This window comes from Arthrobacter sp. efr-133-R2A-63 (assembly GCF_030209795.1).
Taxonomy (GTDB): Bacteria; Actinomycetota; Actinomycetes; order Actinomycetales; family Micrococcaceae; genus Arthrobacter; species Arthrobacter bambusae_A.
In genome coordinates, this window is record NZ_JARVRG010000006.1 from 1 (window position 1) to 56,165 (window position 56,165).

55 protein-coding genes are annotated in these 56,165 nt (G+C 64.4%); 33 read left to right on the top strand and 22 right to left on the bottom strand.

From position 1 onward, the window contains the following. Nucleotides 1–77: 77 nt before the first annotated feature. The 6 genes from QRN45_RS03175 to acs all read right to left on the bottom strand — a co-directional run bounded on the left by QRN45_RS03175 (nt 78) and on the right by acs (nt 8,432). On the bottom strand, nt 78–857 hold the full coding sequence (locus QRN45_RS03175) for a DeoR/GlpR family DNA-binding transcription regulator (protein WP_241709277.1): 780 nt from the start codon (nt 855–857) through the stop codon (nt 78–80). 29 nt (nt 858–886) lie between these two features. Next, a complete protein-coding gene (locus tag QRN45_RS03180) occupies nt 887–2,941 on the bottom strand; it encodes a beta-galactosidase (protein WP_284762417.1) in 2,055 nt (684 codons plus the stop codon). A 6-nt stretch (nt 2,942–2,947) separates the two neighbouring features. Next, nucleotides 2,948–3,859, bottom strand: coding sequence for a carbohydrate ABC transporter permease (locus QRN45_RS03185; RefSeq protein WP_241709279.1), 912 nt, complete (start codon nt 3,857–3,859; stop codon nt 2,948–2,950). Then, complete coding sequence (locus tag QRN45_RS03190) at nt 3,856–4,860, bottom strand: carbohydrate ABC transporter permease (RefSeq protein WP_241709280.1); 1,005 nt, start codon at nt 4,858–4,860, stop codon at nt 3,856–3,858. The genes QRN45_RS03185 and QRN45_RS03190 overlap by 4 nt, the downstream gene beginning before the upstream one ends. A 14-nt stretch (nt 4,861–4,874) precedes the next feature. Further along, on the bottom strand, nt 4,875–6,191 hold the full coding sequence (locus QRN45_RS03195; RefSeq protein ID WP_241709281.1) for an ABC transporter substrate-binding protein: 1,317 nt from the start codon (nt 6,189–6,191) through the stop codon (nt 4,875–4,877). Nucleotides 6,192–6,386: 195 nt separating this feature from the next. Then, complete coding sequence (gene acs / locus QRN45_RS03200; RefSeq protein ID WP_284762418.1) at nt 6,387–8,432, bottom strand: acetate--CoA ligase; 2,046 nt, start codon at nt 8,430–8,432, stop codon at nt 6,387–6,389. Nucleotides 8,433–8,857: 425 nt separating this feature from the next. On the opposite strand from acs, the gene QRN45_RS03205 reads away from it, so the two are divergent. From QRN45_RS03205 to QRN45_RS03215, 3 genes are read left to right on the top strand one after another with little or no spacing between them, the layout of a single operon-like run. Continuing rightward, complete coding sequence (locus QRN45_RS03205; protein WP_284762419.1) at nt 8,858–10,030, top strand: MFS transporter; 1,173 nt, start codon at nt 8,858–8,860, stop codon at nt 10,028–10,030. 11 nt (nt 10,031–10,041) lie between these two features. Beyond that, the gene (gene nth, locus QRN45_RS03210) at nt 10,042–10,833 is read left to right on the top strand and encodes an endonuclease III (protein WP_241709284.1); all 792 of its coding nucleotides are present in this window, start codon (nt 10,042–10,044) and stop codon (nt 10,831–10,833) included. After that, the gene (locus QRN45_RS03215; protein ID WP_241709285.1) at nt 10,830–11,510 is read left to right on the top strand and encodes an NUDIX hydrolase; all 681 of its coding nucleotides are present in this window, start codon (nt 10,830–10,832) and stop codon (nt 11,508–11,510) included. Before nth ends, QRN45_RS03215 begins: the two co-directional genes overlap by 4 nt. Before the next feature lie 57 nt (nt 11,511–11,567). Here the strand turns inward: QRN45_RS03215 and QRN45_RS03220 are convergent, their stop codons facing one another. The 3 genes from QRN45_RS03220 to QRN45_RS03230 all read right to left on the bottom strand — a co-directional run bounded on the left by QRN45_RS03220 (nt 11,568) and on the right by QRN45_RS03230 (nt 14,610). Beyond that, on the bottom strand, nt 11,568–11,768 hold the full coding sequence (locus QRN45_RS03220; RefSeq protein WP_078107639.1) for a YegP family protein: 201 nt from the start codon (nt 11,766–11,768) through the stop codon (nt 11,568–11,570). A gap of 239 nt (nt 11,769–12,007) precedes the next feature. Further along, nucleotides 12,008–12,871 (bottom strand): CHAD domain-containing protein, encoded by an 864-nt coding sequence (locus tag QRN45_RS03225; RefSeq protein WP_284762420.1) that lies wholly within the window; start codon nt 12,869–12,871, stop codon nt 12,008–12,010. A 44-nt stretch (nt 12,872–12,915) separates the two neighbouring features. Next, nucleotides 12,916–14,610, bottom strand: a complete 1,695-nt coding sequence (locus QRN45_RS03230) for a bifunctional 3'-5' exonuclease/DNA polymerase (RefSeq protein WP_284762421.1) — start codon at nt 14,608–14,610, stop codon at nt 12,916–12,918. Between the two features lie 248 nt (nt 14,611–14,858). On the opposite strand from QRN45_RS03230, the gene ssd reads away from it, so the two are divergent. The 7 genes from ssd to QRN45_RS03265 all read left to right on the top strand — a co-directional run bounded on the left by ssd (nt 14,859) and on the right by QRN45_RS03265 (nt 20,849). Further along, a complete protein-coding gene (gene ssd, locus QRN45_RS03235) occupies nt 14,859–16,082 on the top strand; it encodes a septum site-determining protein Ssd (protein WP_284762422.1) in 1,224 nt (407 codons plus the stop codon). Continuing rightward, entirely contained in the window at nt 16,079–17,362 is a 1,284-nt protein-coding gene (locus tag QRN45_RS03240; protein ID WP_284762423.1) for a TadA family conjugal transfer-associated ATPase, read from the top strand. The genes ssd and QRN45_RS03240 overlap by 4 nt, the downstream gene beginning before the upstream one ends. A gap of 395 nt (nt 17,363–17,757) precedes the next feature. Then, complete coding sequence (locus QRN45_RS20880; protein ID WP_350309750.1) at nt 17,758–18,174, top strand: type II secretion system F family protein; 417 nt, start codon at nt 17,758–17,760, stop codon at nt 18,172–18,174. After that, nucleotides 18,174–18,806, top strand: coding sequence for a type II secretion system F family protein (locus tag QRN45_RS03250; RefSeq protein WP_502870692.1), 633 nt, complete (start codon nt 18,174–18,176; stop codon nt 18,804–18,806). Before QRN45_RS20880 ends, QRN45_RS03250 begins: the two co-directional genes overlap by 1 nt. 761 nt (nt 18,807–19,567) lie before the next feature. Further along, on the top strand, nt 19,568–19,918 hold the full coding sequence (locus tag QRN45_RS03255; RefSeq protein ID WP_264636924.1) for a DUF4244 domain-containing protein: 351 nt from the start codon (nt 19,568–19,570) through the stop codon (nt 19,916–19,918). Nucleotides 19,919–19,956: 38 nt separating this feature from the next. Next, a complete protein-coding gene (locus QRN45_RS03260; RefSeq protein WP_372489671.1) occupies nt 19,957–20,475 on the top strand; it encodes a TadE family type IV pilus minor pilin in 519 nt (172 codons plus the stop codon). Beyond that, entirely contained in the window at nt 20,472–20,849 is a 378-nt protein-coding gene (locus tag QRN45_RS03265; protein ID WP_284762426.1) for an Rv3654c family TadE-like protein, read from the top strand. The genes QRN45_RS03260 and QRN45_RS03265 overlap by 4 nt, the downstream gene beginning before the upstream one ends. On the opposite strand, the gene QRN45_RS03270 is transcribed toward QRN45_RS03265, so the two are convergent. After that, entirely contained in the window at nt 20,846–23,170 is a 2,325-nt protein-coding gene (locus tag QRN45_RS03270) for a DEAD/DEAH box helicase (protein WP_502870695.1), read from the bottom strand. The genes QRN45_RS03265 and QRN45_RS03270 overlap by 4 nt on opposite strands. Before the next feature lie 105 nt (nt 23,171–23,275). Continuing rightward, the gene (locus QRN45_RS03275; protein WP_078107650.1) at nt 23,276–23,971 is read right to left on the bottom strand and encodes a GNAT family N-acetyltransferase; all 696 of its coding nucleotides are present in this window, start codon (nt 23,969–23,971) and stop codon (nt 23,276–23,278) included. A 125-nt stretch (nt 23,972–24,096) separates the two neighbouring features. Here QRN45_RS03275 and trhO point away from each other — a divergent pair, with 125 nt between their 5' ends. After that, nucleotides 24,097–24,990 carry an oxygen-dependent tRNA uridine(34) hydroxylase TrhO gene (gene trhO / locus QRN45_RS03280; RefSeq protein ID WP_078107651.1) on the top strand — a complete coding sequence of 298 codons (894 nt, stop codon included), beginning with the start codon at nt 24,097–24,099 and terminating at the stop codon, nt 24,988–24,990. A 6-nt stretch (nt 24,991–24,996) separates the two neighbouring features. Here the strand turns inward: trhO and QRN45_RS03285 are convergent, their stop codons facing one another. Together QRN45_RS03285 and QRN45_RS03290 are read right to left on the bottom strand one after the other, a co-directional pair. Then, the gene (locus QRN45_RS03285; RefSeq protein WP_284762428.1) at nt 24,997–25,260 is read right to left on the bottom strand and encodes a DUF6023 family protein; all 264 of its coding nucleotides are present in this window, start codon (nt 25,258–25,260) and stop codon (nt 24,997–24,999) included. 49 nt (nt 25,261–25,309) lie between these two features. Beyond that, the gene (locus QRN45_RS03290) at nt 25,310–25,747 is read right to left on the bottom strand and encodes a DUF6023 family protein (RefSeq protein ID WP_284762429.1); all 438 of its coding nucleotides are present in this window, start codon (nt 25,745–25,747) and stop codon (nt 25,310–25,312) included. Between the two features lie 115 nt (nt 25,748–25,862). Between QRN45_RS03290 and QRN45_RS03295 the strand changes: the two genes are divergently transcribed. From QRN45_RS03295 to proC, 7 genes are all read left to right on the top strand, one after another. After that, nucleotides 25,863–27,536: a DUF7059 domain-containing protein gene (locus QRN45_RS03295; RefSeq protein ID WP_284762430.1), complete on the top strand. Its 1,674-nt coding sequence runs from the start codon at nt 25,863–25,865 to the stop codon at nt 27,534–27,536. A gap of 36 nt (nt 27,537–27,572) precedes the next feature. Next, complete coding sequence (locus tag QRN45_RS03300; RefSeq protein ID WP_284762431.1) at nt 27,573–28,214, top strand: ArsR/SmtB family transcription factor; 642 nt, start codon at nt 27,573–27,575, stop codon at nt 28,212–28,214. 120 nt (nt 28,215–28,334) lie between these two features. After that, on the top strand, nt 28,335–31,061 hold the full coding sequence (gene topA, locus QRN45_RS03305; protein ID WP_284762432.1) for a type I DNA topoisomerase: 2,727 nt from the start codon (nt 28,335–28,337) through the stop codon (nt 31,059–31,061). Between the two features lie 145 nt (nt 31,062–31,206). Then, nucleotides 31,207–31,689, top strand: coding sequence for an SseB family protein (locus QRN45_RS03310; RefSeq protein ID WP_241709301.1), 483 nt, complete (start codon nt 31,207–31,209; stop codon nt 31,687–31,689). 71 nt (nt 31,690–31,760) lie between these two features. After that, nucleotides 31,761–32,825 carry a Ppx/GppA phosphatase family protein gene (locus QRN45_RS03315; RefSeq protein ID WP_171983495.1) on the top strand — a complete coding sequence of 355 codons (1,065 nt, stop codon included), beginning with the start codon at nt 31,761–31,763 and terminating at the stop codon, nt 32,823–32,825. 1 nt (nt 32,826) lies between these two features. Next, nucleotides 32,827–33,663, top strand: coding sequence for a sugar phosphate isomerase/epimerase family protein (locus QRN45_RS03320; protein ID WP_241709302.1), 837 nt, complete (start codon nt 32,827–32,829; stop codon nt 33,661–33,663). A 253-nt stretch (nt 33,664–33,916) separates the two neighbouring features. After that, on the top strand, nt 33,917–34,747 hold the full coding sequence (gene proC / locus QRN45_RS03325; RefSeq protein WP_078107660.1) for a pyrroline-5-carboxylate reductase: 831 nt from the start codon (nt 33,917–33,919) through the stop codon (nt 34,745–34,747). Between the two features lie 30 nt (nt 34,748–34,777). Here proC and QRN45_RS03330 read toward each other — a convergent pair whose 3' ends face one another. Together QRN45_RS03330 and QRN45_RS03335 are read right to left on the bottom strand one after the other, a co-directional pair. Next, on the bottom strand, nt 34,778–35,416 hold the full coding sequence (locus tag QRN45_RS03330; RefSeq protein ID WP_171983496.1) for a potassium channel family protein: 639 nt from the start codon (nt 35,414–35,416) through the stop codon (nt 34,778–34,780). Between the two features lie 40 nt (nt 35,417–35,456). Continuing rightward, entirely contained in the window at nt 35,457–36,890 is a 1,434-nt protein-coding gene (locus QRN45_RS03335) for a TrkH family potassium uptake protein (RefSeq protein WP_264636922.1), read from the bottom strand. Between the two features lie 110 nt (nt 36,891–37,000). On the opposite strand from QRN45_RS03335, the gene QRN45_RS03340 reads away from it, so the two are divergent. From QRN45_RS03340 to gdhA, 3 genes are all read left to right on the top strand, one after another. Beyond that, nucleotides 37,001–38,212 carry an acetoin utilization protein AcuC gene (locus QRN45_RS03340; protein WP_264636921.1) on the top strand — a complete coding sequence of 404 codons (1,212 nt, stop codon included), beginning with the start codon at nt 37,001–37,003 and terminating at the stop codon, nt 38,210–38,212. Nucleotides 38,213–38,310: 98 nt separating this feature from the next. Beyond that, a complete protein-coding gene (locus tag QRN45_RS03345) occupies nt 38,311–38,886 on the top strand; it encodes an ArsR/SmtB family transcription factor (protein WP_284762433.1) in 576 nt (191 codons plus the stop codon). A gap of 187 nt (nt 38,887–39,073) precedes the next feature. Further along, entirely contained in the window at nt 39,074–40,411 is a 1,338-nt protein-coding gene (gdhA, locus tag QRN45_RS03350) for an NADP-specific glutamate dehydrogenase (protein WP_264636919.1), read from the top strand. Nucleotides 40,412–40,500: 89 nt separating this feature from the next. Here the strand turns inward: gdhA and QRN45_RS03355 are convergent, their stop codons facing one another. Further along, on the bottom strand, nt 40,501–41,805 hold the full coding sequence (locus tag QRN45_RS03355; protein WP_284762434.1) for an alpha-hydroxy acid oxidase: 1,305 nt from the start codon (nt 41,803–41,805) through the stop codon (nt 40,501–40,503). Nucleotides 41,806–41,884: 79 nt separating this feature from the next. On the opposite strand from QRN45_RS03355, the gene QRN45_RS03360 reads away from it, so the two are divergent. Beyond that, nucleotides 41,885–42,589, top strand: a complete 705-nt coding sequence (locus tag QRN45_RS03360; protein ID WP_241709308.1) for a FadR/GntR family transcriptional regulator — start codon at nt 41,885–41,887, stop codon at nt 42,587–42,589. Here the strand turns inward: QRN45_RS03360 and QRN45_RS03365 are convergent. Next, nucleotides 42,579–43,592, bottom strand: a complete 1,014-nt coding sequence (locus QRN45_RS03365) for a LacI family DNA-binding transcriptional regulator (RefSeq protein WP_078107670.1) — start codon at nt 43,590–43,592, stop codon at nt 42,579–42,581. The two genes, QRN45_RS03360 and QRN45_RS03365, sit on opposite strands and share 11 nt — an antisense overlap. Before the next feature lie 326 nt (nt 43,593–43,918). Here QRN45_RS03365 and QRN45_RS03370 point away from each other — a divergent pair, with 326 nt between their 5' ends. The 3 genes from QRN45_RS03370 to QRN45_RS03380 all read left to right on the top strand — a co-directional run bounded on the left by QRN45_RS03370 (nt 43,919) and on the right by QRN45_RS03380 (nt 45,704). Next, on the top strand, nt 43,919–45,061 hold the full coding sequence (locus QRN45_RS03370; protein ID WP_264636918.1) for a 3-deoxy-7-phosphoheptulonate synthase: 1,143 nt from the start codon (nt 43,919–43,921) through the stop codon (nt 45,059–45,061). Nucleotides 45,062–45,219: 158 nt separating this feature from the next. Beyond that, on the top strand, nt 45,220–45,432 hold the full coding sequence (locus QRN45_RS03375; RefSeq protein WP_078107672.1) for a helix-turn-helix domain-containing protein: 213 nt from the start codon (nt 45,220–45,222) through the stop codon (nt 45,430–45,432). Between the two features lie 173 nt (nt 45,433–45,605). Further along, nucleotides 45,606–45,704, top strand: coding sequence for a 30S ribosomal protein bS22 (locus QRN45_RS03380; RefSeq protein ID WP_003792170.1), 99 nt, complete (start codon nt 45,606–45,608; stop codon nt 45,702–45,704). A 130-nt stretch (nt 45,705–45,834) separates the two neighbouring features. Here the strand turns inward: QRN45_RS03380 and QRN45_RS03385 are convergent, their stop codons facing one another. After that, nucleotides 45,835–46,653 (bottom strand): HAD family hydrolase, encoded by an 819-nt coding sequence (locus QRN45_RS03385; protein WP_241709310.1) that lies wholly within the window; start codon nt 46,651–46,653, stop codon nt 45,835–45,837. A 77-nt stretch (nt 46,654–46,730) separates the two neighbouring features. Between QRN45_RS03385 and QRN45_RS03390 the strand changes: the two genes are divergently transcribed. Both QRN45_RS03390 and QRN45_RS03395 read left to right on the top strand, forming a co-directional pair. Then, entirely contained in the window at nt 46,731–46,985 is a 255-nt protein-coding gene (locus tag QRN45_RS03390) for a glutaredoxin family protein (protein ID WP_241709311.1), read from the top strand. A 51-nt stretch (nt 46,986–47,036) separates the two neighbouring features. Then, complete coding sequence (locus QRN45_RS03395; RefSeq protein ID WP_502870693.1) at nt 47,037–47,744, top strand: redox-sensing transcriptional repressor Rex; 708 nt, start codon at nt 47,037–47,039, stop codon at nt 47,742–47,744. Between the two features lie 67 nt (nt 47,745–47,811). Here QRN45_RS03395 and QRN45_RS03400 read toward each other — a convergent pair whose 3' ends face one another. The 3 genes from QRN45_RS03400 to QRN45_RS03410 form a co-directional block, all read right to left on the bottom strand. Beyond that, the gene (locus tag QRN45_RS03400; protein WP_284762436.1) at nt 47,812–48,633 is read right to left on the bottom strand and encodes a hypothetical protein; all 822 of its coding nucleotides are present in this window, start codon (nt 48,631–48,633) and stop codon (nt 47,812–47,814) included. 233 nt (nt 48,634–48,866) lie between these two features. Next, complete coding sequence (locus tag QRN45_RS03405; RefSeq protein ID WP_284762437.1) at nt 48,867–49,529, bottom strand: hypothetical protein; 663 nt, start codon at nt 49,527–49,529, stop codon at nt 48,867–48,869. 184 nt (nt 49,530–49,713) lie between these two features. Beyond that, complete coding sequence (locus QRN45_RS03410; protein ID WP_078107679.1) at nt 49,714–50,262, bottom strand: YceI family protein; 549 nt, start codon at nt 50,260–50,262, stop codon at nt 49,714–49,716. Between the two features lie 203 nt (nt 50,263–50,465). Here QRN45_RS03410 and QRN45_RS03415 point away from each other — a divergent pair, with 203 nt between their 5' ends. Genes QRN45_RS03415 through ccsB form a run of 5 tightly spaced genes read left to right on the top strand, consistent with a single transcriptional unit; the run spans nt 50,466 to nt 55,318 of the window. Then, nucleotides 50,466–51,128 (top strand): histidine phosphatase family protein, encoded by a 663-nt coding sequence (locus tag QRN45_RS03415; protein WP_241709315.1) that lies wholly within the window; start codon nt 50,466–50,468, stop codon nt 51,126–51,128. 2 nt (nt 51,129–51,130) lie between these two features. Continuing rightward, nucleotides 51,131–51,781 (top strand): TlpA family protein disulfide reductase, encoded by a 651-nt coding sequence (locus QRN45_RS03420; protein ID WP_284762454.1) that lies wholly within the window; start codon nt 51,131–51,133, stop codon nt 51,779–51,781. A 14-nt stretch (nt 51,782–51,795) separates the two neighbouring features. Further along, nucleotides 51,796–52,551, top strand: a complete 756-nt coding sequence (locus tag QRN45_RS03425; RefSeq protein ID WP_078107682.1) for a cytochrome c biogenesis CcdA family protein — start codon at nt 51,796–51,798, stop codon at nt 52,549–52,551. Beyond that, nucleotides 52,551–54,254 (top strand): cytochrome c biogenesis protein ResB, encoded by a 1,704-nt coding sequence (gene resB / locus QRN45_RS03430; protein ID WP_284762438.1) that lies wholly within the window; start codon nt 52,551–52,553, stop codon nt 54,252–54,254. Before QRN45_RS03425 ends, resB begins: the two co-directional genes overlap by 1 nt. Next, a complete protein-coding gene (gene ccsB / locus QRN45_RS03435; RefSeq protein WP_241709317.1) occupies nt 54,254–55,318 on the top strand; it encodes a c-type cytochrome biogenesis protein CcsB in 1,065 nt (354 codons plus the stop codon). Before resB ends, ccsB begins: the two co-directional genes overlap by 1 nt. Before the next feature lie 76 nt (nt 55,319–55,394). Here the strand turns inward: ccsB and QRN45_RS03440 are convergent, their stop codons facing one another. After that, nucleotides 55,395–55,772 (bottom strand): PLD nuclease N-terminal domain-containing protein, encoded by a 378-nt coding sequence (locus QRN45_RS03440; protein WP_241709318.1) that lies wholly within the window; start codon nt 55,770–55,772, stop codon nt 55,395–55,397. Between the two features lie 81 nt (nt 55,773–55,853). Here QRN45_RS03440 and QRN45_RS03445 point away from each other — a divergent pair, with 81 nt between their 5' ends. After that, on the top strand, nt 55,854–56,162 hold the full coding sequence (locus QRN45_RS03445; RefSeq protein WP_241709319.1) for a DUF4229 domain-containing protein: 309 nt from the start codon (nt 55,854–55,856) through the stop codon (nt 56,160–56,162). The last annotated feature ends 3 nt before the right edge of the window (nt 56,163–56,165 follow it).

Consider the following 56,165-nt stretch of genomic DNA (forward strand, 5'->3'; position numbering starts at 1 on the left):
CCGCCCCGGCGAAAATGGCCGAACCGGACGGGAAGGACCTGCAACCCCTCATATCGTCTAGTTGGGTCTCCCACTGGCTAAGGTGCGGCGATCCGGAGCTTCCCCACGCCGTCGGCGAGGATGCGCCGGGCATCCTCGCCGAGCTGTGAGTCCGTCACAAGCACGTCGGCATCCTCCAGCTGTGCGATCGAGGCGATGCCAACGGTTCCCCACTTGCTGTGATCCGCCAGGACAACCACGTTGCGGGCCGCACTGATGAAGGCCCGGTTGGTTTCGGCTTCCTGCAGGTTCGGCGTGGTGAATCCGGCGTCCGCATCCATGCCGTGGACACCCAGGAACAGGGTGTCCAGGTGCAATTGCTTCAGCGCGGCCGTGGCGATGGGGCCTACCAAAGCGTCCGACGGCGTGCGCTCGCCGCCCGTCACGATGACCGGGAAACCCTCCCGGGAACCTGAGGCGTTGTGGAAGAGATCCGCGATCCTGATGGAGTTCGTCACCACCGTGATCCGCGGGCCTTCCAGCAGTACCTTGGCGAGTTCGTAGGTGGTGGTTCCGGCGCTCAGGCCCACGGCCATCCCCTCATGGACCAAGGTGGCCGCCTCGACCGCGATCGCGTGCTTCTCCTCGATCAACTGGGTGGATTTCAGCTCAAAGCCGGGTTCATGCGTCCGGGCATCGCCGGGTATCTTGGCCCCGCCGTGGATGCGCTCGACGAGTCCGGACTCCTCCAGCGACTCGATGTCGCGCCGAACGGTCATGGCCGAGACTCCCAGCAGTTGCGCGAGATCCGAGACGCGGACAACCCGTTCGCGCTGGACGGCGTCGACAATGGCGGTGTGGCGGGCTGCCTGAAGCATCGGAGCCTTTCTGGAGGGACGGCGGGTGGCTAGGCGGGAGTGGCGACGACGGCGACGCCCCCGGCAGTAAGGTTCAGCGTACCTCCGGTGGGCGTCCCGCTCAGGAGTTCGACGCCGTCGAGCGGCACCTGCGCGTCCTGTGCACTGTGGTTGATGACGAAGGTCCAGTCCTTGGTGCCGTTGCTCCTGCGGACGATTTCCACGTCTTCGGGAGGCCGGACGCCCAGGACCGGCTCCGCCCCGGCGTCCGAGCAAAGGAGCTGGACCAGTTCTGCCAGCCCCTCGCGGCCCAGGCTCGTGGCCACGTAGTAGGCGGCGCCGCGTCCGGTGGAACCCGCCCGGCGGGTCACCGCCGGAGAACCGTCGACGCCGGACCCGCCCGCGGCTGCACCGCCGTCGAACGTGGCAAGAACCTCCGCCCCGGTTGCCTTCCCCAGCTCGCTCCAGACCGTCCCGGCGCCGAAGCGGCTCAAGCCCACGGCATCGCCCGAGCGCAGGGGGAAGAATTCCTCCATGCTCACGCCCAACAGTTCGGAGAAGGCCCCTGGATAACCGCCGCCGTTGACCGGGTCCATCCGGATGTGGTCGTTCTCGTCGACGATTCCGGAGAAATAGGTGATCACGAGGGTTCCGCCGGCTTCGACATATTCGTGGAGCTTCGCGGCGGCCTCGTCCGTGACGAGGTAAAGCATGGGCGCGATCACCAATTTGTAGCCGGAAAGGTCGTCCGTGCTTTGCCGGATGTCGGTGGTGACGCCTGCCCGGTAGAGGGCGTCATGCCAGCGCCGCGTTTCCGGGAGGTTCCGGGCGTCCTCGCTGGGGTGCGAGTCCAGTTCGGTGCCCCAGCGGGCGTCGGTGTCGTGGATGATGCAGGCGTCGGCCTGGACGGTGGAGCCGGCCACCTCGGAAATGCTCCCGAGCGCACGGCCCAGCTCCACCACTTCGCGCCACACTTTGCTGTCGCGGCCGGCATGGGGGACCAATCCGGAGTGGTACTTTTCGGCCCCGGCGCGGGAGGCGCGCCATTGGAAGAACAAGACTCCGTCGGTTCCGCGGGCCACGTGCTGCAGGGAGTTACGCAGCATTTCTCCCGGCGCTTTCGCCACATTGCGGGGTTGCCAGTTGACTGCCGAGGTGGAGTGTTCCATCAGGAGCCAGGGTTTGCCCAGCGCCCACCCACGGGTGAGGTCGGCCGTCATGGCCAGGTCCTGGAAGTTCCGTTCGTCGGCGGCAATCAGGTAATGGTCATTGGACACCACATCCATGTGCCCGGACCAGCGCCAGTAATCAACAGGAGCGTTCAGGCCCATGTTGAAGCCCATGAAATTGGTGGTCACGGGGTGCTTCGAATGCGCCCTGATGATGTCTGCCTCTGCGATGAAGCATTCAAGGAGGGCGTCGGAGGAGAACCTCGCGAAATCCAGTTGCTGCGTGGGGTTCACCCACGTTCCCGAGCGGCGCGGGGGCAGGATCTCGGCCCAGTCGTAGTAATGCTGGGACCAGAAGGCCGTGCCCCAGGCCTCGTTGAGCGCGTCAAGGCTCCCGTATCTGGCCTGGAGCCATTCCTGGAAGCCACGCTCCGCGTGGGGGCCGAAATCCGGCTGGTTGTGGCAGCCGTATTCGTTGTGGACATGCCACATCACGACGGCGGGGTGCCCGGCGTAGCGCTGCACGATCGCCGTCGTCAGGGCTGCTGCCGCCTGGCGATAGTCGGGTGAGCAGGCCGCAAAGGCTTGCCGCGAACCGTAACTTTGCCGCACGCCGTCGGCATCCACCGGGAGCGAATCGGGGTACTTGCGGCTGAACCACGGCGGGGGAGATGCGCTGGCGTTCGCGAGGTCCACACTGATGCCATTGGCGTGGAGCAGGTCCAGGATCCTGTCCAGCCAGCCGAATTCGTACCGGCCTTCTTCGGGCTCCAGAAGCGCCCAACTGAAGATGCCGACACTGACCAGGTTCACTCCCGCTTCCTTCATGAGGGCGACGTCGTGTTTCCAGACCTCTTCGGGCCATTGTTCGGGGTTGTAGTCGCCGCCGAACGCGATGCGGCCGCCCAGCTTGTCGACGATGTAGTCCATTGCCATGCGTTTTTATCCTTTGCTGGAACCGAGCGTGAGACCGGCCACGAATTGGCGCTGCAGCACGAGGTAGATGATCAGGGTGGGTATCACGGTGATGGTGGCGCCAGCCGCCAGCAGGTTGTAGTTGCTGAGGAACTCGCCCTGCAGGTTATTGATGGCGGTGGTGATCGGCAGCCGGTTTCCACTTTGGATGAAGAGCAGCGGCCAGAAGAAGTCGTTGTAGATGAAGATGACTTCCAGGGTTCCGAGCGCCGCGAGTGCGGGGCGGCACAGCGGCAGGATGATGTTCCAGTACTGCCTCCAGATCCCGGCGCCGTCCACCAGGGCGGCCTCGGTCAGGTCGGACGAGAGGGCCTTCATGTAGTTGGAGAGCACGAAAGTGCAGAAACCGATCTGGAACGCCGTGTCCACGGCAATCACCGAGATGTAGGTGTTGAGCAGGTTGCCGGAATCGCTGAAGGAGTAGGGCAGCGTGACATGTTTGAACATCTCGAACAACGGGGCCGCAAGGACCTGCGGGGGCAGCAGGTTGCCGGCCGTGAACATGATCAGGAGGGTGACGTTGAACTTCCAGCTCACCCGGGAGACGGCGAATGCCATCATCGAGGCGAAGAACAAGGTCAGGAGCACCGAGGGCACGGTGATGATCACCGAGTTCAGGAGGTACTTCGAGAATCCGCCTTGGGTCCATGCCGTGATGAAGTTGTCGAAATTGAAGGTGCCGCCAAGGCTGAAGTAGCCGTATTTGTCCGTATCCGCTTTGGGACGCAAGGCTGTGAACAAGGACCAACCCAACGGAATCAGCCACATGATTGCCATGACGGTCAGGAAGATATGGGTCCCGTAGTGGCGCTTGCCGGAATTCCGGCTTGTGCCTGAGGCTGCTGGTGTGCGCGGGATGGGATTGGCGAGGGTGCTCATGCCTTGCTCTCCTTGCCGAAGGTGCGGATGAGGTAGAAGACGATGGGGATCAGCGAGATGACCAGGAGAATCACCGCGAGGGACGAGCCCACTCCGATCACCTGGCCTTCGCCGATCAGGTTCTGGATCACCAGGGCGCTGATCAGTTCAAGGCCGTTGGTCCCTCGGTTGATCACGTACACAATGTCGAAGGCACGGAGCGACTCGATGATCGTGATGACCACGATCACGATGTTCACGGGGCGCATTGCCGGGAAGACGATGCGGAAGAACGTCTGCGCCGCATTGGCGCCGTCGATCGACGCGGCTTCCCGCAGCGAGGGGTCCACGCCCTTGAGCCCGGCCAAATACAGGATCATCACGTAGCCCGCGTGACGCCAGGTGGCCGCAATCATGGCCGCCCAGATATTGACATTGGAATCGCCGAACCAGTCCACGGCCTGAGGCGTGCCCGCCGTGCCCAGGAGGTAGTTCAGGAGTCCGCTGTCCCGGTTGTAGAACAGCTGCCAGATGATGCCGATGAGGGCCAGGGACAACATGACGGGTGTGAAGAAGATGCTCTGGTAGATCTTGCTGCCGCGGATCTTCTGGTCCAGGAGCACGGCCAGCAGCAGGCCAAGGGGTGTCGCGATCAGGGCCAGGAAGACGAGCCACAGGACGTTGTGCTGGATTGCGGGCCAGAACGGGGGATAGTCCTGGACCACATAGCGGTAGTTGTCGGCTCCTGCGGCCTTGATGTCCTTCAGGTCCAGGCCGTTCCAGCGGGTGAAGCTCAGCGCGATGGAGAAGAGCGTGGGCAGCCAGACCAGCAGCAGTTGGATCAGGGTTGGCAGGCCCACCATGATCGCGAGGATGAATTTGTCACGGCGGGTGAGGCGGCGGACTTTGCCCGCTTTGCCGGTCCGCCTGCCGGCGCCGGGCTGGCTTTTGCCGGCCATGGTTCGCCCGGCCGCGCCGGGCTCGCTGTCCGGGGCGGCCGGTTTCTCGGCGGTAGTACTCATGGGGATTCCTTCAGCTACTGGGCTGCGTAAAGGGTCTTGGCCTGCGCTTCAAGGTTCTTGACGTCCACGGTGCCGTCCTTGATGAAGGACTGCAGCGCGGGAATCATCACGTTGTTGGCCATGGCAGGGAGGGCGTCCCGGTCCAGGAATTGGCTGATGTACTTGGCATTGGCGATGGTGTCCGCGCACTTCTTGTTCAGCGGGGTGAACTTCGAGGTGTCGGCGCCCTTGACGGTGGCGATATTGGAGCCGTCCACGGCTGAGTAGGCGTTCTGGCCTTCGGCGGATCCCATGAACGCCAGGAAGTCGTGCGCCGCTTTGTTGTCGCCGCCCTTCTTGGAGAGGAGCAATCCGTCGATGGGGGCTTCGACTGCGTCGGTGCCTTCCACTGCGATTTCCGGGAAGGGGAAGAAATCGATGTCCGCCAGCACAGCGGGATCCGTGAATTGCTGGGTCACGAAGGAACCCAACAGGTACATGCCGGTCTTCTTGGCTTCGAGGGCCTTGGCCGCGTCCTGCCACGTCTGGCCGAGGGCTGCAGGATCCTGGAACGGGAGAAGGGCCTTCCACGTGTCGAAGACGTCGCTGACCTTCTTCTGGTCCCAGCTTTCCTTGTGGGCGGTCAAGTCCACGTGGAATTGGTAGCCATTGAGGCGCATGTTGATGTAGTCGAAGGTGCCCATGGCCGGCCAGCCGTCCTTGTCCGCGAAGCCGATGGGGATGATGCCGTCGGACTTCATCTTGGTGGCCAAGGTCTTCAGCTCATCGAACGTCTTGGGGACTGCGTAGCCCTTTTCTGCCCAGAAGCTCTTCCGGTAGAAGAAGCCCCACGGGTAGTTGTAGTTAGGGACGAGGTACATCTTGCCGTCGGGCCCGGTGGAGGCCTTCTTCATCGCGTCGGAAAAGTTGCTGCCGATCGTTGCCCACACGTCGTCCACGGGAGCCAGGAGGCCCTTGCCCGCGTAGTACTGCATGCGGTAGCCGGCGAACCAAGTGAAGGCATCGTCGGGGCTGCCCTGGAGGTAGGAGTTGATCTTGTTCTGGAAGTCGTTGTGCGGGACGACGTTGGTGGCCACGGTGATGCCGGACTTCTTGGTGAAGGCATCGGTGACGGCTTTGTAGGCGGCCTTGGGAACATCGTCGGAAGAGCCCGAGCCGAAGGTCAGGCTGTTCGAGGAGGCTCCCGGAGCTGGGCCGGATCCGCCGGTGCAAGCGGCCAGCAGCGGAATGCCGGCGAGACCGGCAGCACCGATACCGAGCGTTTTCAGGATGGTGCGGCGTCCAGGGCCAGCATTGTGGGCCGACTGGAACGGGTCAAGATTCGCTGCCATGTTCTCTCCCTTGAAAGCGTGGTGCTTGTGAGTTTTCTCACGTAGAACTCGACTATAACCGCTCAAAAGAGAACATGAAAGAACTAAATATAACATTCTTGCGACAGCGGGTTTTAAGACAAAAGCGGCGGTCCTCGTGGGAGAGGACCGCCGCTTTTGCTTCCGGGCTCGGCGCCGGGTGGTTCGGCGCAGTGCCTACTTCTTCAGGGACTCGGCGATCTGGGCCATGATCGTCGGATCGGAGAGGGTGGTGGCGTCGCCGGCTTCGCGGCCTTCTGCGACGTCCTTGAGGAGGCGGCGCATGATCTTCCCGGACCTGGTTTTGGGCAGTTCGGGTACCACGAGGATGTGCCTGGGCTTGGCGATGGGGCCGATTTCCTTGCCTACGTGGTTGCGGAGCTCGGCGACGGTGGAGTCGCCGCTGTCCTGTCCCGACGGGGCGGACTCACGCAGGATCACGAACGCGACGACGGCTTGGCCGGTGGTTTCGTCGGAGGCTCCGACGACGGCGGCTTCGGCCACCCAGGGGTGCGAGACGAGGGCGGACTCGATTTCAGTGGTGGAGAGCCGGTGTCCGGAGACGTTCATCACGTCATCCACCCGGCCCAGGAGCCACACGTCGCCGTCGTCGTCCTTCTTGGCCCCGTCGCCGGCGAAGTACATGCCCTCGAAGCGGGACCAGTAGGTGTCCTTGAACCGTTCCGGATCGCCCCAGATGCCGCGCAGCATTGCGGGCCACGGTTCGCGGACCACGAGGTAGCCGCCGTGCCCGTCCGGGACGGACTCGCCCGCTTCGTCCACGACGTCGATCGCGATGCCCGGCAGCGGGACTTGCGCGGAGCCCGGCTTGGTCGCGGTCACGCCCGGCAGGGGCGCGATCATCTGGGCGCCGGTTTCGGTCTGCCACCAGGTGTCCACGATCGGGGCGGGGTGTTCCTTCTTTTCGCCGTTCTTGCCGGCGTTGCCGCCGATGACGTCCCGGTACCACATCCAGGCCTCGGGGTTGATGGGCTCACCCACCGAGCCCAGGACCCGGATCGAGGACAGGTCGTACTTGCCCGGGATGTCCCGGCCCCACTTCATGAACGTCCGGATCGCCGTCGGGGCGGTGTAGAGGATGGAGACCTTGTACTTTTCCACGATTTCCCACCAGCGGCCCTGGTGCGGGGAGTCCGGGGTGCCTTCGTACATGACCTGGGTAGCGCCGTTGACCAGCGGTGCGTAGGCGACGTACGAGTGGCCGGTGACCCATCCGACGTCGGCGGTGCACCAGAACACATCCGTCTCGGGGTGCAGGTCGAAGACAGCCTTGTGGGTGTACGCGGTCTGGGTGAGGTAGCCGCCGGTGGTGTGCAGGATGCCCTTGGGCTTGCCCGTGGTCCCGGACGTGTAGAGGATGAACAGCGGGTGTTCGGCGTCATGCCCGACGGCGGTGTGCTCGCCGGAGGCGGCGCCGACCGTGTCCTCCCACCACTGGTCCCTACCCTCGTGCCAGTCCACCGGCTCGCCGTTGCGCTTGACCACCACGACGTTCCGGACCGAGTGGCCTTCTTTGGCGAGGGCCTGGTCCACGGCCGGCTTGAGCGGGCTGCGCTTGCCGCGCCGGTAGGTGCCGTCGGCGGTGACCACGAGCTTGGCCTCGGCGTCATCGATCCTGGAGCGCAAGGCATCGGCGGAGAAGCCGCCGAACACCACCGAGTGCACGGCCCCGATCCGGGCGCAGGCCAGCATCGTGATCACGGCTTCGGGGATCATCGGAAGGTACACGGCCACCCGGTCACCCTTGGCCACGCCGAGGGACTCGAAGGCGTTCGCGGCCTTCTTCACCTCGTCGGTGAGCTGGGCGTAGGTGTAGGAACGGGTGTCGCCGGGTTCGCCTTCGAAGTGGATGGCCACCCGGTCCCCGAGCCCGTTCTCGACGTGCCGGTCCAGGGCGTTGTATGCGGCGTTGACCTGTCCGCCGACGAACCACTTCGCGAACGGCGGGTTGGACCAGTCCAGGGCTTTGGTGAAGTCCGTGTCCCAGTCCAGAAGTTCCCGGGCCTGCTTCGCCCAGAACGCGGGACGGTCCGCACTCGCTTCCTCATAGACTTCGGCCCGGACTACCGCGTTGGCCGCGAAGTCAGGGGTGGGTGCGAACTTCCGGTTTTCGCGGAGAAGGTTTTCGAGGGCATCGCCGTTGCCTGCCTCGTCGGATCCGGTTGCAGCGGTGGTCGTCGATCCATTGGCGTCCTGGGACATGTGAACCTCTTCATTCATCGATCTCTGCCGCGCGGGTGTCCCGTGGCGAGGCCGACCCAATCGCGCCAAAAGTGCACGGCGTTGGGCTGCGGCGCCTCACGGGATTCCGCAAAGAGCTTTTCCGGAACCCACCTTAGCGTTTTGAGGCCACAACAAGTGTCTGCGGTCACATTCTGGACCGTGCGGGACATCGGATCCGCGCCGAACGGCGCCGAAGGCTCCAGGCCGGGCTCCCAACGCGGGCCAATATTACGGTGCGGCATCCCAGCCTCCGTCCCGCGCCAACTAGTGGACTGTCAGACGGGTGGCATAGGCTGAAGAAGTCTCGAGACGCGAAACTTGCCGCCCGGTCCGGCCCGGAAAATACCGGGTGCAGCCTTGGGCGGCAGCGTCCGGAACACCGCCGTACTAAGGAGATTTTGCACATGAACCAGACGAGCCAAGGTCCGAAAAGCGGTGCGCAAGCGCCCGGATCGGCCCCTGATGCAGCTGCTGGATCCGGGGCGCCGGTGCCCGGCAGCTTGACCTCCCCGAAGTACCAGGCCGTCCTGGGTCCGTTCACTATCCGGGACGTGACCGTTTTCGGTTCCGCCTTGCTCATGTTTGTGGGGTCCCTCCTGCCGATGTTTGGCGGGCGCTACAACCTGTGGAACTTGAACAACCTTTTCTTTCTGGCTCTGGGCGTCCTTCTTCCCCTGGTTGTTGCCGCTTTGTTCGTTTCCCGGCGCCTGCAGCCGGGGAACGTTGTGCGAATCGGTTCCCTTTCTACTGACCAGTTCGCTTCCGTCGTGGCGTCGTTCGCCCTGACCCTGTTCTTCCTGTCCGCGGCAGGCGCGTTCACCGTGTTCGTGCTCGTCGGACTCATCGGCTCGGCAGGTCTTCTGGCTGCGACGGTCCTGGCTCCCCATTTGCCGCTCCTCCGCGACGACTTCAAGGACCGGGCCGAACAGCCCGCCCACGTTGTGGCCCGCGAATCGGCCATTCCAACGCGCAAGCCTGCCGTGCCGAAGCCGGCTAAGCCTGAACCGGCCAAGCCTGAACCGGCACCTGCCGGCCTGGCACCCGTTGAGGTCCCGGCCGTTGCACCCGCCGAGCCCGCCGCCACCGAGGCGGCCGCCGTCGTGCGCCCAGAGCCCGCCGCCACGGAGGCCGCCGCCGTCGTGCGCCCGGAACCTGCCGAGCCCGCAGTTGCCGACGGCGGGCGGGATGCGCAGGCGTCCGCGCCCGAGGAACCCAAGCACCTGCCCGCTGCCACCATGGCGACGCCGATTGTCGGTGGCGCAGAGACCGGAGCCGGGGCTGCCACCCAGTACATCGGCACGGTCGATCAGCCCCGGAAACACGAGCCCATCGGCGCCACCGTTGATCCGGCCGCGCGAAGGGACGAATCCGAACACGACGCCCGGTACGAGGCATTCTGGTTCGCCGTGGCCCATCCCCGCGTCGTTGTCGACGAGCACACAGGAATCCCTGCCTTCACCATCGAACCGGGCGCGTGGGTATTGGCCCTCGAAGACCGCGGCCAGGAATTCCTCGTACAGGATACTGACGGCAAAGTGGGCGTTCTGCGCGACCTCAGCCACATCGAACGCGGCTAGCCAGGCCGGCCGTGGACACCGTCGTCGAAACCCCGCTGGCTTTGAAGCGGCGTGCGCGCAAAATCAACAAGGCGCTTGCTGAGCTTTATCCCTACGCCCACGCTGAGCTTGATTTCCGGAACCCGTTCGAGCTGGTCGTGGCTACGGTGCTGTCCGCCCAGACCACCGATGTGCTGGTCAACCAGGTAACGAAAATCCTGTTCGCACGCTATCCGGATGCCCGGAGCATGGCCGAGGCCGAGATTGCCGAGCTGGAAGCGATCCTGCAGCCCACCGGTTTCTTCCGTGCCAAGGCGAAGAACGTCCTTGCGCTCAGCACACGCTTGGTGGACGAGTTCGACGGCGAGGTTCCCGGACGGCTGGAAGATCTGGTGACGCTTCCCGGCGTCGGTCGCAAAACGGCGAACGTGGTGCTCGGCAACGCCTTCGGGGTTCCCGGAATCACTGTGGACACGCATTTCGGCAGGCTGGCGCGCAGGTTTGGCTGGACGGCGTCCGAGGATCCGGTGAAGATCGAGTTCGATGTCGCGGAGCTGTTCGAGCCCAGGGACTGGACCATGCTGTCCCACCGCGTCGTTTTCCATGGCCGGAGGGTTTGCCATGCGCGCCGGCCAGCGTGCGGAGCGTGTGCGGTGGCCAATTGGTGCCCGAGTTACGGCGAAGGCGAAAAGGATCCCGTCGAAGCCGCCAAGTTGCTCAAGTACGAACTGGCCCCGGGCAACGAAGCGCTTCTCGCGAAGCTGCTTGCCGAGACGCATCGCGCGGCGGAGATTCGGATGGAATCGCAAAGGAGACCTGCATGACCGCGCTCGAGGATCTCGTCAGCCTGATCACCAGGATTGATTCCGGCCTCCATCCTGGCCCGGATCCGCGGATTGCAGCTGCAACTGTCGATCCGGACAAGGCTCGGAAAGCGGCCGTGCTCATGCTCTTCGGCGTCCTGGACGACGTCCCCGCCCAATCCGGGAAGCCCGTGGCCCCGGCGGATCTGGACGTCTTGCTCCTGGAACGCGCCCACACCCTGGACGACCATCCGGGACAGGTGGCGTTCCCGGGCGGCAGCATCGACCCCGGCGATGAGTCGGCCGTGGCGGCGGCCCTCAGGGAAGCGGTGGAGGAGACCGGACTGGACAGCGGAGGCGTGCAGGTGCTCGGTGTCATGCCGGAACTTGGCCTGATCCGCAGCAATTTTGTGGTCACCCCGGTCCTGGCGTGGTGGGCGTCGCCCTCGCCCGTGAGGGTGGTGGACTACGGCGAGTCCGCCCAAGTGTTCCGAGTTCCGGTGCGCGATCTGCTCGATCCCGACAACCGATACACCGGAACGCTGACGAGGCTCGGCAGGACTTTCTCGAGCCCGGTGTTCCAAGTCAACGGAGTCGTGGTCTGGGGATTCACCGGGATGGTGCTCAGCGGCCTGTTTGACGCCTTGGGCTGGACTGTTCCGTGGGACCCGGAGCGCCTGCTCGAAATCGAGATCTAGTCTCCCGCCGTAGCAGGCAGGACGCCGAGTGGGGGCTCCGACCGCTGCGCCGGGGGGCTATGCCGCGCGTCGGGCTGTCTTGGAGTGATCCACAACGATGCCCGTGGCGGCATTCTCCCGAACGGCGTTGATGCCGGCCACTACGGCCTTCAGGTGTTTGAACCGCGGCGATTCCGCTACCAGGGTTCCATCGGCAGCCGTCAGCCGAAACCGGTAACCGTCCTCGCCGTCTTTGAGAATCTCGAATCGTCCAGCCATCGTTGCTGTTCCCCCTTGGATACTGCCTCGCATAGTGATCCGCACAGCACAGTGACCTGCGCAGCGGGTGCGTCTTTGCACTGTGGCACTTCTCACGTCGAACGCCACAAGGCGAGACTATCGAGAACAAAGGGGAGTGCTGAAGTTACTTTGGGGTACATTACTTGCCCGGGTCATGCCGGGTTCGTTTCCGCCATATGACTCGCTTTCGGGACCACCTGCGGTTATGGTTCCGGGCTTCAAAAGGTCAGGGCACGCCTTGGCGCCGGCACCGGATACTCGGCGATCGCCATGCGGAACTCTTCCTCTGCGTTGAGCCGCCGCCGGACCTCCATCGATTCCAGCCTTTGGGCGTCTTCAGCGTCAATTCCCGGGCTTTTTGCCAGTTCCCTGATCCATTCGCCGGCCACGACGGCGTCATGCTGCTCGCCCAACAACCGCTGCAGACCGATGGCGGGCTGAATCACCCCTGAGGCGTGATGGCTGAAGGCGTCCGCGACTGCTTCCGCCGAGTAGCGGAGGCACTTGACGTCCTTGCGCGCCTGGTGGAGTGCTGCGTTGCGCACCTGCGCGTCGCTGTTGCCTGCCTGTTCCGCGAGGCTCTGCTGCAACCGCTCCCACCGGGCCTGGAGGCGCTCCGCGAGGTCCGCCGTCGGGTGCTTGTATTCCCTTGCCGTGGGCACTTCCAACAGCGCCGCCCTTGCGGCCCTCACGGTGCGTTTGCTGCGCTTGCGCCCGCCAAGGGAAGCAGCCAGCCGTGCGCTGGACGCTTCCAGTTCCTCCACGGCCAGGCGCACGGTCCCGGGGCTCTTCCACGAGTCCTTTGTGTCCAGGGACAGCCGTATTCTCTGTGCAAGGACATAGGCGTCCCTGGACTCGCCGAGCGACGTTGCGAGCCAACTGACTTCCCCCCGGGCCGTCCGGGGGAGACGAGGGATCATGCCGCGATAGCAGCTGAGCACTGAACGGAGCCGGCGAAGGGCAAGCCTGGCGTTGTGTACGGCCTCCGGGTCGGCCGCTGCGATCAGCGGCAATTGTCCTTCCAGCTCTGTAAGTTGGAAGGCGATGTATGCAGCCAGCGGTGCCTGGCCTTTGTGTCCCACGGGGCAATCGTCCTCTGCTGCTGCGCCCGGGGCAATAGCGCCGATTACTTCGCTTTGTCGTAGGAATCGACGACGGCAACACTCACCGGAAATTCGACCGGAACCCGCCCGAACAGCAGTTCCTTCGCTGCGGCCGCGGCCTCTTCGATGGCCTTGATGCACGCTTCCACCGACTCCGTAGGCGCGTGGACCATGACCTCGTCATGCAGGAAGAACACGAGTTCCCCGGCAGGCAGGCCGCAGGCACGTGCGGTGCGCAGCCGCCGTCGAAGTTCGGCAAGCCAGCACGACGCCCAGTCCGCCGCGGAACCTTGCACCACGAAGTTCCTCGTGAAACGTCCCCGCGAGCGCGCGATGCTGTCCGCGCGCCGCTGCTCTTCCGCCGTCGTGGATTGCTGGCTGCGGACCCAGCGTTCCGACGGCGGCGGGCTGCTGCGTCCCAATCTTGAGGTCACGGTGCGGCCGCCTTCGCCGTCGCGGGCTGCCTGTTCGACGAAGCCGACTGCCCGGGGATACGTCCGGGTCAGCTGTGGCATGAGGCGTCCGGATTCGCCCGTGGTAGCGCCGTAAATTGCACCGAGCAGGGCGATCTTGGCCTTCGAGCGGTCGCCACCGAAACCCTGGGCGGCTATACCGGCGTACAAGTCCTTGTCCCGTGCGGCCTCGGCCATTTTCGAGTCCTGAGCAAGCGCCACCAGAACCCGGGGCTCGAGCTGGGAGGCGTCTGCGACGATCAATTTGTGGCCCGGGTCGGCGTGAACCGCACCCCGGATCTGGCGCGGAATCTGCAATGCCCCGCCGCCCCGGGACGCCCAACGACCGGAAACCACGCCCCCCACGACGTACTCGGGCCGGAACCGCCCTTCGCTCACCCAGGCGTCCAGCCATGACCAGCCGTTGGCAGCGAACAAGCGGGAGAGCTTCTTGTACTCCAGCAGCGGCTCGATGGCCGGATGCTTCGATTCCTTGAGCTCCCACTGGCGGGTGGTTTTTACTTCGATGCCGTTCCGGTGCAGGGCACGCATGAGGTCCTGCGGTGAATCCGGATTCAACTTCGGGGACTGGAGAATCCCGCGAAGCTCGTTGCAGAGCGCCTCCAGCCTGGCTGGCCGGTGCCCGGCGGGAGGCCGGGGACCCAGGTGGCGTTCAAGGATCTCTTCGTGCAGCGTCTCCTGCCACGGCACGCCCGTGAACTGCATTTCTGCGGCGATCATGGCGCCGGCGGATTCGGCCGCCAGCAGCAGTTTCAGTCGGTGCTGCCGGCCTTCTTCCTTGGAGCCCTGGCCGAGCGCATGTTGCTGGGCCGCGAATTCGGCACGGATCTCGTTCAGGCCTGGCTGGGTGCTGCGCGGGACCAGGTCGTCGAACAGCGCGTCCTGATCGGCGGGTGGCGGGGGTGGCTGGAGGATGCGCGGCGGAACCGGCATTTCGTCGTCTTGCGTGAGCTTTTCCGCGCTGCGGGCATAGTCCGTGTGGGCCGTGAACTCGGAGTGGACCAGGATGGCGCGGCAGAGTGTGAGGTCGTGGCAGCGCTCCAGTTCCACCCCGGCCTGGAGCATCGCCGGGTACCAATCCTGGGTCCGGTTCCAGACCCAGCGCGGACGACTTTTCTCCAACACGCTGACGACGTCGGCCAGATCGGCCTTTCGCACGACGCGCGGCTCTGTGACGGCTACTCCGGCCGCATCGCTTTCCTGAATGGCTGCGCCGTCTGGATGGGCGGCGAGCAGCAGGTACATGCTGACAATTCTGCCTTGTGATTCCGTGGAACCCTGCACTTTGCGGACAGTTGCCGTCCGCGATACTTCCGCCAGCGATACTTCTGTCCGGGGTGATGCCGTCCGCGGTGGAGGGGTTCGCGGTGGTGCGGTTCGCGGTGGTGCGGTTCGAACGAGGACTCCTCGTCCACAGGCGTTGTTGCCGTTGCTTATCCACATAGGCCGATACGGGCCTTCACTGCCCGCGGCGAAACGGAGAGAGTGGCTTCATGAGCGGGCAACATCTGGAGCGGAACAACGGCACCAATCGCGGCTCGTCGGTGCTTCAACGCCGCGGCCCCGGATCCGGTGGATCCGGGGGTCGCGCCCGATCCGGGGGATCCGGTCCACCGCCAGGGCCGGAGCAAGGCCCGGCGCCTGGCCCGTCTCATGGAGAGCCGTGGGTTCCTGCCGATTCCAGCGAAGTCCTTCTCGTGACAGGAAACGTCCGGCTTCAAGCTGAAACCGAAAGGATCGCTGCCGCTGTCGGTGCGAGTCTCCGGACAGTCGTCGATTTATCGGCCGCGCTGCCCATGTGGGACACCGCGGGAATGGTGCTTCTCGGCAGCGACGTCCGCGAGCTTCCGCCCCGTCGTCGTGCGCCTTCAGTCTTGCTGGGCCTCGACGGTGAAGGGGATTCTTTGTGGCAATTGGGGGCGGCGCTGGGGGCCGAACGCGTGGCAGTCTTGCCGGAAGCGGCAGCCTGGTTGGCCGAGCACCTCGGCCGGTCCCCTGACCCGGACCCCGGAGGATTGTTGCTCGGGGTGACAGGAGGGTGCGGCGGTGCGGGCGCGTCCACGGCTGCGGTGTGGCTGGCTCAGGAAGCGGCGGTCCATGGAATACGGACGCTGCTGGTCGATGGCGATCCCCGGGGAGGGGGGCTTGAGCTTTACCTGGCTGCCGAAGATGCGCCGGGACTGCGCTGGCCCGATCTTGCAGGTGCCAGCGGGAGCATCGGCACCGGGCAGCTAAGCGACTCCCTGCCTATAGCCGGAGGATTCTCCTTCTTGTCTTGGCCAGGCAGTCGCGACCGTTTCCTGGACGTGGAGCCCGGCGCTGTCGTGGCTGTCCTCGATGCGGCGAGACGCGGATTTGAATTGGTCATTGTCGACATCGGTCGCGGAACAGAATCGCTTGGCTGCTTCGCCTGGGAGTGCGACAGGATCCTTATGGTGGCACCGGCTCAACTCCGCGCAGCAGTCGCCGCTGCCAAGCTTCTCCAGGATCTGCCGCCTGTTGACACAGCCTTGGTGATCCGTGGAACGGCCGGTTCGGCCTTGGACGGACCCCTCGTAGCCGATTCGCTGGGTCTGCCCCTTAACGGCGTGCTTCCCGAACTCCGCGGTACGGCCGCGGCGGCGGAGCTCGGACGCCTTCTGGAATTCGGCAAACGGAAGGCCGTGCGTCGCTTTGCGGAATCCGTCCTTCACCTACTCGACGACGGAGCAGCATGAGTGCTTCTGCCTTCCCCAGCGGCGGGCGCTGGCGCAATACCAGGCTCTTGGACGCCGCGTTGCTTGAAACCGTGCGGGAAACCGTCATGGCCGACGCCGGACCGGTCACTCCGTCGCGAGTGGCCGCGGCCGTCCATGCGACGGGCCGGCTCCTCGGAACCGCAGGGGCGCTTGCCGCCGTTGAATCGATCAGCGCCGAATTGAGCGGACTTGGACCTCTCCAACAGCTTGCCCGCGATGCCTCAGTGACGGACATCTTCGTGAATGGCCCGGACTCGGTGTGGTTCGATCGCGGTAAGGGGCTGGAACGGGCCCACGTGCATTTCGACGGTGAACCCCAGATCCGTGCCTTGGCATCCCGGCTGGTGGCGGCCGGTGGGCGTCGTTTGGACGACGGTTCGCCCTGCGTTGACGTCCGTCTCGTCGGTGGATACCGGGTGCACGCCGTACTGCCTCCGATTTCCACTGAGGGAACTTTGTTGTCCGTGCGGATCCGGCGCGAGGAGGTCTTCTCCATGGACGAGCTGCGTACGGGAGGCATGTTCGCAGCACCGGTCCAACAGGTGCTGCACGCGATGGTTGACCGCAGGTTGAGCTTCCTGATCAGCGGTGCCACGGGTTCCGGGAAGACCACGTTGCTGTCCACGATGCTCGGCTTGAGCAGCCCGCATGATCGGCTTGTCCTGATTGAAGACGCTTCCGAGCTGAATCCCGTGCACCCGCACGTGGTTTCCCTTGAATCGAGGCACGGAAACCTTGAAGGCGGGGGCGCACTCGACCTCGGCGAACTCGTTCGGCAGGCGCTGCGGATGCGGCCGGACCGGTTGGTCGTGGGCGAGTGCCGCGGCGCTGAAGTACGTGAGCTGTTGACGGCACTCAATACCGGCCACACAGGCGGCGGTGGCACCATCCACGCAAACACTGCCGCAGCAGTCCCTGCCAGGCTCGTGGCGTTGGGCGCGCTCGCAGGCTTGAGCCGGGAAGCCGTTCAACTGCAGCTTTCAACGGCATTGGATGCAGTAGTCCACGTCGAGCGGACGCCTGCCGGCCGGCGAGTTTCCTGTATTGGGGTGCTGTCGGAAAACGGGTCCGCCCCATCCGTGGTGCCTGCTGTTGAGCTGCGGGCGGGTGCTGCTGTTCCCGGTCCTGCGTGGCGCGATTTCGCGGCTCGCCTTGGCCTGGATCCCGGGCTCCTGCTTGCTTCCCAAGGACCGAATCCCCGCCCGGATCACCTGGGGGCGGCGCATCTTGGAGTGGATCACCTTGGAGGCGCCGCGTGAGCGGATTCCTGGTTCTCGTCCTGGCGGCCGCTTCTTGGGTGACCTTCCAACCGTCTTGGCGGCTTGGCAGACGGGTCCTGCGCGCTCTACCCCATGCTCCCTCGGTTGTGGCTGGGCCCAGGCCCGCGACGCGCACGCCCCGAGGACAGTCTCGCCCGGACACGTTGTCGCTCACGGTACTCGTGCAGCAGTTGGCCGCACTCCTCCGGGGAGGCCGTTCGACGTCGAGGTTCTGGGAGGAACTCTGGATGGTTCATGGGGACAGGGGCCACCGCACTGGCTCGGGCGACCCCGGGGGTTTCAATGCGCGAGGAAAGGCGCGAGGAAAGGACCCGGGACTACCCAAGCTGTCGTCTGGGTCTCTTCAAGTTCTCGCGGCGGCGAGGGCGGCCTCGATGATCGGAACGTCGGTCGCCGAAGCCATACGAACGTCTGCAGCGAAGGATCTCAAGGGCGGGAATCCCGCGGAACGCCGAATCTGGGGAGAACTTGCCGCCTGCTTGGACGTTGCGGAGGCGAGCGGTTGTCCCTTGGCCGACGTGCTGACGCGATTTTCCGCCCAACTCGAGGCCGAGGACGACGCCGGTGATGCGCGCCAGACTGCCCTGGCCGGCCCGAAAGCCACCGTGCGCCTCCTGACATGGTTGCCGGTATTTGGCTTGGGGTTGGGCATGCTGCTCGGGACGGATCCAGTGGGGGTCCTGTTGGCCAATGGGGTCGGGTTGGCGGCGCTGGCGGCTGGGGGCGTCCTGACCGTCGCCGGCAGAATATGGTCATCCCGGCTGGTGCATGCCGCGGTGGGCGGTGACTGATGGGCCTGGCTTTGCCTGCCATCGCAGTGTCGCTGCTATTGATCTTCGCGGCAATCCTTGGGCTGGCGGATCAGGGAAGAATCCGGCGGTGTTCAGCCTTGCGGATGCTTCGCGAATCATCAGGGAACAACGGCCCACTCAAGAACGCACGGAGAGGCGAGGCGGTAGGCCCGCACCCGAATCCCGGGGGCCAGGAAGGCTTGCGCAATGTGCCGATGATCCTTGAGCTCGTGGCCGCCATGCTCGACTCAGGGGCGGGGCTCGGACGGGCCCTTGACTTGATCGCCGCATGCGCGTCCCCGCAGCTCAGCCGCACGCTGAGCACGGTGGTTGCCGCCCTCGAGATCGGAACTGACTGGGAGACCGCGTGGCGGAGTTCGGGCCAGCAGTGCGCTGAAGCGCGCAAGCTCAAGGACGCGCTCGCCTTCGCCGCCCTGACTGGCGCGCCATCCTCGGCCATCCTTTATGCCCAGGCAGCACGACTGCGGCGTGAACAGTTCAGGATGGCGGAAAAGCGTGCTGCCGCGCTCGGCGTGAAACTCGTGATCCCCTTGGGTCTTTGTTCCTTGCCCGCCTTCATCTGCCTTGGCGTCGTCCCCGTGCTCTTGGCAATGCTTCCGTCAGGGGGCTAATCCGCGGCCCCTACCGCGCGCATGGTCAGCCCAGCATTGACGAGTTCGCGGGCCGCAAGCCGTAATTCTTCGGCTCGCGCTGTCAATGTGGTTTTAGGCATGCCACTATTCTCAGGCTCACCATGGCTGGTGTCGATCCATAGGGGTGGTCAGGCATTCCACAAGCGGTATAGCGCGAGCCCAGAGTCGCGTGAATGCGAATGTCGAAAGATTTACCTCCAGCGATACTTGTTCGGCCACGGACAGGCTGGAAAGGTAGCAGTCCCGGCGTTGGTGTTGCAATGCCAGCATTCCATTTCCGGAAACGGTCGCCTTCGGGGGCGTCGGGGGGCGAAGGTAACACTCAACCTGAACCTGCTCGGAAAGTTCGCGCAGTCTCTTCCGTCGCCGCCGAGAGAGGATCAAATACATCATGCCCAGCATCACCACGTAGACGGCGGCGCTTAGTGCCGCCCCTTCCAACGCACGCCCCGACAGAGCTCCGATGAGAAAGTAACTGCCACCGCCGGCCACAAAGAAAAGCGCTACGTACCAACGGCGGCGCTTCTCGATCGTATCTGACTGTTAAGGACCACTAGCCCATACGAATAGGGGCGAGATGGTCGCTCCGCGCGAACGTTCGTGAAGGGGGCTTCCCCTCCACAGAAAGGTCAGGAGCGAGTTTTCCACTTAGGAGAGTTGGGGCCTTTCGAAGCCCAGGGACGGACGGAAGAGTCGAAGTATGTCCGGCAGCCAAGCCGGCCCGCAGAAAGGAACCTGAAATGAACGCAACCATCAACACCGCCCGGCCCGGCAGGCCCCTCGCCCAGGCAATCCCTTTTCCGCCGGAGGCCGAGATCCTTGAACTGTTCCCGGGCTCGCCGGGACACAACCCCGTCCAGATGCCTACCCATCCGCGTTCCACCGCTGAAACAGACCGCGACGACTCTTCCGTTCCGAAACGGTCGAAGAAGCGGGTCGTGGGGTCCGAGCTTGGCATGGCAACGGCCGAGTATGCCATCGCCACGCTTGCTGCTGTGGGCTTCGCCGGGCTCTTGGTGGTCATCCTTCGCAGCGAGGAAGTACGTGGCTTCCTTCTGAACCTCATTCGTAGCGCGCTCTCCCTGCCATGACAAGGCAGCGGGGTTCAAGGCAATGCGCCGAGACTTCGATCAGACGGGCCGCTCCGGGGAAAAAGGTTGATGGCCGGGCGAGCCACCGTCGGAAAGAGGCCTTCCCTGAGGGGGACTACGGTGCGGTCACTGCGGAATTTGCCGTGGCGTTGCCTGCTGTCCTGCTTCTATTGGCCTTGCTTCTCGCAGGATCGGCCGCGGGAATTACCCAGCTGCGCCTGGAAGAAGCTGCCAGGGCGGGAGCGCGGGCCCTCGCCCGCGGAGATAGCCATGCCGCCGTGGACGGAATCGTTCGAAGACTGGCAGGAGATTCCGCGTCGGCCGCCGTTGCGGAAGACGGCAAATGGATCACGGTCACAGTATCTGCCCGCGTGGTCGGGCCTTTTGGCTCGCTCATCCCCTGGAGTCTTTCAGCGACTGCGTCGGCGAGGGGAGAGGCACCGCAACCATCAGCATCCACCGCGCCTCTCTTCAAGGTCGGAGACGGCGTTGTGGACTTCAGAGGTGCTGTGCCGATGGAGAGGCTCCAAACCGCTGTGGAAGAGGTCGCGGCGTGAGGGCAGGTAGTGCCCGCGTCGGCGATGGCGATCGCTTTGCGGAAAGCGGTTCGGGAACCATCCTGGCTGTTGCTCTGGGCCTCGTTGTGTTGGCCTGCCTGGCGGCGGCGTTGACCCTTGCCCAAGCTATGACGATGGCCCACCGGGCAGCGTCTGCCGCCGATCTTGCTGCGCTCGCGGGAGCCGACGCCGCCCGCGGACTGACAGCCGGAGATCCTTGCGTGGTCGCCAGCGAAACGGCCGCGCGGCACGGAGCTTCGTTGTCGGCTTGCACAGTGCTCGGAGGTGGGATCGTGGAAATCCGGACGAAGCTGGACCGCGGCGCAGTCTTCGGGACCGCGACAGGCCGCTCCCGGGCCGGGCCGCCGCCCTAGACCGCGTCCCGCAGCAGCACGTCGATCAGCGTGACCGCAGCGTCCTTGTCCAGGGGATTGTTCTTGTTGCCGCATTTGGGGGACTGGACGCAGGAAGGGCATCCGGAGTCACATTCGCAGGCTTTGATGGCGTCCCTTGTGGCGGTCAACCACACTTTGGCTTTCTCGAAGCCACGCTCGGCGAATCCGGCCCCGCCGGGATGGCCGTCGTAGACAAATATCGTGGGGACTCCGGTGTCGGCGTGGAGCGCTGTTGAAACACCGCCGATATCCCAGCGGTCACTTGAAGCGACCAGCGGAAGTAGTCCGATGGCGGCGTGCTCGGCGGCGTGGAGCGCACCCGGGAACTGCGCCTCGATAAGGCCCGCGCCGGTCAGTGAACGGTTGTGAACCACAAACCATACCGCCTTGGTGAAGAGATCCCTGGCCCCGAGTTCCAGCGGTTCTTCCCCCAAAACCTCGTTGGAAATCAGTGCCTTACGTTGGAAGGAGACCACCTGTGTTGTTACCTTCACTTCGCCGAAGTGGACTGCGATATCCCCCCATTCCATGGTCCGGAGGGATTGCAGGACCTCGATCTGGGTCACATCGCGCGCGGTCGTGTAGTAGTCGGGGTTCGTTCGGCGAACCACCACGCAATGGTCTTCTTCGTTCAGTTCCTCGACCAGGTAGCTGTCCCCTTGGTGCACATAGATCGCCCCTGTATGCGCCTGGTAATGGGTCTGTGGCGAGTCCATGGTGCCCAGCAGGGAGCCAGTGTCGGAGTCCACGATGCTCACGGGGCCACCGCCGTCTGCGCGGAGGTTCACCATGGCCGCTGCGCTCTCGGGATGGGTCCAGAACCAGCCCGCGGGCCGTTTCCTCAGGTAACCCTGCTCCACCAGCTGATTCAGGAGGGACTCGGATGTTGGCCCGAACAGGCCGAGTTCGGCCACGCCGATGGGGAGCTCAGCCGCTGCCGCACACAGATGGGGGCCGAGCACGTAAGGGTTTCCTGGATCGAAAACGGTGGCCTCGACCGACACATCAAAGATCGCCTCCGGATGGTTGACGAGGTAGGTGTCCAAGGGATCATCGCTGGCCACGAATGCGGCAATGGCGTCCTGGCCCGCTCGGCCGGCCCGTCCGATCTGTTGGAACAGGGAAGCCCTCGTCCCGGGCCAGCCGGCCACCAGCACTGCGTCCAGTCCGGATATGTCGATACCGAGTTCCAATGCGGACGTGCTGGAGACCCCAAGCAGCTCGCCGGAACGCAAGGCCTTCTCCAAAGCCCGTCTCTCCTCGGGAAGATAACCGGAGCGGTAGGCGGCAACCCGTTGTGGCAGGCTCGGGTCCACCTCATCGAGGAGGCGCTTGGTGATGGACGATATTGTTTCGGCGCCGCGCCTGGATTTGATGAAGGCGATGGTCCGCACACGGGAGGACACCAGATTGGCCAGCAAGTCCGCGGTCTCGGCCACAGCGGTCCTGCGGGATTTCGCCCCGTTTTCGCCCTTCAGGTCGGTCAGCGCGGGTTCCCAGAAAGCCACAGTGGTGGAGCCATGCGGTGAACAGTCCTCGGAAACTTCACGGACGGGAGTGCCGATGAGCCGGGAAAATGACGTCCCAGGGTCTGAAGCCGTCGCCGACGCCGCAATGAACACCGGTTCGGGAAAGGAGGTGCCGGCACCGTAGTAGGCGCAGATTCGCCGGAGCCTGCGCATGAGGTTGGCGACGTGCGACCCGAACACACCCCGGTAGCTGTGGGCCTCGTCCACGATGACGTATCGCAACCTGCGGAAGAAGCGGGCCCACCACGTGTGGTTGGGCAGGATCCCGAAGTGCAGCATGTCAGGGTTGGCGAGGATGAAGTTGGCGTGATCGCGGATCCAGCGGCGCTGGGACTGGTCGGTATCGCCGTCGTACGTTTCCGCCCGGACGGTAGGGAGCCTGAGCGCGCGGATCGCTGCGAGCTGGTCGGCTGCAAGCGCTTTGGTGGGCGAGAGATACAAGGTGACGGCACCGTCGTCGTGGATCTTGCCCGGCTCGGACAGCACCCGCAGCTCGGAACGATGGATCGCGTCGAGGGCGGGGAGCTGGTAGGCAAGCGACTTCCCGGAGGCGGTCCCGGTGGCGATGACGACGTTCTGGCCCGAGTGTGCGAGCTCCGCTACTTCGATCTGGTGCCGGTACGGTTCGTGGATGCCCAAGGTTCCGTAGGCGGCAACCACATCGGGATGGGCCCAGCCCGGCCATGCCTCATGGACAGCCTGGCGCGCCGGAATAGTGCGGACATGTCGCAACTGCTCCGGGTCCGGGCTCCTGCCCAGAAGGGAGATCATCGATTCAGTTGCGTTCACCTGAACATTCTGTCATCGGAACGGAACCCAACGGTTGCCGCTCCAGCCGCGGACCCGCTGCGGGCAGCTCCCGGCGCCGAAGGCCGGCTACGCGACGGACAGGTCGGTCTCGTCGACCGGCTTGGTGGACATCATGAGCACCTGGCTCACATGCTTCCAGCCAAGGTGGGAGTAGAGATGCTGTCCGTCCAGAGAAGCCAGGAGGAGGCCGCTTTCAACATCGTGTTGAAATGCCTGCGCGGCCAGGGCCTTCATGATGAAACTGCCCAGTCCCCGGCGCTGGTAATTGGGCTCGGTGACGATCTTGTCGAACACCGCCGTCTGCCTGACCACGAATACCTGGCCGCTGGCCGCGACCTCTTCACCGGCATGGACCACCGCATAGTGGACGCCCTTGCTCTCGGAAGTCGTGAGCTTCAGGTCGTCATCCGAGAGCCACGGATCTTCCGCATCCTGCGTCCCCATGTCCACGATCATCATGGTCTGGGAATCGGAGGTGATGTTCAGCCCGTTTTCGCGCGCCAACTGGGTATAGCGCGCGACGTCGTTCGTGAGGATCGTCAGGATACGGGTTTCCGCCTGGGCGGTCTTGGCAGCCAGCGCGGCGAACTCGGCGTCGGAGGGGTCGTGCGCAAAGAATTCCCAGTCGCCGGTTTTGTCCGCACGCAGTGCTGCCGGGAACCGGCCTTCCTTGCGCGTTTCGTAGCTTCGGGACCCCGACCAGCCAGCCACCCAGACTTCGAGCAGCTCAGCGATGTCTTCAACCAAGGCGTCGTGACTCATGTAGAGAGACTATGCCAGAGGTCTGGGAATCAACAGGGCCGGTCAGTAACAGCTCCATTAACACTTTGGGCAGCCGGAAAGCGGCTCGGCGCACGGGTTTGGGGCCACCAAGTACCCTTAAATACGTGGCTTTGAACAGAATTGTGCTCTTCTATGGCTTTACCCCGATCGCAGACCCGGACGCCGTTCGGCTCTGGCAGCGTGCCCTGTGCGAGAAGCTCGGCCTGACCGGGCGCATCCTTATTTCGCGGGACGGCATCAACGCCACAGTCGGTGGGGAACTGAACAACGTCAAGCAGTATGTGAAGACCACCAAGGAATACAAGGGTTTCCACGATATCGACTTCAAATGGTCCGAAGGCGGAGCGGCCGACTTTCCGAGGCTCAGCGTCAAGGTGCGGGATGAAATCGTGTCCTTCGGTGCCCCCGGGGAACTGAAGGTTGATGCGAACGGCGTCGTCGGCGGTGGCACCCACCTTCAGCCTGAACAGCTCCATGCACTCCTGGAGGAAAAGAAGGCAAGTGGGCAGGAAGTAAAGTTCTTCGACGGGCGCAACGCCTTCGAAGCCCAGATCGGCAAGTTCAAGGACGCAATCGTCCCCGACGTCGCCACCACCCACGACTTCATCAAGGAACTCGACTCGGGTAAATACGACGACCTCAAGGACCAGCCTGTGGTCACCTACTGCACCGGCGGCATCCGTTGCGAAGTCCTGTCCAGCCTCATGGTGAACCGCGGCTTCAAGGAGGTTTACCAACTCGACGGCGGGATTGTCCGTTACGGCGAAACCTATAAGGACCAAGGGCTGTGGGAAGGCTCCCTGTACGTTTTCGACAAGCGCATGCACCTGGAATTCAGTGAGGAAGCCAAGACCATCGGCCAGTGCGTCCGCTGCCAGGCACCCACCAACAAGTTTGAGAACTGTTCCAACCTGAGCTGCCGCAACCTCACTCTGTATTGCGCGGAATGTGCGTCGAGCCCGGAAACGTTGCGTTGCCCGGAAGGCTGCGCCGCCTAGCTCCGGTCAGATCCGGCTCACCCGGTACGCGAAGTCCGCCGGAGAATGGGCGGTGATCGTCATTCCCAGGACGGCATCCTTCTCCAGCTGCAGGACTTTGACCCGTGTGGTGCCGCACCGCAACATCACCTCGACGAGGACGTCGCTTCCGTTTCGAACGGTGAAATCGGCACTGCGGGCACCACGGCACGCCAGCGTCACCGCATACGTTCCCCCGGGAAGACGTCCGGAAGGACATCCTGCGCCCACGACTTCAGGGCGCGCGCCCACCCCATAAGCCGACTCTACGCCTGGCCGAAACCTCGAACGAAGGGGGCAGCTACGAAGCCGGCACCAGTTGGTACGCGTAGATCACGGGAGCGTCCACGCTGCTTGCGCCGATGCTCACAGGACCGGTCGAGGGAATCTTGATACGGGACGTCTCGCGGCTGCCAAAGCAGGCTGCCCCGGCCTCGGTAATCCGGGTACCACCCGAGGAAACGTCGAAGAAGGCCTTGCCACCGCCGTCACACGCAACAGTCAAAATGTAGCTTCCCGCAGCGACGCTGGCGAAGTTCTTGACCAAGGGATCGCGGTTCGGGATTTTTCCAGAGTCCTCCAAGACCACTCCGGCCACCGAGGGCATGGTGGTCGCCTTCCACGCGGGGACGTCGGCGTTGGAGACAGATCTCCCGGAGGAGCACGCCGTCACCGCAAGGATGCCTGCGCCAAGGACCAGAAATGCAGCGCGACGCCAAATGGAGGGGTGAAATGCCATGATTCAACGCTACCTGCTCGATCGGCTCCCCGCCGACGTCGCAGCCGACGCAGCCGCCGGACCGACGAATGCGCGCCCGACGCCGCCCAGCCGCTGCCCCCAATAGACTTGCACGGTGACTGATCCCGCAACGCCCGCCACCTTTGGGGCCGCCCCCACCACCCTCGACGCTCCCCGCAGCGACCTTCCCGCGCTGCTCACAGCGCTCGCCGAAGACCTGCGACACGTCGGCTACACCGTGGACGGAGTGGCAGGGCTGCTGGGACAGTCCGCCCACGCGGCCCTCGCCCGGGACCAGCTCATCCCCGCACTCATCGTCACCGAACCGGCTGACTCCGCCGGAAACCCGGCGACGGACCCGGCGAAAGCCGCGCTCGCCGTCGTCGTGCGCTTGTGGCTTCTCGCCGTCCCCCAAACCGAAGCCGAGCTCGACGCCGCCCTGCCGCGCGTCCGCACCTCGGGTTTGGTGGAGCTTGGTTTGGTGGAGAAGAACGACGGCGGTGCTGTCGCCGCCAAGGTGGATTTGCGGCCGTACGGTTGGGAGGGCGACTCCGGAGCAGACAACAGCGGAAGCGGCGGCGCTGAACTGTGGGTTTCCAGTGATCTCGCCGCCCACCAGCAGCCCGGTGTGCTTCGGCACGACCATGTGCTGGGCATCGGGCAGGCCTCCACCACCCTTGTCCAGACCACCATCCGGCGGCACTCGAAACGCGCCCTGGACCTCGGGACGGGTTGCGGAATCCAGACCTTTCACCTCCTGCACCACAGCGAGCACGTCACGGCGACGGACATCTCCGAGCGGGCCCTCGCGTTCACCCGTTTCAACCTGATGCTCAATGCCGAGGCCCTGCACCTTGACCCGGCCAATCTCGAGTCCCGCGTGAGCTTGCGGCTGGGTTCGCTCCTGGAACCCGTGGCAGGCGAGACTTTCGATCTAGTGGTGTCCAATCCGCCTTTCGTGATTACCCCGCGAAGTGTCGGCGAGCAATCTTCGGATCAGTTCACGTACCGCGACGGCGGCCTCCCCGGCGACGACATCGTCGCCAACCTCGTCCGCACGCTGCCCGACGTCCTCGCCCCCGGCGGCACGGCGCAGATGCTCGGCAATTGGGAGATCCCTGCGGGCAGCGGCTGGACCGAACGGCCTTCGTCGTGGCTCGCCGGGTCCGGCACCGAGGCGTGGTTCATCCAGAGGGAACAGGTGAGCCCCGAGCTGTACGCGGAGACCTGGCTGCAGGACGCCTCCGAGGGGCGCGACCGCGAGCTCTACCGTGCTGCCTATGCCGCCTACCTGGAGGATTTCGCCTCCCGCAATGTGGAGGCCATTGGCTTCGGAATGATCTGGCTGCGGCGGCCCGAGGCCCTGCCTCCGGGAGCTGCCCCCACCCGATTCGAAGAAATCACCTACCCTATCGAGCAACCGATCGGTCCGCACCTTGCCGCCGCCGTCGAACGCGCCGACTGGCTGGACGCCCACGAGCTCTCCGAGGCCCACCTGGTGGTGGCCGAGGACGTGACCGAGGAACGCCACCAGCGTCCCGGCGCCGAGCACCCCGGCGTCATCCTGTTGCGCCAAGGCGCGGGCCTCCGCAGGACGAACCTGTTGAGCACCGAGCTGGCCGGCTTCGTGTCGGCATGTGACGGCGAGTTGTCCGTCCGCCAGCTGATCGGCGCCCTGGCCGCCCTGCTGGGTGGAGGGGAGGACTTCGACGACGACGCGTTCCGCACCGGGTTGCTCTCCGATGTGGGGAACCTGGTCCGCGACGGCTTCCTGCTCCCCGCGGCGTAGGGCACTTGCGGCGGTACCGGCGGATAAACTGTTTCGGTGAATGAAGACAATGGGGTATCCACCGGGCTGGCATCCGCGAAGCGCCGGAAACGGCCCGGCAAGACGGTGGAGATCACCGACCCCAAAGCGATCCGTGCGCTGGCCCACGCGGCCCGGCTTGAGGTCATCTCGGAACTGTATTCCACGCAGTTGAGCCGGACGGCCACCGAGCTCGCCGCACAGACCGGGCTCACGCCGAGCGCCATGAGCTACCACCTGCGGGCGCTCCAGAAGTGGGGGATCGTGACTGCCGCAGACAACGAAGGCGATGCCCGCGAACGCCGTTGGAAGGCTGCGGGTTCGGACTTCACCATCAAATCCGGCGGCAACGCTCCGAGCCCGGAGATCGCCGTCGTCGAACTTGAACTGGACGCCTTCCGGCGTCGGGCTACGGCCTTCACCCGGGCCCGTGGTGAGCGGCGCCTGCGCGGCGAGACCGCCAACGAGGCAGCCGCCATGGTGCTGTCCAGCGATCTGCTGTACCTGACTCCCGACCAGCGGACGGATCTCAAGGCCAAGTTCCAAGACCTCATCAGGTCATATGACCTCGAAGATCCCACCCGGATTCCCGAAGGAGCGGTACGAATCGCTACGATGTGGTCAATGATTCCGGACGACCGGACCCCGACCTCAACCTAGCCCAAACCCACTGTTCCTCCACAGCACTTGTGCACATGGAAACGCACGATTCTGCAAAATATGGTGAACTAGGCCAATATGGGCACGAGCCCAAGCAATTCATTTTTCTGTAGGAGAACCGTGCCCAGCAAGGCAAAAACCGGCAAGAAACTCGTGATCGTGGAGTCTCCGGCCAAGAGCAAGACCATCGCCAAGTACCTGGGCGAGGGCTTCATTGTCGAGGCCTCGATCGGCCACATCCGCGACCTCCCGCAGCCCTCGGACCTCCCTGCAGAACTGAAGAAGACCTCGGTGGGCAAGTTCGCCGTCGACATCGAGAACGACTTCAAACCGTATTACGTGGTGTCCCCGGACAAGAAGAAAAAGGTTGCCGAACTCAAGGCCCAGCTGAAAGACGCTGACGCGCTCTATCTCGCAACCGATGGGGACCGCGAGGGCGAGGCCATCGCGTGGCACCTCCTGGAGGTCCTGAAACCCAAGGTTCCCGTCTACCGCATGACGTTCGGTGAAATCACCAAGGAAGCCATCCACCGCGCCATGGACAACCTGCGCGACGTCGACAGCGCCCTCGTCGACGCCCAGGAAACGCGCCGCATCCTGGACCGTCTGTACGGTTACGAGATCTCCCCGGTGCTGTGGCGCAAGGTTGCCCGCGGACTGTCGGCCGGCCGGGTCCAGTCGGTCGTGACCCGCATGGTGGTTGACCGCGAACGCGAACGCATGGCGTTCAAATCCGCATCGTACTGGGACCTGACCGGCCAGTTCGGTACCGGCTCCGCGACGTTCAAGGCCAAGCTCGCCGCCGTGGACGGCGCGAAGGTAGCCAGCGGCCGTGACTTCAACGACGACGGCGTCCTCACCTCCGCGAACGCAGTGCACCTCAACGAGGAACTCGCGACGTCGTTGGCCGCCGGGCTCGAGAACGCGGACTTCCGCGTCCGCTCGGTCGACACCAAGCCGTACACGCGCCGTCCCGCCGCGCCGTTCACGACGTCGACCCTTCAGCAGGAAGCCGGCCGCAAGCTGCGCTTCACCTCCAAGAGCACCATGCAGATCGCCCAGCGCCTGTATGAAAACGGCTACATCACCTATATGCGTACGGACTCGTCCGCCTTGAGCGACGAAGCCCTCACGGCCGCACGCCGCCAGGCCTCCGAACTGTACGGTCCCGAGTACGTGCCGCAGTCTCCGCGCGTCTACGCCAATAGGGCCGCAAACGCGCAGGAAGCCCACGAGGCGATCCGCCCCGCGGGTGACTCCTTCCGCACCCCGGCCCAGGTGGCCAACCACCTGACCGGAGACGCTTTCCGGCTCTACGAACTCATCTGGAAGCGCACCATCGCGTCCCAGATGGGCGACGCCAAGGGCTCCACCGCCACCATCCGCCTCGGCGCAGTGGCAAACGACGGACGCGACGCCGAATTCTCGGCCTCCGGCACTGTCATCACCTTCCCGGGCTTTCTGGCGGCCTACGAAGAAGGCAAGGACGAGAGCCGCGGCGACGACGACTCCGACGAAGCCCGGCGCCTTCCCAACGTGGCCAAAGATGATTCCCTCACGGCTTCGGACATCGTTGCTGTTGGCCACGACACCTCGCCACCGCCGCGGTACACGGAAGCCTCGCTGACTGCGGAGCTGGAAAAGCGCGGCATTGGCCGTCCTTCCACCTACGCATCCACGATCTCCACCATTCAGGACCGCGGCTACGTCCGGAAGCAGGGGTCTGCGCTGGTTCCCAGCTGGATCGCCTTCTCGGTGATCCGCCTGCTGGAGCAGCACTTCACCGACTACGTGGACTACGAATTCACGGCGGACATGGAAGGCGACCTGGACAAGATCGCCAACGGCCAGGCCGTCGGTGCAGCTTGGCTCAAGCACTTCTACTACGGTGAAGACGCCGATCCTGGCCTCCTGAGCATCGTCAACAACCTCGGTGAAATCGATGCTCGCGAGATCAACTCCGTGCCGATCGCCGAGGGCATTACGCTGCGCGTCGGCAAGTTCGGCCCGTACTTGGAAAGCTCGATCCCTACCGTCGACCCCAAGACCGGCGAAGTCGTGGAGTCTGCGCGAGCCAACGTCCCCGAGGACCTCGCGCCGGACGAGCTGACCGCGGCAAAGGCCGTAGAGCTCATGGAAACGGCTGCCCCTGAGGAACGTGTCCTGGGCGCGGATCCGCACACCGGGCACACCGTGGTAGCCAAGAACGGCCGCTACGGGGCCTATGTCACCGAGATCATCCCGGAAATGACCGAAGAGCAGCTGGCCAACCAGCCGGTGGAGTATTACAAGAACGGCAAACCGAAGCCGCCGAAGAAGCCCGTCAAGGCCAAGCCGCGCACGGGATCTCTGTTCAAGTCAATGACGGTTGACTCGATCTCGCTCGACGAAGCCCTGCAGCTCATGAGCCTGCCTCGTGTCCTCGGCGCAGACGCCGACGGCAACCCGATCACGGTGCAGAACGGCCGCTTCGGGCCGTACCTGAAGAAGGGCACGGACTCCCGTTCCATCGGATCCGAGGAAGAGATCTTCACGATCACCTTGGAACAGGCACTGGAAATCTACTCCCAGCCGAAGCAGCGTGGTGCGCGTGCTGCCGTGCCGCCGCTGGCCGAGTTCGGTCCGGACCCGGTTTCGGAGAAGAACATCGTGGTGAAGGAAGGCCGTTTCGGGCCGTACATCACCGACGGCGTCACCAACATCACCGTTCCGCGCGCCACGTCCTTGGAAGAGCTGACCCGGGAACAGGCAATCGAGCTCCTTGCCGAGAAGCGCGCCAAAGGCCCGGTCAAGCGGACCACCACGGCCCGGAAGGCGCCTGCGAAGAGGGCCACGGCGAAGAAGTAGTTCTGCTTGCCGAAATCGTGGGTGCGGGCCGAGGACTACGTTCCGGAACGCAGCGTACGGCCCGCACCCACGATCTCGCCACCGGACGGCGGCCCGGGCGGACCGGGAATTGCTTCCGGCAGGGGAACCGTGATCGAGTGGAACCATGACAGATCAGCCGGCAGCCCCGGAATCCTTGCCCTTGAACGACCTTGAGTCCAAGCTCGCAAAGTCCGGGCAGCCCGACGCAAACCCTGTGGACGTCATCCTGGCCTTCCTGAACAACGAGGTCTACATCCTGAGCACCGACTCCTTGGACAAGCCTGACGCCGCGGTGGAGCCGCTTGTCCTCGCCAACTCCGAGGGCCAGCCGGTCCTCGCCGTGTTCAGCCACCCGAGCCGGGTGGAATCGCACTTCCTTGAGGCCGCACCCAACGTCCTGGGCACCCACGGCTCGGCGATCCTGGACAGCATCGGCGACGAGCTGGGCCTGGTGATCAACCCCGGCAGCGAGCACGGCTTCGAGATGGGTCCGGAAGGCATCGCCAACGTCCGCCGCGACTTCACCCGCGCGGACGAAGCCGAGGAAGCAACGGGCGAAGCCACCGCCCCTGCCGCAGATGCACCCGTCGACGGACCCCGGGACTAATTGCCTAGCCGACGGCACGAATCGGCAGTCGTACTTGCTTCACACGCTTCGAATCGGGGAATAATGGCAGAATGCGTCTTGGCGTCCTAGACATCGGTTCCAACACCGTCCATTTGCTTTTGGTGGATGCGCATCCGGGAGCACGTCCGGTCGCATTTGCCTCCCACAAGCGACCGCTTTCGCTGGTTCAGTTCCTGGACGCCGACGGCAACATCAACGACGCCGGACAACACGAGTTGATCGAGTTCGTCCTCGAAGCCTGGGAGTTCGCAGCCCGCCACAAGGCCGAGGACCTCCTGGCTTTTTGTACCTCGGCCATCCGCGAAGCCACCAACGGCGTCGAGGTCCTCGCCCGGGTGAAGCACGAAACCACCGTGACCCTGCAGGAACTGACCGGCAGTGAAGAAGCCTCCATGACGTTCTTCGCGGTTCGACGCTGGTACGGTTGGGGCGCCGGACCGATCCTGGACCTCGACATCGGCGGTGGGTCCTTCGAAATGGCGTTCGGCCAGGATGAACTGCCCGAACTCGCGGTGTCAGTGCCGCTTGGCGCCAGCCGCTTGACGAGGGACTGGCTCCACAATGACCCGCCCACGGCCAAAAGCGTCAAAGAGCTGCGCAAGTACATCCGGCACACGCTCAAGCCGGTCGTGCGCGAGTTCAAGCAATTGGGCCGGGCCAACCTGGTGGCCGGAACCTCCAAGACCTTCCGTTCGCTTGCACGCATCGCAGGTGCGGCCCCCAGTGGCGCCGGGCCCTACGTCAAGCGCGAACTCCACGCCACGGACTTGGGGCTGTGGGCGCAGCGGATCTCGGCCATGACCGTCGAGGACCGGCTGTACCTCCCGGGCGTCTCGGATGCACGGGCGGCGCAGATCCTTGCGGGTGCCCTCGTCGCCGAGGCCGCATTGGAATTGTTCGAGTTTCCCAGCATGGAGATCTGCCCCTGGGCCTTGCGCGAGGGATTGATCCTCCGCCGGCTCGACCAGTTGATCTTCGATGGCCCGCTGGCCCCGGCCCCGCATGTCGGGCTCGGAGGCGCGGTACCCGTGCCACGCCTGGGCGCCAACACCGGAAAGGCCGCGCCCGCGGCAGTATCCATACCAATCCCCATCGCCGGGAGGCAGGCCAACTAACATGAGCACCGACGTCGAGCACTCCGAAGAAGACACGCCGAGGATCCCGGTGGCGCTATCCAGCGCTTCGGTCTATCCTCTCAGCGTCCATGACGCTTTTGCCGTGGCCCAGGACCTGGGGTACGACGGCGTCGAGGTGATGGTGACCAACAACGCCACCAGCCAGAACCCGGATGCCCTCATCCAGCTAAGCCATCGCTACGACCAGCAAATCGTCTCCATCCACGCGCCCACCCTGCTGCTGACCCAGCAGGTTTGGGGTCCGGCGTGGAACAAGATCGAGATGTCCTGCCAGATGGCGCGCGAAGTCGGCTGCAACACCGTGGTGGTCCACCCGCCGTTCCGGTGGCAGTCGAACTATGCGGAGAACTTCGCTGCCGGCGTGCGCGAAATCGCGGCGATGTACCAAGTGCACATCGCCGTAGAGAACATGTACCCGTGGCGTGTGCGCGGCCGGGAGGCGCTCGCTTACCTTCCGCACTGGGATCCGATGGGCCAGGATTACGACGACGTCACCTGGGACTTCTCGCACGCCGCCACCGCGGGTGCCAACAGCCTGGAGGCGATCCAGGCGCTCGGGAGCAAGCTGCGGCACGTCCACCTCACAGATGGTTCGGGCTCGGGCAAGGACGAGCACCTGATCCCCGGTTACGGCACCCAACAGTGCGCCGAGGCGCTGCAGTATCTCGCTTCCAGTGGATTCGAGGGCACCGTGGTTGCCGAGATTTCGACACGCAAGGCCAAGGCTGCCGGTGAACGCGAGGAGTGGCTTGCCGAGACGCTGCGCTTCGCCCGCCAGCACTTGGGGGCGCCGCTCGTGGGAGCCTTTGAGATCTAGGTTCCTTAAACGAGAAAGCACCGGCGGTCGATACGGGAAAATGGGGGGAAACCCGTTCGACCACCGGTGCTTGTGGCGGACATCCCCATGCCCGCCTCATCACTCGCACCCTCAATGAGGTAATTACTAAGCTACGGATCGATGTTGGGTGCAGCCTGCGATAACCTTGGGAACCAGCTGGGAATCCTGGCTTGTTCGAACAGCTTCCGAAATCCGTTCGGCAGCGGGGTGGCCGAACTGGCATCATGGAGCCATGAGCAACCGAATCGCATTCCTTGGCTGTGGGTCCATGAACGAGGCCATCCTGGGTGGCCTGCTGGCTGCCGGAACGGACCCGTCGGACGTCGTCGCCACTGTGCGTCGCGCAGAACGTGCGGCGGAACTAGCTGAGCGCCACCATGTCATGACGATTGCCGGAGCCGAGGAACCAGACAACAACAAGCTGGCCACGAAGGGCGCTTCGGTTGTCATCCTGGGCGTCAAGCCTGCGGGCATTGCCGATCTTGCCCGGGAAATCTCACCAGCGCTGGCCAAGAACACCATTGTGATCAGCGTTGCCGCAGCCGTGTCCATCGCCCAGCTGGAAGCTGCCCTGCCGGCGGGCCAGCCGGTCATCCGCACGATGCCCAACACGCCCGCCAAGCTCGGCCGCGGGGTAGTCTCTGTTTCGCCCGGAACCAACTGCACCCCCGCGCAGCTCCAGCAGGCCAAGGACATCCTCGCCGCCGCAGGCACCGTGGTGGAAATCCCCGAGGAACAGGTGGATGCCCTCTCCGCCATCAGCGGCTCCGGCCCCGCGTACGCGTTCTACCTCGCAGAAGCAATGGCTGCCGCCGGCGTCGAGCTTGGCCTGGATCCCGAGCTCTCCCTCAAGATTTCCCGCGAGACCGTGGCGGGCGCCGGTTTCATGCTCGCTGAGCCCGGAGCCGACCCCACCGCGCTGCGCATTGCCGTGACCAGCCCCAACGGCACCACCGAACGCGCCATCGCTGCGTTCAACGACGGCGGGATACCTGCGATCATCGCCGACGGAGCCCGCGCCGCGGCCGCCCGGGCAGCGGAAATCACACAGCAGCTCGCTTAGTCCTACTTACGGTGCTCACGAGGACGGTGGCTACGGCCGCGCCGCGAACCGTTCCAGCAGGTCCACGTGGCCGGACACAATCAGCATGTCGCGGCCGGAAACCTTCGTGTCCGGTCGGGCGTAGGTGAAGTCCTCGCCCGGGGATTTCACGCCAACAATGGTCACGCCGTATTTCGAACGGACCTTGGACTCATCCAGCGTGAAGCCCACCGTTTCCTTGGGCGGGTACATTTTCACGATGGCGAAATCGTCGTCGAACTCGATGAAGTCCAGCATGCGCCCGGAGACCAGGTGTGCCGCACGGACTCCGGCGTCGGCCTCGGGGTAGATGACATGGTTGGCGCCGATGCGGGTGAGGATCTTGCCGTGGGAGGCGGTGATCGCTTTCACCCAGAGGTGTTCGATTCCCAGGTCCACGAGGTTCACCGTGATGAGCACCGAGGATTCGATCGACGTTCCCACGCCCACCACGGCAGAGCTGAATTCCTGCGCGCCAAGCTGGCGGAGGGCATCGATGTTGGTGGCGTCCGCTTCGACCACATGCGTCAGCACCGAGGCCCAGTTCTGGACGAGCGTGCGGTCGCGCTCGATGGCCAGGACTTCGCGTCCTTGCTTGACGAGCTGCTCGGCAGTGGCCGCACCGAATCGGCCCAAGCCGATCACCAGCACGGGCGCGTTGTGCGCCGGCCGGTTGGGGACGCCTGATGAATTAGCCAATGATCGGCCTCTCTTCCGGATAGTGGAATAGCTGCCTGCGCTGGCGGAGGGCCAAGGCGGAGGCAAGGGTAATGGTGCCGATGCGGCCGGCGAACATGAGGGCGGCGAGGATGTAAACCCCCGACGGCGGGAGTTCGGCGCTGAGGTTCGTGCTGAGGCCTACGGTTGCAAAGGCTGAAATGGTTTCGAAGAGTACCCGGTCCAAACTGGCGCCGCTGATGGCCAGAAGCAAGAATGCGGCCGCGCACACCAAGGTGGCGCCGGCGACGATCACCGAGATAGCTACCCGCATGGTGCCCTCGGGAATCGTACGGCCATAGACCTTGACGTCCTGATCGCCCCGGGCCTCAGCGACGATGGCGAGGAACATGACCGCGACGGTGGTCACCTTGATGCCGCCCGCCGTCGATGCCGAACCGCCGCCGGCGAACATGAGCGCGTCCGACAGCAGCCTGGTGGTGGCGTCCATGTGGCTCTGGTCAACCAGGTTGAAGCCGCCGGAGCGCGTCATGACCGAGGCGAAAATGGAATGCGTGATCTTGTCGCCGACACTCATGTTGGCGATGGTGTTGGTGTTGTCCCACTCCATCAGGGCCCACAGGACTGCGCCGGCAATGAGGAGGATCAAGGAAACCTGGATGGTCAGCTTGGTGTGGAGGCTCCACTTCTTCCAATTGAGGCCGTGCCGCCGAAGCACCAGCATCACCGGGAAGCCGAGGCTGCCGAGGAACACTCCCAGCATGAGCGGCACAAGAATCCACAGATCGGTCTCGTACGGCACGATTCCGTCGGAATGGGGCGTGAACCCGGCATTGTTGAAGGAAGAAATCGAGTAGAAGATTCCGTGCCAGACTGCCTGCCAGAAGTCCTCTCCGAGTGTCAGGAACCGCGGAATCATCGCGATGGCCAGGATCGCCTCGATCGTCACGGACGTCGAGATGACGATCCGCAACAACGTACCCACTTCGCCCAGGCGTCCGGCGTTGTTCATGGCCTCCTGGGCGATGAGCTTGCCCCTCACACCCAGCCGTTTGCTGACCATGAGCGCCAGGAGCGATGCGAGTGTCAGGGTTCCCAACCCACCCACGAAGATGCCCACCAGAATCACGAGCTGGCCGAAGAACGTCCAGTGCGTCGCCGTCGACACAACCGTCAGACCGGTCACACAGACACTGGAAACAGCGGTGAACAAGGCCTGGTGGATGGGAGTGACCGAACCGTCCGCCGATGCCGCGGGCAGGGAAAGCAGGCCGGTGAACAGCAGAATCGCGAAGACATATGCCGTCAGCGCCAACCGGGCCGGTGAGGAGTTGGCGATGTTGTCGATGAAGTCGCGGATGCCCGTGAAAATCCACAGGCTTCCCCGCTCCGGCTGGACGGTTTGCCAGCTGGCCGGGTCTCGGGACCTCGACTGGCTCTGGGTCATGGCGGTGCTGTTCGCTTCTGGTCGATTGATTCTGCTTTCCTGAGTAGTAAACCACTAATCGCTCGCCGTCACGGGCAGTGCGCTCCCGCCGCTCGGGTAGCCTGTCATTGATGACTTCCTGGGCAGGCCTCCGTCCCTCCCCGCTGCCAACGACGGTGGCGTGGGATCCCGCCATGACCGCGTACAATTTCGGTCCCTCGCATCCGATGGCCCCCGAGCGGCTCGAACTCACGGCCAGGCTCGCCGCGGCACTCGGACTCTTCGACCTCGAGCATGTGTCCGTCCAAGCGCCCGGGGTCGCGTCCGACGTCGAACTCCTGGCTGTGCACAGTGCCGAATATGTCGCCGCGGTGCGGCGCGCAAGCGACGATCCAACGACGCCGGACCCGGAACGCGGGCTTGGCACCGACGATGATCCGGCCTTTGCCGGGATGCACGAAGCCAGCGCCCGGCTGGCCGGCGGATCGTTGCTCGCGGCCGAGGCGGTCCTGTCCGGTACAGCGGTCCGCGCCGTCAACTTCGGTGGCGGCATGCATCATGCGTCCCGTGAGCGGGCCAGCGGCTTCTGTATCTATAACGACGCCGCCCTCGCCGTGCAGAGGCTGCTCGACGGCGGTGTCCGCCGGGTCGCGTACATCGACGTCGATGCCCACCACGGCGACGGCACCCAGAGCATCTTCTGGAACGACCCCAGGGTCCTGACGATTTCCCTGCACGAGAGCGGGCTCTCGTTGTTCCCAGGAACGGGATTCGCCAACGAGATCGGCGGCCAGGACGCGCTGGGCACGGCCGTCAACGTGGCCTTGCCCGCATGGACCGGCGACGCCGGGTGGTTGCGCGCCTTCCATGCCGTAGTACCGCAACTTGTGCAGGCCTTCGAACCGGAAGTCATCGTGAGCCAGCATGGCTGCGACTCCCACAAACTCGATCCCCTCACCCACCTCAACCTCAGCGTGGACGGCCAACGCGAGGCGGCCACCGCCGTCGCGGGCCTTGCTGGCCGGTTTTGCGAGAACCGCTGGATCGCCACCGGGGGAGGAGGTTACGACATCACGGGAGTGGTGCCGCGCACGTGGAGCCATTTGATAGGCATCGTGGCCCAACACCCCGTCCGGCTCACGGCTCCGGTTCCGGAGGCTTTCCGGAGCTATGTCCAGGAAAAGTACGGCGAAGCGGTACCGGAATTCATGGGCGACGGCGTCGACACTTGGTGGCGTTCGTGGGAGGTCGGGTACGACCCCGCGGATGCCGTGGACCGCACGATCATCGCCACCCGCAAGGAGATTTTCCCGCTCTACGGACTGGATCCCTGGTTCGACTGATGCGTGTTCGACCAGCTGGCGTAAGACCGAGGGCAACGCCACGCGCATATGCGAAATAGTTGATGCCTTTTGGCGTATATGTCGCTAGGGTGGGAGGCATGGTGACTGACGACGTATTTGCCGTCATTGCTGAGGCAACCCGGCGTGACATTCTGGTTTCCCTCCGCTCTGGGGATAAGGCTGTGGGGGAACTGGTGGAGGAGCTCGCCGCGAGCCAGCCCACCATTTCAAAGCATTTGAAGGTACTCCGCGAGGCGGATCTCGTCAGCATGCGCGCACAGGGGCAAAAACGCTATTACGCGTTGAACCCGAAGCCGCTCGCAGGTGTTGCGAGCTGGCTGGAGACGTTCGACGTCGGTCCCGCGAAGCCCGCGGCCGAAGCCGCGACGCCGGCGCGCAGCCCCCGCCCACGTGCGGCGGGCCAGCCGGAAGCAGCGGGCCAGGGCACTGCGAAGAAGCAGCCCGACAGCGAGCCGCTGGGCACGTCTCCGGCGACCACCGACGTCGAGCGCTCGCCTAAAACCGTTCCCGCCTCGGGAGCTGTTGCCTCCGCCGCAGGAATCGACGACACCAGGCCGCAGCAGATCGGCCGTACGGTTGGCCGTGCCGCCACCAAGGCTGCGGACCTCTTGGCGAACCTGCCGAACCTGCCGAAGTTCGGGCGGAAGAAGTAGAAGCAAGCCGGGGTGATCGCGGTCAGGCCCTGGCCGATGTTTCCTGGAAACAGCGCTTTTCGCGGTCCTCTGCCCTCAGCGCTGCCCGGTCGTAATCGGTTCGGATGGAGACTGCCGCGCGACTAATGCGAGCATGACGGGATTGTATGCAGACCCGCCGCTCGGCGCAGAAGTTGTAGGGAGTCACATGGATTCGAGGCTGGAAGCAGTCCGGGACACCGTCTTGGCACGGAACCCGGGCGAGCTGGAATTTCACCAGGCCGTCACCGAGGTCTTTGAAAGCCTCGGCCCGGTACACGACAGGCACCCGGAATTCCTGGAGGGCGCCGTCCTTGAGCGCCTGTGCGAACCGGAACGCCAAATCATCTTCCGCGTCCCGTGGACCGACGACGCCGGACGCGTTCACGTCAACCGTGGTTTCCGCGTCGAGTTCAATTCAGCCTTGGGCCCCTACAAGGGCGGACTGCGCTTCCACCCCTCCGTCTACTTGGGGATCGTCAAGTTCCTCGGTTTCGAGCAAATCTTCAAGAATGCCCTGACAGGCATGCCTATCGGTGGCGGCAAGGGGGGCTCGGACTTCGATCCCCGAGGCCGCTCCGACGCCGAAATCATGCGCTTTTGCCAGTCCTTCATGACCGAGCTGTACCGCCACATCGGCGAATACACGGACGTTCCCGCCGGCGACATCGGCGTGGGAGGCCGCGAGATCGGCTATCTGTTCGGCCAGTACAAGCGCATCACCAACCGCTACGAGTCAGGGGTGCTGACGGGCAAGGGCATGTCGTGGGGCGGCTCCTTGGTCCGTCCGGAAGCGACTGGTTTCGGTACGGTCATCTTTGCGCAAGAGATGCTCAAGACCCGGGGCCAGTCCTTCGATGGCCAACGCGTCGTGGTCTCCGGTTCGGGCAACGTGGCCATCTACGCCATCGCCAAAGCCCAGGCACTTGGCGCCACGGTGGTCGCCTGTTCAGATTCCGCGGGCTACGTGGTTGACGAGGCCGGCATCGACGTCGCGCTGCTCCGCCAGATCAAGGAAGTCGAAAGGGGCCGCCTCACGGAATACGCGGAGCGCCGCCGGGGCGCAAATTATGTGGCCGACGGCTCGGTCTGGGACGTCAACGGCACCGTTGCGCTGCCGTGCGCGACGCAGAACGAGCTCGACGGCGACGCTGCAGCCAAGCTCGTCAGCAACGGTCTGCTGGCCGTCGCCGAAGGCGCCAACATGCCCTCCACCCGTGAAGCCGTTGCCGTCTTCCAGGACGCGGGCATCCTGTTTGCCCCGGGCAAGGCAGCCAACGCCGGCGGCGTGGCGACGTCGGCGTTGGAGATGCAGCAGAACGCCAGCCGCGATTCCTGGTCCTTCGAATACACCGAAGCACGCCTTACGGAAATCATGGTGGGCATCCACGATCGTTGTGCCGCAACCGCGGAGGAATATGGCGCGCCGGGCAACTATGTCCTGGGTGCCAACATCGGCGGCTTCGTGAAGGTCGCGGACGCCATGTTGGCACAGGGCCTCATCTAGCCCACCCACCCAACTAACTCGCATTTGTTGTCGTTTTGACGCCTCAAAACGACACTTACTGCGAGTTAGTTGGGGAGGGCCGCCCTAGGTTAGGTGCCCAGCAGGCGCACGTGGTCCGGGGTGAGTTCCGAGATCCTGGTGACTCCGAGCAGGGCCATGGTGCGGGCCATGTCCTTCTCCAGGATCTGGATGGTGCGGTCCACGCCGGCGCGCCCGCCGGCCATGAGCCCGTAGAGGTACGCCCGGCCGATCAACGTGAAGTCGGCGCCGAGGGCCAGGGCCGCCACGATGTCGGCGCCGCTCATGATGCCCGTGTCCAGGATGACGGCTGCGTCGCTGTTGTCCGCCTTCAGTGCTGCGGAGACCTCCGGAACGAGGTGCAGAGGAATCGGTGCCCGGTCCAGCTGGCGCCCGCCGTGGTTGGAGATCACGACGCCGTCCGCGCCATGGTCCACCACCTTGCGGGCATCTTCCACCGTCTGAATGCCCTTGACCACGAGCTTGCCCTTCCAGGTTTCGCGCAGCCAGTCCAGGTCATCGAAGGTCAGGGTGGGATCGAACATGGAGTTGATGAGCTCGGCCACGGTGCCCGTATAGCGGGAGAGCGAGGCGAAGGTCAGCGGCTCGTGCGTGAGGAAGTTGAACCACCAGGCGGGCCTGTACGAGGCATCCAGGACGGTTTTCACGGTGAGTGCCGGCGGAATGGTCATGCCGTTGCGGACGTCCCGCAGCCGGGCACCCGCGACGGCGGTGTCCACCGTGACCATGAGGGTATCGTTTCCGGCCTTTGCGGCGCGCTCGATCAGTTCCAGGGAACGGTCCCTGTTTGTCCACAGGTACAGCTGGAACCAGTTGCGGCCGTTCGGGGCCGCCGCGGCCACGTCCTCGATGGAGGCCGTGCCCATCGTGGAGAGGGTGTAGGGAATACCAGCTGCTTCGGCCGCCTGCGAACCCGCGTACTCACCTTCCGACTGCATCATGCGAGTGAACCCCGTGGGCGCGATGCCGAACGGAAGCCTGGATTCCTTGCCCAGGATCTTGGTCCTGAGATCAATCCTGGAGACGTCGCGCAGGATCCCCGGCCGGAACTCGATGTCCTGGAACGCCTGGCGGGCCCGGCGAAGGGTGATCTCCGCCTCCGCCGCACCGTCCGTGTAGTCGAACGGCGCCTGCGGAGTGCGGCGCTTGGCCATGTCCCGCAGTTCCCAAATGGTGGATGCGCGGCGCAACTTCGCAGCGTTGCTGAACTCTGGCTTCTTGAACTTCATGAGCGGCGCCAGGTCCGCGTACCTGGGAACCCGGCGCTTGAGTGCAGCAGGACGCCCGACGTCGGCGGGTGCGTTTGCGGGGACCCCAAAGGAAGGTGCGCTGCTCGGCTGGACGGTCTGCGTCATGGTGCTGTCTCCCGTGTGCTTGTGTGGTTAGACCACACTCTAGGCTATGTGGTCCAACCACATCAACTATTATTTATCCATGCGAACGCACGAGCTCGTCCTGAGTTGGATCGAAAAGCAATTGTCCGATGGGCACTTGGTCCTTGGTGGGCGGCTCCCCGCCGAGCGGGCGCTGGCCGAACAATTGGAAGTATCCCGGACCTCCGTCCGCGAAGCCATCCGGATCCTGGAGGCCATGGGCTTGGTACGGGCAGGCGTCGGCTCTGGCAAGGACGCAGGGACGGTGGTCATCGCGGAACCGGCCACGGCGCTCGGCTCCGCGCTACGCCTCCACGTGGCCACGCAGCATTTGCCGGTCGCTGACATCGTGGAAACCCGGGTCCTGCTCGAGTCATGGGCGGTGTCCCGCGCCAAGGCCGACGCCCCGGAACTCGAGGAGGCAGCGAGGCTCCTGGACGAAATGGACGCAAGCCCCGCCGTCGACGATTTCCTCGCCTTGGATGTCGCCTTCCACTTGGCGCTGGCGGAAGCTGCGGGGAATACGGTGGTGAGCACCATCATGGGCTCGCTCCGCGAAGCGATCGAGGGATACGCCGCGGCGCTGACGGCGAACCTGCCGGATTGGGACAGCACCGCCCATCGCCTGCGGTCCGAGCACCGCGCCATTTTGGATGCGGTCAACGACGGCGACGGCGGCCGTGCGGCCACGCTCGTTGCCGCGCACATCGAGGGGTACTACAGGGAGGCGGGGCTGGGGAAGGCCCCGGTGGAAACTAGGCCTTGACAGGTCCGGTGCTTCCCCTGAGCTCAATCCGCGGCGGGAAGTAGTTCGTGGGGGAGACGGCGTCGTTGGTCTGGATCTGCTCGCGCATGCGGCGCCACGCAAGGTCGCCGAGGTCGGAGATCGGCACGGCGGCGGTAGTCAGCGGAGGCATGGTGTACCGGGCGAAGGGCATGTCGTCGAAGCCGGTGAGCGACAAGTCTTCCGGCACGCGGATCCCGCGCTGGCTCAGTCCGCTCAAGAGGCCCATCGCGGCGACGTCGTTGAAGACGAGGATTCCGGTGGCGCCGCACGAGGCGACGGCATCGCTCGACTCGAAACCGGCGTCGAACGTGTTGCCTCCAGGAATGAACTGCAATTCGACGTTCGGGAACTCGGCGGTGAACTTCTCGAGCCCGCGCAGGCGCTGCACGTTTGACGCGCTGCGGTCCGGTCCTGTCAGGTACGCCAGTTTGCGATGGCCCAGTTCAACCAAGTGGGCGGCAAGTTCCTGGATGCCTTGGCCGTAATCCACCACGAGGCTGGGAGTGGGTACAGACTCGGTGGTCCGGTTGATGAGGACGAGCGGATAGAGCGAGGGAGCGAGTTCTTCCAGTTCGGCGTCGCTCATGCGGGGGGCGCACAGAACGACGCCGTCGCATCGCCTCCGGGCTTCCCCGGCCAGGATCGCTTCTTCGCTGGAGACTTCGGACGAGTCCGCTATCAGCACGCGGTAGCCGTCGCGGGCGGCCGCAATGCTCAGCCCGCGGAGAATGGCCTGGAACGTGGGGTTGGACAGGTCCGGCACCACGATTCCGATAGTGTCCGTTTTTCCCAGGGCCAGGCTGCGGCCAACCGGGTTTGGCTTGTACTTCAGCTCCGAAGCGGCTGCGCGCACGCGGGCGGCAATGTCGGCGTCCACGGTGGTGTTACCGTTCATGACGCGGGAAACGGTGGCATGCGAAACGCCGGCCATGGATGCCACATCTGCGATGCCCACCCGCCGGGTGTTCCTTCTGCCTGGCATGGTTTCCTTCCTGGAGTTGGGGCCGCGCTGTTCCCAGCTCCCCGGGGACGTTTGTCCTGAGGTGAAGTTTATAGTGCGTGGGGAAACGGTTTCCCTTGATGTCGTTGCATTTCGATTTGCGGGCATCCGGAGCCTGGCGCTATGGTTTCGCTATGACTAACCGTTGGTATGCGTATTTTTCGTTGGCTCTGGAGGGGCCCGCGTCTAACTGACACGCATCCAACTTTCCTTCAGAGCCAACAGGGCAGAGATCATTCTCTGCCCTTCGCCATTTCCAGGCGGGCTCTGAGCAGGGTCCGCACCTCTTTCGGAACAGGACCCCTTTCATGACCAGCATCGCCGCAGAGCCCACCACAGTAAGTGCCGACGTCGAGAATACCGGCGCGCAGTCGACGTCGAACCTGCGCGTCAGCCGCTTCGAGCCGCTCCCCACGCCGCAGGAAATCATCACGGAACTGCCGCTTGACGCGAGGGCCTCCGCCGTCGTCGAGCGCGGACGCGATGGGGTCCGCGCCATCATGGACGGCGTGGACGATCGGCTCCTGGTGATTGTTGGCCCGTGCTCCATCCACGATCCCAAGGCGGGCCTGGAATACGCACGCAGGCTGGTCAGCCAGGCGGAGAAACACAAGGAAGACCTGCTCATCGTCATGCGGGCGTACTTCGAGAAGCCGCGCACCACGGTGGGCTGGAAGGGCCTCATCAACGATCCCCACCTGGACGGCAGCCACGACATCGCGGCCGGGCTCCGGGCGGCGCGTGGCTTCCTCCAGCAAGTCACAGCCTTGGGCCTGCCGACCGCCACCGAGTTCCTGGAACCCATCAGCCCGCAATACATGGCCGACCTCGTGGCGTGGGGCGCCATCGGGGCGAGAACCACCGAGAGCCAGATCCACCGTCAGCTCGCCTCCGGACTGTCCATGCCCATCGGCTTCAAGAACGGGACCGACGGCGACCTCCAAGTCGCGATCGATGCCTGCGGTGCTTCCGCGGCACCCCAGGCGTTCCTGGGGATCGACGGCGACGGTCGCGCCGCGCTGGTGGCGACGTCGGGCAACCCCGACGCGCATGTGATCCTGCGCGGTGGCCGCAAGGGTCCGAACTACGCCGCCGACCAGGTGGCTGCTGCCTCGAAGAAGCTCGCGGCGAAGGGGCTGAACCCGCGTCTGATCGTTGACGCGAGCCATGCCAACAGCGGCAAGAGCCACCATCGCCAGGCGGAAGTCGCGTTGGAGATCGGCGCGCAGGTGGAAAATGACGTTGCTTCGCCGATCGCAGGCGTCATGCTGGAAAGCTTCCTTGTCGGTGGGGCGCAGAACCTGGATGTGGAGCGGCAGTCGGCCGGGGAACAGGAGCTGGTGTACGGCCAGAGCGTCACCGATGCCTGCATGGAGTGGGACATCACGGTGTCCGTCCTGAACCAGCTGGCCGCCTCGGCGCGCAAGCGTCGGATGGCTGGTTCCAACTAGGGAGATCCTCGTCTCCAGTTCGCCGAAAGACTTTCACTTTGGTACCAGCAGCCTCTAGAGTATCTAGCACATGGTTGTTTGATGGCTCAGCATCGGCACACCAGGTAATGAATGCTGGGGTTCGCCGCTAACCGCTGAGAGCAAAGGAATATGGAGAAATGTCCGCAGAGACTAACTTCTCGAACGCGCGTTTCATGACCGTGGCTGAAGTTGCCGAAGTCCTCCGGGTTTCCAAGATGACCGTGTACCGTCTGGTTCACTCGGGAGAATTGCCGGCCGTCCGATTCGGACGATCATTCCGTGTCCCCGAGGAAGCTGTGAGCCAGTACCTCAAGGGCGCGGTTGTCGACGGACACTCGGAGACCGCTTGAGTCCTGCCTGGTTCCCGAAAGGGCCGGCGGTCATTGGGTGCCCCCGATAAGCGGTACCCTGTTAAGGAACGTTTTACGTCATTGTAAGAATCTGTCAGTTGTAAAGTCTGTTGCTCAGTTCAAGGACCTCACCCAGCAGACAGAGTCTCAATCTAGTTTGGTAAGGAACTTACGTGGGTTCAGTTATTAAGAAGCGCCGCAAGCGTATGGCCAAGAAGAAGCACCGCAAACTGCTTCGCAAGACCCGCCACCAGCGTCGCAATAAGAAGTAGAGATACTTCCTCCAGCGTGAATGCCCGTTGCCTCCCGAGGCGGCGGGCATTTTTGCGTCCACGCCCCGGTAACCCCCGCTCACGTATGTGAGCGGGGGTTGCCGGGGAGGCGGGCATATGTGAGCGGGGGTTAGCCCCGCGGGCCGCGGAACTTGGAGAAACCCCGCCACAAACCGTAGACGGCGCCTCCGACAGTCGCGGCCTTGAGGCCGAGCGTCGCTGCCCGACGGCCGGAACGGAAGTCATAAACAGGCCAGTTGTTCTCCCGCGCGTGGCGGCGCAACCGGGAATCTGGATTGATGCACACCGGGTGGCCCACCAAAGTGAGGAGCGGGATGTCGTTATGTGAATCGCTGTAGGCCCAGCATCGCTTCAGGTCCAGGCCTTCTTCGTCCGCTACGCGCCGCACAGCCACGGCTTTGGCAGGCCCGTGGAGGATCTCGCCCACCAACCTGCCCGTATAGGCACCGTCTTCAACCTCGCCCACGGTACCCAGGGCGCCGGTCAGGCCGAGCCGCGTGGAGATGACGGTGGCAACCTCGATGGGCGTCGCGGTCACGAGCCAGACCTTCCGGCCAACCCGCAGGTGCTGTTCCGCCAAGGCCTTGGTACCCGGCCAGATCCGCGACTCGATCATCTCGTCATAGACCTCTTCGCCCAGCTCCCTGATGTCGGACACCTTGATGCCGGCGGCGAGGACCAACGCGGAATCCCGGACCGAATGGACATCCTCCATTTTTTCGCCCCGCAGCACGAACTTGAACTGCTTCCAGGCAAAACCCGCGGCCTGGGAGAGCGTGAAGGCCTTGCGTTCGTACATTTTGCGGGCGACATGGAAGAGGCTGGCACCCTTCATGAGGGTGTTGTCGACGTCGAAGAATGCGGCTTCGCCGTGTTGCTGCGTTGCAGCCGGCGCGGTGGCCACAACGGCGTTCTTCTCGACGGGCATGCCATGAGTCTAGTCAATCGCCCGGCCTCCTGCCGTTCGCGACGGCTCCGTCGACGCGGAAGCGATACCGTTGAACCATGCCAAATCCCGACGTCGTACTCCTCACCAAAGCTGACTGCCACCTTTGCGCCGAGGCGCGTGACGCCGTCGAACGCGTGACCTCAAGCCTCGGGCTCACGTGGACGGAACAATCGATCGACACCGACCCGGTACTGCGCGAGCGCTACGCCGAGGAGATCCCCGTGCTCTTCGTGGACGGAATCCAGCGGGATTTCTGGAAAATCGATGAGGCACGGTTGGTACGGCTCCTGAAGAAGGCCATCGCAGCCTGAACATGCGTGCGGTGCTTTGTTGGCAATAGAGTGGGAAAACAAAGCGACGCAATGGAGAAGAACGTGACTGCGCTGGAACCGTCCGCCGAAGCTGTTCCCGGGGACAAGGACTCTGCGGCGAAGCAGATACCGCCCGCGGCTGTGGCCCGGATGACGCTTTACCTGCGCGCCCTGAACTCCCTGCTGGGCGAAGGCGTGGAGCGGGTTTCTTCCGAAGCGTTGGCCGAGGCGTCGGGAGTCAGCTCGTCCACTTTGCGCAAGGACCTCTCCTATGTCGGCTCCTATGGAACGCGTGGCGTGGGATACGAGGTCCAGTACCTGAGCCGTCACATCGCTGCGGCGCTCGGCCTGACCCACGACTGGAAAGTGGCCATTGTGGGCGCCGGCAACCTCGGCAAGGCCTTGGCACGATACGGCGGATTCGAGTCCCGAGGTTTCGACGTCGTGGCAATCCTCGACGCCGATCCCATGGTCATCGGGAACGAAGTCGGCTGGCTGCGGGTCAGCGACGCCGCCAATCTTGAAGCGGTCCTTCAGCGGAGCGGCACCAACATGGTTGTCCTGGCCCTTCCCGCCGCGGTGGCACAGGACGTCTGCGACCGGGTGATCAGCGCGGGCATCCGCAGCATCCTGAGCTTTGCTCCGGTGCTGCTGCAGGTGCCGCCTTACGTGAACCTGCGCAAAGTGGACATGGCCACTGAGCTTCAGATCCTGGCGTACCACGCACAACGGGCACAGACCCCGGGCCAGGCCATTTAGGCCGAGCCGGGTCTGCGCCCGTTGTTGGTTTCTTAGCTATAGGCCTATCGGCCGTACGGCGCTGTGCTTATCGGCCGTACGGCGGCTGGCCGTAGGGGTTGGCGAACGGCTGGGCCTTCCGGAAATAGGGTGCCGAAGCCGGCAAATACAGCAGCACGATCGCGGCGATGCCCAGGAGGATGGTGATGGTGCCCATGCCGAGCTGGGTCAGCCCGAACAGGGAAATTGCGGCAAAGACCGTGCCCAGGATGCGGGCCCAGTTCTTGCCTTTGCGGACCTTGAACGCAACCAGCGCGTAGAGCCCGGCAAAGACCACCGAGAAAATAACCAGGAAGGTGATCGCAATGCTGATGAAGGTGCTCGTGTCGACGCCGGAAGCGTTGTTTCCCTGCGCCGCCAAGGCCTGATCGAACATGCTCCTGCCTGCAGGCGAGTTCAGCGTCGCGATAGTGAAGGGAATGCCGATCAAGGTCAGTACACCGGCGGCAATCATGAGCCAGAAGGAGATGTTGACCAACTGGGGGACTCCGGAGGTCGCAGCAGGCTGCTGGCTCGGCCACGTGGTGGGGCCGCCCTGCCCGTACTGCGGGACGGGAGACTGGCCGTACTGCGGATGCTGAGGTGCCTGCTGCCCATACTGCGGAGCCTGCTGCCCATACTGGGGCGCGGAAGGCTGGCCGTACTGCGGTGCGGAGGGTTGGCCGTAAGGGGGCTGCTGACCCTGCTGCGGTGACTGCTGGCCGTATTGCGGCGTCTGCTGGCCGTACTGCGGAGCTTGCTGCCCGTATTGCGGCTGCTGACCCGGCTGGGGTGCCTGTTGGCCGTATTTCGGCTGCTCAGGTGTGGGATTTTCGCCCGGAGTGGACGGCGGGTACGGAGGGGTGCTCATGGCATTCCTTTGCGTGTCGACTGCAGATACGGCTGCCGGGTGCATCGTGCCCTGCCCCCAGCTCGGCTTAATCCCACCGTACCCCGACGGCGCGGCGCTGATGAGGATTCGTGCCAAGAATTCTGGCTTGACGCGGTCCGGCGGATCTCCCGCGAATCCTAGGGGGACAAAGGGAAGGCCGCGGGGTCCTCCGAGGACCTGCCGCGGCCTTCAGCCGTGGTTCTGCGGTGTTGTTAGACGAAATGCTTCCGGGACTCCGGAAGCCACATCAGGACGGCGGCCGCGACGGCTACTGCCGATCCGATGAAGTTGAGGTTGAGGGTAACCACTTGGAGCAAAAGGGAAATTACCGCAAACGCTCCCAGGATGGTCAGGACCAGTCGCGCCCAGCGCGAGCCTTCCTTGAGCCGAATGGCAATGAAGACGTAAAGGGCTGCGAAGACCAGGCTGAAAATCAGGCCCACAATGCCCGCGCCCACCATCATCCCGCCGAAGACATCGCGCAACGTGAAGATGTTGATGAAGCTGGCAAGAACACCCAAAGCGGCAGCCGCGACCCACAACCAGTAGGAGATGGACAGTTGTTGCGGCACTCCGGTGGTGTCCTGGAAGCGCTGCGCGACGTTGTTGAAGTGGAGTCCGAAAGTGTTCCGCGCCGGCGCCGCGTAGCCGAGCCCTGCCGGCGGGGCGGCGTTGGGACCTGCCGGCGCGCCAAAGGCGGGCTGACCCGGCTGCTGGTAGCCGGGGGCGGGCTGCTGGTAGGGCGGGGGTGCTTGGTAGGAGGGAGGTGGCTGGTATCCCTGCGGAGGCTGGTAACCCGCAGGAGGGACATTGCCGGGCTGCGGTGGCTGGGCTCCGGGCTGCTGGGGCTGCGGAGCTTCGTTTGGGTTACTCATGGCTTCACTTTAGACCTGAGGTTTAAGGATTCATAGGAAATTCTTGGCTAATTCGCCGCTAAGCATCGGCTTTTCCGAGAACAATAGGCGGGTGATTCCGCAAGCAAAAAAACGGCGCCTCCGGGGCAGCGCACGGGATCGCGTGCAGCCCCGAAGGCGCTGGTCAGTCCGGAAAACCGGTGGACTAGGCGGCAGGTGCGATGAAGGCCAGTTCGAGGTTGATGACAACCTTGTCGCTGACCAGCACGCCGCCGGCTTCGAGCACAGCGTTCCAGGTCAAGCCGAAGTCCTTGCGGCTGATGGTGGTCTCACCGGAGACGCCCGCGCGGGTGTTGCCGAACGGGTCAACGGCGACGCCGTTGAACTCGGTCTCGATGGTGACCTCTTTGGAAACGCCCTTGATGGTCAGATCGCCCACGAGGTCGAAGCTGTCGCCATTGGCCTTGACGTGGCGGGAGACGAAGGTGATCTCGGGGAACTTCTCCACGTCGAAGAAGTCTTCGCCCTTCACGTGGCCGTCGCGGTTGGCGTCGCCCGAGTCGAAGCTGGCGGTCGCGATGGTTGCGGCGACCTTGGAGTCGGCCAGGCTGCTGCCGAGGTCAAGGGTCGCTTCGGCTTCGGTGAACTGGCCGCGGACCTTGCTGATGCCTGCGTGGCGGACGGTGAAGCCGATCTCGCTGTGGGAGTTGTCGAGGGTCCAGACGCCGGTGGTGACGTTTGCGGGAAGGGTCATGGGGTTCTCCTTGGGAAGGTGTGATCGTAGCTTCATCGGTCGTTCGGCGATACTTAGTTGAAGTATCAACCGAACCTTGTGTCCAGTATAAACATGCAAATGCATCTTTTATTCCACCTTCAGGGAACATTCTGAAGAAAGTTTCAGTTCTACGAAACGTAGAAGATTTCAGATCGCCCGCCTTCTTTGAGAAACTGGTAAACATGCCCCAAGCAACTGTCCATCTGCTCCGCCATGGCGAGGTCTACAATCCCGACGGCATTCTGTACGGCAGACTGCCCGAATTCCACCTCTCCGAACGCGGCCGCGAGATGGCCAAGATGCTCGCTGACCACTTCGCTGCCCGCGTCGCACAGGGGGCGAACATCGTCTACCTTGTCTCCTCACCATTGACCCGCGCGCAGGAAACCGCCCTGCCCACTTCCCAAGCGTTGGACCTCCAGATCCACACGGAACCGCGGATCATCGAAGCCGAGAACCACTTCGAGGGGCTCAAGGCCAACATCTCCGAATTCATCAAGCCCAAGCACTGGATCGAGTACCGCAACCCGCTGCGTCCGTCCTGGGGCGAGTCCTACCAGGCCCAGGTGACCCGCATGCGGGCCGCCGTCGAGGACGCCCGGCTGAAGGCGATCGAACTCGGCGGCGACGGCGCGGAAGCCATCCTCGTCAGCCACCAGCTTCCCATCTACGCCACGCGCCTCAGCGCCGAGGGCCGCCGCCTGTGGCACGATCCGCGCAAGCGCGAGTGCACGCTGACGTCCCTGACTTCCCTGGTGTTCGACGACGGCAAGGTTGCGCGGGTGGAGTACAGCGAGCCCGCCGCCGTGCTGCTGCCTGGTGCCGCCAGGACCCCCGGAGCATGACAATGGACCGCAACACCACCAGCCGCAAGACCAGCGGCCAGAAGCCCAATGCAGCGCTGACCTCGCGACGTGGCTTCCTCGCCGTCGGGGGAGTGGCACTCTCTGCGCTGACCATGGGCCTGTCTGCCTGTGCCCAGGAAGACGCCCTGGCCCAGCAAGCCAAAGCGGGCGACAACAAGAACTACGTCGCCGGGGACGGCTCGGTGACCGAATTCGCCAAAGCGGACCGCAAGGCCGCCGTCGGGATCAAGGGCACTTTGTTCGACGGAACTGCCGTGACCCCGCAGGACCTGCTTGGCAAGGTAACCGTCCTCAACTTCTGGTTCGCCGCATGTGCGCCGTGCCGGGTTGAAGCGCCGATTCTCGAGGAACTGCACCAGGAGTTCAAGAGCAAGGGCGTCCAGTTCTACGGTGTGAACCTCCGGGACGAGAAGGCCACGGCCGACGCGTTCGACCAGACGTTCAAGCTCACGTACCCCAGCTTCAACGACAAAGACGGCGCCGTGCTGCTGTCCGTCTCCGGCATTGTGCCTCCCGGTGCGGTGCCCACCACCCTGGTCCTGGACAAAGAAGGCAAGGTTGCCGCCCGCGTCCTGGGCGAGATCGACAAGAGCACGCTCAAGGCACTCATTACCACCGCGGTTGCCGAGTAGGTGGCCCCGACAGCGTGAACAGTCCATTCGCCGAGACCATCCTGAGCGGTTCCTTGCTGCTGGCCATTCCCGTGGCTTTGCTGGCAGGACTCGTGTCTTTCCTGTCGCCGTGCGTCCTGCCTTTGGTGCCTGGCTACCTTGGCTACGTGACCGGGCTGACCGGCGTCGACCTCCAGAAGCAAAGGCGCGGGCGCATGCTCGCCGGAATCGGCCTGTTCGTCCTCGGATTCTCCGTGATTTTTGTCCTGCTCGGTGGCGCCTTCGGCCAATTGGGCACCCTCATCACCGGCCCGCAGAACGCGTGGGTCACTCAATTGCTGGGCGTGTTGGTGATCATCATGGGAGTCGTCTTCCTGGGTGGCTTCGGGTGGTTGCAGCGTGACGCCAAAATCCACGCCAAGCCGCCTGCCGGGCTGTGGGGTGCCCCGCTGCTGGGCATCACGTTCGGACTCGGCTGGGCTCCCTGCATTGGCCCCACCTATTCCGCAGTCCAGTTGCTGAGCCTTTCCGGGGGATCGTCCGCGGCGAAGGGGGCCCTCCTGGCGTTTGTCTATAGTCTTGGCCTTGGCATTCCCTTCCTGTTGATAGCCCTCGCGGTCCGCCGGGGGATGGGTGTGATGTCCTTCTTCCGCAAGCACCGCCTGGCCATCCAGCGCATTGGCGGGGGCATCTTGATCCTCCTGGGAATCCTGATGGCCACGGGAGTGTGGGGCGCCTGGGTCACCGGGCTGCAGTACTGGTTCCAAACCGATGTGAAGTTGCCGATCTGATGAGCGAGCCCGTGCAAGGTAAAAAGAAGTCCAACAAGTCCGCCAGCAAGCCTGCCGGAGCTGACAAAGCGATCAATAAGGCCAAGGCCGAGGCAGCACTGCCCGTCCTGGGGATCATAGGCATGCTGCGCTGGGCCTGGACCCAGCTGACCAGCATGCGTACTGCGCTGTTCCTGCTGCTGCTCCTCGCCGTCGCGGCGGTTCCCGGCTCGCTCTTCCCGCAGCGCCCGGCGAACCCTTCGATCGTGACGCAGTACATCAGCGACCACCCGGATTACGGCAAGCTCCTGGACTCAGTGCAGCTATACGACGTGTACTCCTCGGCCTGGTTCTCGGCGATCTACATCCTTCTGTTCATCTCCCTCATCGGCTGTGTGACACCGCGGGCCATCGCCCACTACAAGGCAATGCGCTCCCAACCGCCGCGGACCCCCAAGCGTCTCTCCCGCCTCCCGGAATACGGCACGCTGGTGCTGCCCGCCGACGCCGGGATCCCGGCGTCGAAGGCTATCGCGGACGCCGCCGCCGTGCTGAAGAAGCGCCGCTACCGCGTGGAGGTGCGCGACGCCGACGGCGCCATGCCCTCCCTCGGCGCCGAGCGGGGCTTCCTCAAGGAAGTGGGCAACCTGGTGTTCCACGCTTCGCTGATCGGAGTGTTGGTTTCGGTGGCGGTCGGCGGACTGTTCGGCTACAGCGGCCAGCGCATCCTCGTTGAAGGCGATACCTTCGTCAACACCTTGGTGGGCTATGACCAATTCAGCCCGGGCACCAACTTCCAGAGCAGCTGGCTGCAGCCGTACTCCATCCAGCTGGACAAGTTCGACGTCCAGTTCGACCGGGAATCGCCGGCGCACTTCGGCCAGCCGATCGACTTCACGGCGGACGTCACCACCAAGGAAACCCCGGACTCGCCCGCCAAGAAGCAGGTCCTCAAGGTCAACGATCCCGTCTCCCTCGGCGACACCAGCATTTACCTCACGGGCAACGGCTACGCTCCCGTAGTCACCGTCCGCGACGGCGCCGGCAACATCGCCATGCAGGGGCCGGTGGTAGCCAAGCTTCAAGGTGACAACTACTACTCGTCGGTGGTCATCAAGGTTCCCGATGCCAAGCCCGATCAGCTCGGCTTCGCGGGGTTCTTCCTGCCCACGGCGATGGTGACGGACAAGGGTCTCGCCTACAGCGGCGATCCTTCGCTCATCAACCCGCAGTTGAACCTCAACTCGTACTACGGCGACCTTGGCCTGAACAAGGGTGCCCCGCAGAACGTCTTCGAGCTCGACGTCGCAAAGCTGACCCCGCTCAACGGCCGGGGAATGGCTAACAAGGCCATCGCGATCGCGCCCGGAGGCACGTACACGCTTCCGGACGGCAAGGGCAGCATCACTTTCGACGGCGTCAAGAAGTACGTTGGCGTCGACATCCACCACAATCCCGGGCAGGCCACCGCGCTCGTGTTCGCCCTGTTGGCGGTCGCCGGATTGATTCTCTCCCTCTACCTGAACCGCCGCCGCGTCTGGGTCCGCACCGGAACCCACGAGGACGGGCGCACAATGGTGGAGTACGGCCTTCTTGCCCGCGGCGAGGACCATAGGCTCGCCGGCGAGGCTGCCGCGATCCGCGAACTGCTGCAACGAGAATGGCTGCTCACCACCGAACAGTCCACCGAAACCGTTTCTTCCTCAACCTCGAAGGACCAGTAATGCTCCCCATCAACGAAACCATGGGCCAGTACAGCGAGCTTTTCATGCTGCTCGCGGCCGGTACCTACACGGTGGCGTTCATCGCTTTCGCGTGGGACCTCGCCAAGAGCAGCAAGATGCTGAAAGCGGTGGACCTGAAAGCGGCCTCTTCGGTGGCAGCCGAGGTCAAGGTTCCGGTCGCCGCCGGCCGTGCCGGTGGAAACGACGTCGGGGGACCTGCGGGCCGTACCGAGCGCCCGACGTCGGCGATCACCTCCGTCAGCCAGACCGCCGGCGGTGACATGAAGTACGCCGCCGAGCGCCGCATTCCGGCCCGCGTCGCGGTGGCAGTGGCGATCATCGGCGTGGTCATCCACGGTGCCGGGGTCATCACCCGTGCGCTCGGCGCAGGCCGCGTGCCGTGGGGAAACATGTACGAGTTCCTGACCACCGGCGCTTTCCTGGTGGTGGCTGTCTTCCTGCTCTCGCTCATCCGCCGCGACCTGCGCTTCCTGGGCACCTTCGTGCTGGGCCTCGCCGTGATCATGATGGTGGCGGCATCGGTGACGTACTGGACCCCGGTGGGCCACCTGGTTCCTGCACTCCAAAGCTACTGGCTGGTCATCCACGTTTCCATCGCAGTGATGTCCGCGTCCTTGTTCACCTTGACGTTCGCCATGTCAGCCCTGCAGCTGCTGCAATCACACCGCCAGAAGACCCTGGCTGCCGGCGGTGTGGACAGGCTGGGCTTCATGCGGCTCGTACCGAACGCGTTGAGCCTGGAGAACCTGTCCTACCGCATCAACACCGTGGGATTCGTGGGTTGGACCTTCACCCTCATGTTCGGCGCCATCTGGGCCGAGAAAGCCTGGGGCCGCTTCTGGGGTTGGGACACGAAGGAAGTCTGGACGTTCGTGATCTGGGTGGTCTATGCCGGATACCTGCACGCACGCGCCACCCGCGGCTGGACAGGAACCCGCGCAGCCTGGTTGTCGATTGCGGGCTACCTGTGCGTGATCTTCAACTTCACCGTGGTCAACGTGTTCTTCAACGGCCTGCACTCGTACTCGGGGCTCCCGCAGTAAGTTCAACGTGCTGAAGTCCGCGGGCCGGGTCCGCGGGCATCACCGGACGCCCGCTCGTGCCATGGCTCAGGGAACGTCAGCTGTTGACGTCGCCGCTGTCGTCGGCCTTGGACTCGCCCTTGAGCTTGCGTTCCTTCGCTTCGAGCTCGGCCTTGAGCTTCTTCAGCCGTTCGGCTTCTGCCTGCTTGCGACGGCGGGCCTCGAGGTTGCGGAGAAAGTCGGGGTCGTCGTCGGGTGCAGTGGGGTGGCTCGCGGGCTGCGGGGCGGGGCCGATGTTGTACGGGCGGCCGATGAGGAACCAAAGAACCGCGCCGAGAACCGGCAGCAGGATCATCACCACGATCCACGCGGTTTTGGAAATCCCGCGGGTGGCGCGGCGGTCGGTGCGGATGGCATCCACCAGCCCATAGACGAATACGAGCAGGACGGCCACAACTGCAACAACGCGGAGCATAACGTCAAGTCTAGTCTCCGCGCGGTCCGGTGATAGCTGCGCGCACAGAGTGCGATCAGGCTGTGAGGCTAAACTTGATCCGTGGCTTTCCTCAAATACTCCCTGATCCGCTTGGCGCTCTTCGTGCCGCTCTTCGTCCTCTTTGCCCTGTTGCACACGGGTTTGTTGCTGGCGGCTATTTTCGCGGGCCTTATCGCGTTCGCCATCAGTTACCTGTTTTTCAAGAAGCAGCGCGACGACGCCACGGCATCCATGCGCGAGCGTTTCTCCGGGCGGGCCAAGCCCATCCGCTCGGCGCTGGAGATCGAAGATGCCGCGATCGAGGACCGGCTGGTGGATGAAAACCCCGTAGTTAAGGTCGAGAACGACCGACGCCCCAAAGAAGGCTAGAAG

Excerpts from the sequence above, each read along its gene's own strand:
- QRN45_RS03175 (WP_241709277.1), bottom strand. The coding sequence starts at position 857 with ATGCTTCAGGCAGCCCGCCACACCGCCATTGTCGACGCCGTCCAGCGC.
- QRN45_RS03180 (WP_284762417.1), bottom strand. The coding sequence starts at position 2,941 with ATGGCAATGGACTACATCGTCGACAAGCTGGGCGGCCGCATCGCGTTC.
- QRN45_RS03185 (WP_241709279.1), bottom strand. The coding sequence starts at position 3,859 with ATGAGCACCCTCGCCAATCCCATCCCGCGCACACCAGCAGCCTCAGGC.
- QRN45_RS03190 (WP_241709280.1), bottom strand. The coding sequence starts at position 4,860 with ATGAGTACTACCGCCGAGAAACCGGCCGCCCCGGACAGCGAGCCCGGC.
- QRN45_RS03195 (WP_241709281.1), bottom strand. The coding sequence starts at position 6,191 with ATGGCAGCGAATCTTGACCCGTTCCAGTCGGCCCACAATGCTGGCCCT.
- acs (WP_284762418.1), bottom strand. The coding sequence starts at position 8,432 with ATGTCCCAGGACGCCAATGGATCGACGACCACCGCTGCAACCGGATCC.
- QRN45_RS03205 (WP_284762419.1), top strand. The coding sequence starts at position 8,858 with ATGAACCAGACGAGCCAAGGTCCGAAAAGCGGTGCGCAAGCGCCCGGA.
- QRN45_RS03215 (WP_241709285.1), top strand. The coding sequence starts at position 10,830 with ATGACCGCGCTCGAGGATCTCGTCAGCCTGATCACCAGGATTGATTCC.
- QRN45_RS03220 (WP_078107639.1), bottom strand. The coding sequence starts at position 11,768 with ATGGCTGGACGATTCGAGATTCTCAAAGACGGCGAGGACGGTTACCGG.
- QRN45_RS03230 (WP_284762421.1), bottom strand. The coding sequence starts at position 14,610 with ATGTACCTGCTGCTCGCCGCCCATCCAGACGGCGCAGCCATTCAGGAA.
- ssd (WP_284762422.1), top strand. The coding sequence starts at position 14,859 with ATGAGCGGGCAACATCTGGAGCGGAACAACGGCACCAATCGCGGCTCG.
- QRN45_RS03240 (WP_284762423.1), top strand. The coding sequence starts at position 16,079 with ATGAGTGCTTCTGCCTTCCCCAGCGGCGGGCGCTGGCGCAATACCAGG.
- QRN45_RS20880 (WP_350309750.1), top strand. The coding sequence starts at position 17,758 with ATGATCGGAACGTCGGTCGCCGAAGCCATACGAACGTCTGCAGCGAAG.
- QRN45_RS03250 (WP_502870692.1), top strand. The coding sequence starts at position 18,174 with ATGGGCCTGGCTTTGCCTGCCATCGCAGTGTCGCTGCTATTGATCTTC.
- QRN45_RS03255 (WP_264636924.1), top strand. The coding sequence starts at position 19,568 with ATGAACGCAACCATCAACACCGCCCGGCCCGGCAGGCCCCTCGCCCAG.
- QRN45_RS03270 (WP_502870695.1), bottom strand. The coding sequence starts at position 23,170 with ATGATCTCCCTTCTGGGCAGGAGCCCGGACCCGGAGCAGTTGCGACAT.
- QRN45_RS03275 (WP_078107650.1), bottom strand. The coding sequence starts at position 23,971 with ATGAGTCACGACGCCTTGGTTGAAGACATCGCTGAGCTGCTCGAAGTC.
- QRN45_RS03290 (WP_284762429.1), bottom strand. The coding sequence starts at position 25,747 with ATGGCATTTCACCCCTCCATTTGGCGTCGCGCTGCATTTCTGGTCCTT.
- QRN45_RS03310 (WP_241709301.1), top strand. The coding sequence starts at position 31,207 with ATGACAGATCAGCCGGCAGCCCCGGAATCCTTGCCCTTGAACGACCTT.
- QRN45_RS03315 (WP_171983495.1), top strand. The coding sequence starts at position 31,761 with ATGCGTCTTGGCGTCCTAGACATCGGTTCCAACACCGTCCATTTGCTT.
- QRN45_RS03320 (WP_241709302.1), top strand. The coding sequence starts at position 32,827 with ATGAGCACCGACGTCGAGCACTCCGAAGAAGACACGCCGAGGATCCCG.
- proC (WP_078107660.1), top strand. The coding sequence starts at position 33,917 with ATGAGCAACCGAATCGCATTCCTTGGCTGTGGGTCCATGAACGAGGCC.
- QRN45_RS03335 (WP_264636922.1), bottom strand. The coding sequence starts at position 36,890 with ATGACCCAGAGCCAGTCGAGGTCCCGAGACCCGGCCAGCTGGCAAACC.
- QRN45_RS03340 (WP_264636921.1), top strand. The coding sequence starts at position 37,001 with ATGACTTCCTGGGCAGGCCTCCGTCCCTCCCCGCTGCCAACGACGGTG.
- QRN45_RS03345 (WP_284762433.1), top strand. The coding sequence starts at position 38,311 with ATGGTGACTGACGACGTATTTGCCGTCATTGCTGAGGCAACCCGGCGT.
- gdhA (WP_264636919.1), top strand. The coding sequence starts at position 39,074 with ATGGATTCGAGGCTGGAAGCAGTCCGGGACACCGTCTTGGCACGGAAC.
- QRN45_RS03355 (WP_284762434.1), bottom strand. The coding sequence starts at position 41,805 with ATGACGCAGACCGTCCAGCCGAGCAGCGCACCTTCCTTTGGGGTCCCC.
- QRN45_RS03360 (WP_241709308.1), top strand. The coding sequence starts at position 41,885 with ATGCGAACGCACGAGCTCGTCCTGAGTTGGATCGAAAAGCAATTGTCC.
- QRN45_RS03365 (WP_078107670.1), bottom strand. The coding sequence starts at position 43,592 with ATGCCAGGCAGAAGGAACACCCGGCGGGTGGGCATCGCAGATGTGGCA.
- QRN45_RS03370 (WP_264636918.1), top strand. The coding sequence starts at position 43,919 with ATGACCAGCATCGCCGCAGAGCCCACCACAGTAAGTGCCGACGTCGAG.
- QRN45_RS03375 (WP_078107672.1), top strand. The coding sequence starts at position 45,220 with ATGTCCGCAGAGACTAACTTCTCGAACGCGCGTTTCATGACCGTGGCT.
- QRN45_RS03385 (WP_241709310.1), bottom strand. The coding sequence starts at position 46,653 with ATGCCCGTCGAGAAGAACGCCGTTGTGGCCACCGCGCCGGCTGCAACG.
- QRN45_RS03390 (WP_241709311.1), top strand. The coding sequence starts at position 46,731 with ATGCCAAATCCCGACGTCGTACTCCTCACCAAAGCTGACTGCCACCTT.
- QRN45_RS03395 (WP_502870693.1), top strand. The coding sequence starts at position 47,037 with ATGGAGAAGAACGTGACTGCGCTGGAACCGTCCGCCGAAGCTGTTCCC.
- QRN45_RS03400 (WP_284762436.1), bottom strand. The coding sequence starts at position 48,633 with ATGAGCACCCCTCCGTACCCGCCGTCCACTCCGGGCGAAAATCCCACA.
- QRN45_RS03405 (WP_284762437.1), bottom strand. The coding sequence starts at position 49,529 with ATGAGTAACCCAAACGAAGCTCCGCAGCCCCAGCAGCCCGGAGCCCAG.
- QRN45_RS03410 (WP_078107679.1), bottom strand. The coding sequence starts at position 50,262 with ATGACCCTTCCCGCAAACGTCACCACCGGCGTCTGGACCCTCGACAAC.
- QRN45_RS03415 (WP_241709315.1), top strand. The coding sequence starts at position 50,466 with ATGCCCCAAGCAACTGTCCATCTGCTCCGCCATGGCGAGGTCTACAAT.
- QRN45_RS03420 (WP_284762454.1), top strand. The coding sequence starts at position 51,131 with ATGGACCGCAACACCACCAGCCGCAAGACCAGCGGCCAGAAGCCCAAT.
- resB (WP_284762438.1), top strand. The coding sequence starts at position 52,551 with ATGAGCGAGCCCGTGCAAGGTAAAAAGAAGTCCAACAAGTCCGCCAGC.
- ccsB (WP_241709317.1), top strand. The coding sequence starts at position 54,254 with ATGCTCCCCATCAACGAAACCATGGGCCAGTACAGCGAGCTTTTCATG.
- QRN45_RS03440 (WP_241709318.1), bottom strand. The coding sequence starts at position 55,772 with ATGCTCCGCGTTGTTGCAGTTGTGGCCGTCCTGCTCGTATTCGTCTAT.